General features: G+C 63.9%; 44 protein-coding genes (1 of these 44 cut by a window edge). 24 read left to right on the top strand and 20 right to left on the bottom strand.

Annotated elements, in window-relative coordinates:
• The first annotated feature begins 143 nt into the window (after positions 1 to 143).
• Both ACP15I_RS18705 and ACP15I_RS18700 read left to right on the top strand, forming a co-directional pair.
• The gene (locus ACP15I_RS18705; RefSeq protein WP_424974124.1) at positions 144 to 611 is read left to right on the top strand and encodes a hypothetical protein; all 468 of its coding nucleotides are present in this window, start codon (positions 144 to 146) and stop codon (positions 609 to 611) included.
• A gap of 333 nt (positions 612 to 944) precedes the next feature.
• Positions 945 to 1,895 carry a 1-phosphofructokinase family hexose kinase gene (locus tag ACP15I_RS18700; protein ID WP_424976237.1) on the top strand — a complete coding sequence of 317 codons (951 nt, stop codon included), beginning with the start codon at positions 945 to 947 and terminating at the stop codon, positions 1,893 to 1,895.
• 15 nt (positions 1,896 to 1,910) lie between these two features.
• On the opposite strand, the gene ACP15I_RS18695 is transcribed toward ACP15I_RS18700, so the two are convergent.
• Positions 1,911 to 2,480 carry a YcbK family protein gene (locus ACP15I_RS18695; RefSeq protein WP_424967494.1) on the bottom strand — a complete coding sequence of 190 codons (570 nt, stop codon included), beginning with the start codon at positions 2,478 to 2,480 and terminating at the stop codon, positions 1,911 to 1,913.
• 294 nt (positions 2,481 to 2,774) lie between these two features.
• Here ACP15I_RS18695 and ACP15I_RS18690 point away from each other — a divergent pair, with 294 nt between their 5' ends.
• The 4 genes from ACP15I_RS18690 to ACP15I_RS18675 are packed head-to-tail and all read left to right on the top strand — an operon-like array spanning position 2,775 to position 7,070.
• The gene (locus ACP15I_RS18690) at positions 2,775 to 4,382 is read left to right on the top strand and encodes a L,D-transpeptidase family protein (protein ID WP_424976236.1); all 1,608 of its coding nucleotides are present in this window, start codon (positions 2,775 to 2,777) and stop codon (positions 4,380 to 4,382) included.
• A gap of 56 nt (positions 4,383 to 4,438) precedes the next feature.
• Positions 4,439 to 5,527, top strand: a complete 1,089-nt coding sequence (lpxD, locus tag ACP15I_RS18685) for a UDP-3-O-(3-hydroxymyristoyl)glucosamine N-acyltransferase (protein ID WP_424976235.1) — start codon at positions 4,439 to 4,441, stop codon at positions 5,525 to 5,527.
• 58 nt (positions 5,528 to 5,585) lie between these two features.
• Complete coding sequence (locus ACP15I_RS18680; protein WP_424976239.1) at positions 5,586 to 5,855, top strand: acyl carrier protein; 270 nt, start codon at positions 5,586 to 5,588, stop codon at positions 5,853 to 5,855.
• A 3-nt stretch (positions 5,856 to 5,858) separates the two neighbouring features.
• Positions 5,859 to 7,070: a beta-ketoacyl-[acyl-carrier-protein] synthase family protein gene (locus tag ACP15I_RS18675; protein ID WP_424967490.1), complete on the top strand. Its 1,212-nt coding sequence runs from the start codon at positions 5,859 to 5,861 to the stop codon at positions 7,068 to 7,070.
• 30 nt (positions 7,071 to 7,100) lie between these two features.
• Here the strand turns inward: ACP15I_RS18675 and ACP15I_RS18670 are convergent, their stop codons facing one another.
• Complete coding sequence (locus ACP15I_RS18670; RefSeq protein WP_424976234.1) at positions 7,101 to 7,709, bottom strand: invasion associated locus B family protein; 609 nt, start codon at positions 7,707 to 7,709, stop codon at positions 7,101 to 7,103.
• Positions 7,710 to 8,142: 433 nt separating this feature from the next.
• Here ACP15I_RS18670 and ACP15I_RS18665 point away from each other — a divergent pair, with 433 nt between their 5' ends.
• The gene (locus tag ACP15I_RS18665; RefSeq protein ID WP_424976233.1) at positions 8,143 to 9,699 is read left to right on the top strand and encodes a helicase HerA-like domain-containing protein; all 1,557 of its coding nucleotides are present in this window, start codon (positions 8,143 to 8,145) and stop codon (positions 9,697 to 9,699) included.
• A 6-nt stretch (positions 9,700 to 9,705) separates the two neighbouring features.
• Here ACP15I_RS18665 and ACP15I_RS18660 read toward each other — a convergent pair whose 3' ends face one another.
• Entirely contained in the window at positions 9,706 to 11,019 is a 1,314-nt protein-coding gene (locus ACP15I_RS18660; protein WP_424967487.1) for an HlyC/CorC family transporter, read from the bottom strand.
• A 69-nt stretch (positions 11,020 to 11,088) separates the two neighbouring features.
• On the opposite strand from ACP15I_RS18660, the gene ACP15I_RS18655 reads away from it, so the two are divergent.
• Entirely contained in the window at positions 11,089 to 11,895 is an 807-nt protein-coding gene (locus ACP15I_RS18655; protein ID WP_424976232.1) for a metallophosphoesterase family protein, read from the top strand.
• On the opposite strand, the gene ACP15I_RS18650 is transcribed toward ACP15I_RS18655, so the two are convergent.
• Together ACP15I_RS18650 and ACP15I_RS18645 are read right to left on the bottom strand one after the other, a co-directional pair.
• Positions 11,892 to 12,818: a site-specific tyrosine recombinase XerD gene (locus ACP15I_RS18650; RefSeq protein ID WP_424976231.1), complete on the bottom strand. Its 927-nt coding sequence runs from the start codon at positions 12,816 to 12,818 to the stop codon at positions 11,892 to 11,894. The two genes, ACP15I_RS18655 and ACP15I_RS18650, sit on opposite strands and share 4 nt — an antisense overlap.
• Positions 12,815 to 14,350: a hypothetical protein gene (locus ACP15I_RS18645; RefSeq protein ID WP_424976230.1), complete on the bottom strand. Its 1,536-nt coding sequence runs from the start codon at positions 14,348 to 14,350 to the stop codon at positions 12,815 to 12,817. Before ACP15I_RS18645 ends, ACP15I_RS18650 begins: the two co-directional genes overlap by 4 nt.
• A gap of 246 nt (positions 14,351 to 14,596) precedes the next feature.
• On the opposite strand from ACP15I_RS18645, the gene ACP15I_RS18640 reads away from it, so the two are divergent.
• From ACP15I_RS18640 to ACP15I_RS18630, 3 genes are all read left to right on the top strand, one after another.
• Positions 14,597 to 15,154: a shikimate kinase gene (locus ACP15I_RS18640; protein WP_424976229.1), complete on the top strand. Its 558-nt coding sequence runs from the start codon at positions 14,597 to 14,599 to the stop codon at positions 15,152 to 15,154.
• 123 nt (positions 15,155 to 15,277) lie between these two features.
• Complete coding sequence (aroB, locus tag ACP15I_RS18635) at positions 15,278 to 16,396, top strand: 3-dehydroquinate synthase (RefSeq protein ID WP_424976238.1); 1,119 nt, start codon at positions 15,278 to 15,280, stop codon at positions 16,394 to 16,396.
• Between the two features lie 250 nt (positions 16,397 to 16,646).
• Complete coding sequence (locus tag ACP15I_RS18630) at positions 16,647 to 17,942, top strand: sialidase family protein (RefSeq protein ID WP_424976228.1); 1,296 nt, start codon at positions 16,647 to 16,649, stop codon at positions 17,940 to 17,942.
• 60 nt (positions 17,943 to 18,002) lie between these two features.
• Here the strand turns inward: ACP15I_RS18630 and ssb are convergent, their stop codons facing one another.
• On the bottom strand, positions 18,003 to 18,530 hold the full coding sequence (gene ssb / locus ACP15I_RS18625) for a single-stranded DNA-binding protein (protein ID WP_424976227.1): 528 nt from the start codon (positions 18,528 to 18,530) through the stop codon (positions 18,003 to 18,005).
• Positions 18,531 to 18,691: 161 nt separating this feature from the next.
• On the opposite strand from ssb, the gene ACP15I_RS18620 reads away from it, so the two are divergent.
• Positions 18,692 to 19,312, top strand: coding sequence for a lytic transglycosylase domain-containing protein (locus tag ACP15I_RS18620; protein WP_424976226.1), 621 nt, complete (start codon positions 18,692 to 18,694; stop codon positions 19,310 to 19,312).
• A 17-nt stretch (positions 19,313 to 19,329) separates the two neighbouring features.
• Here ACP15I_RS18620 and ACP15I_RS18615 read toward each other — a convergent pair whose 3' ends face one another.
• Positions 19,330 to 20,124, bottom strand: a complete 795-nt coding sequence (locus ACP15I_RS18615; protein WP_424976225.1) for an enoyl-CoA hydratase — start codon at positions 20,122 to 20,124, stop codon at positions 19,330 to 19,332.
• A 56-nt stretch (positions 20,125 to 20,180) separates the two neighbouring features.
• On the opposite strand from ACP15I_RS18615, the gene ACP15I_RS18610 reads away from it, so the two are divergent.
• Entirely contained in the window at positions 20,181 to 20,606 is a 426-nt protein-coding gene (locus tag ACP15I_RS18610) for a PaaI family thioesterase (protein ID WP_424976224.1), read from the top strand.
• Between the two features lie 56 nt (positions 20,607 to 20,662).
• On the opposite strand, the gene ACP15I_RS18605 is transcribed toward ACP15I_RS18610, so the two are convergent.
• Positions 20,663 to 20,881, bottom strand: coding sequence for a DUF1127 domain-containing protein (locus tag ACP15I_RS18605; protein ID WP_424976223.1), 219 nt, complete (start codon positions 20,879 to 20,881; stop codon positions 20,663 to 20,665).
• Positions 20,882 to 20,974: 93 nt separating this feature from the next.
• Here ACP15I_RS18605 and ACP15I_RS18600 point away from each other — a divergent pair, with 93 nt between their 5' ends.
• The 7 genes from ACP15I_RS18600 to ACP15I_RS18570 all read left to right on the top strand — a co-directional run bounded on the left by ACP15I_RS18600 (position 20,975) and on the right by ACP15I_RS18570 (position 26,847).
• The gene (locus ACP15I_RS18600) at positions 20,975 to 22,396 is read left to right on the top strand and encodes a PLP-dependent aminotransferase family protein (protein WP_424976222.1); all 1,422 of its coding nucleotides are present in this window, start codon (positions 20,975 to 20,977) and stop codon (positions 22,394 to 22,396) included.
• Positions 22,397 to 22,546: 150 nt separating this feature from the next.
• A complete protein-coding gene (gene rplM, locus ACP15I_RS18595; protein WP_424967475.1) occupies positions 22,547 to 23,005 on the top strand; it encodes a 50S ribosomal protein L13 in 459 nt (152 codons plus the stop codon).
• Positions 23,006 to 23,009: 4 nt separating this feature from the next.
• Positions 23,010 to 23,504 (top strand): 30S ribosomal protein S9, encoded by a 495-nt coding sequence (gene rpsI / locus ACP15I_RS18590; protein WP_424967474.1) that lies wholly within the window; start codon positions 23,010 to 23,012, stop codon positions 23,502 to 23,504.
• 167 nt (positions 23,505 to 23,671) lie between these two features.
• Positions 23,672 to 23,971 (top strand): antibiotic biosynthesis monooxygenase family protein, encoded by a 300-nt coding sequence (locus ACP15I_RS18585; protein ID WP_424976221.1) that lies wholly within the window; start codon positions 23,672 to 23,674, stop codon positions 23,969 to 23,971.
• Between the two features lie 148 nt (positions 23,972 to 24,119).
• Entirely contained in the window at positions 24,120 to 24,992 is an 873-nt protein-coding gene (locus ACP15I_RS18580; protein ID WP_424976220.1) for an ABC transporter permease, read from the top strand.
• Complete coding sequence (locus ACP15I_RS18575) at positions 24,989 to 25,795, top strand: ABC transporter permease (protein WP_424976219.1); 807 nt, start codon at positions 24,989 to 24,991, stop codon at positions 25,793 to 25,795. The genes ACP15I_RS18580 and ACP15I_RS18575 overlap by 4 nt, the downstream gene beginning before the upstream one ends.
• A complete protein-coding gene (locus ACP15I_RS18570; RefSeq protein WP_424976218.1) occupies positions 25,792 to 26,847 on the top strand; it encodes an ABC transporter ATP-binding protein in 1,056 nt (351 codons plus the stop codon). Before ACP15I_RS18575 ends, ACP15I_RS18570 begins: the two co-directional genes overlap by 4 nt.
• Here ACP15I_RS18570 and ACP15I_RS18565 read toward each other — a convergent pair.
• The 11 genes from ACP15I_RS18565 to guaA all read right to left on the bottom strand — a co-directional run bounded on the left by ACP15I_RS18565 (position 26,844) and on the right by guaA (position 36,860).
• Complete coding sequence (locus tag ACP15I_RS18565; protein WP_424976217.1) at positions 26,844 to 27,461, bottom strand: TetR/AcrR family transcriptional regulator; 618 nt, start codon at positions 27,459 to 27,461, stop codon at positions 26,844 to 26,846. The two genes, ACP15I_RS18570 and ACP15I_RS18565, sit on opposite strands and share 4 nt — an antisense overlap.
• Positions 27,454 to 28,323 carry a polyphosphate kinase 2 gene (ppk2, locus tag ACP15I_RS18560; protein WP_424976216.1) on the bottom strand — a complete coding sequence of 290 codons (870 nt, stop codon included), beginning with the start codon at positions 28,321 to 28,323 and terminating at the stop codon, positions 27,454 to 27,456. The genes ACP15I_RS18565 and ppk2 overlap by 8 nt, the downstream gene beginning before the upstream one ends.
• Before the next feature lie 49 nt (positions 28,324 to 28,372).
• Positions 28,373 to 29,245 carry an alpha/beta fold hydrolase gene (locus tag ACP15I_RS18555; protein WP_424976215.1) on the bottom strand — a complete coding sequence of 291 codons (873 nt, stop codon included), beginning with the start codon at positions 29,243 to 29,245 and terminating at the stop codon, positions 28,373 to 28,375.
• A gap of 70 nt (positions 29,246 to 29,315) precedes the next feature.
• The gene (gene metA / locus ACP15I_RS18550; RefSeq protein WP_424976214.1) at positions 29,316 to 30,233 is read right to left on the bottom strand and encodes a homoserine O-acetyltransferase MetA; all 918 of its coding nucleotides are present in this window, start codon (positions 30,231 to 30,233) and stop codon (positions 29,316 to 29,318) included.
• A 37-nt stretch (positions 30,234 to 30,270) separates the two neighbouring features.
• Positions 30,271 to 31,143: an ATPase gene (locus tag ACP15I_RS18545; RefSeq protein WP_424967465.1), complete on the bottom strand. Its 873-nt coding sequence runs from the start codon at positions 31,141 to 31,143 to the stop codon at positions 30,271 to 30,273.
• Positions 31,144 to 31,181: 38 nt separating this feature from the next.
• Positions 31,182 to 32,090: a DMT family transporter gene (locus tag ACP15I_RS18540; RefSeq protein ID WP_424976213.1), complete on the bottom strand. Its 909-nt coding sequence runs from the start codon at positions 32,088 to 32,090 to the stop codon at positions 31,182 to 31,184.
• A gap of 99 nt (positions 32,091 to 32,189) precedes the next feature.
• Positions 32,190 to 33,347, bottom strand: coding sequence for an OmpP1/FadL family transporter (locus tag ACP15I_RS18535; protein WP_424976212.1), 1,158 nt, complete (start codon positions 33,345 to 33,347; stop codon positions 32,190 to 32,192).
• Between the two features lie 75 nt (positions 33,348 to 33,422).
• A complete protein-coding gene (locus ACP15I_RS18530) occupies positions 33,423 to 34,313 on the bottom strand; it encodes a DMT family transporter (protein ID WP_424976211.1) in 891 nt (296 codons plus the stop codon).
• Positions 34,313 to 34,666 carry a hypothetical protein gene (locus ACP15I_RS18525; protein WP_424976210.1) on the bottom strand — a complete coding sequence of 118 codons (354 nt, stop codon included), beginning with the start codon at positions 34,664 to 34,666 and terminating at the stop codon, positions 34,313 to 34,315. The genes ACP15I_RS18530 and ACP15I_RS18525 overlap by 1 nt, the downstream gene beginning before the upstream one ends.
• The gene (locus ACP15I_RS18520) at positions 34,666 to 35,301 is read right to left on the bottom strand and encodes a YdcF family protein (RefSeq protein WP_424976209.1); all 636 of its coding nucleotides are present in this window, start codon (positions 35,299 to 35,301) and stop codon (positions 34,666 to 34,668) included. Before ACP15I_RS18520 ends, ACP15I_RS18525 begins: the two co-directional genes overlap by 1 nt.
• Positions 35,298 to 36,860 (bottom strand): glutamine-hydrolyzing GMP synthase, encoded by a 1,563-nt coding sequence (guaA, locus tag ACP15I_RS18515; RefSeq protein WP_424967459.1) that lies wholly within the window; start codon positions 36,858 to 36,860, stop codon positions 35,298 to 35,300. Before guaA ends, ACP15I_RS18520 begins: the two co-directional genes overlap by 4 nt.
• 148 nt (positions 36,861 to 37,008) lie before the next feature.
• Between guaA and ACP15I_RS18510 the strand changes: the two genes are divergently transcribed.
• Complete coding sequence (locus ACP15I_RS18510) at positions 37,009 to 38,556, top strand: trimethylamine methyltransferase family protein (protein ID WP_424976208.1); 1,548 nt, start codon at positions 37,009 to 37,011, stop codon at positions 38,554 to 38,556.
• Between the two features lie 17 nt (positions 38,557 to 38,573).
• Here the strand turns inward: ACP15I_RS18510 and ACP15I_RS18505 are convergent, their stop codons facing one another.
• Positions 38,574 to 38,876 carry a DUF6477 family protein gene (locus ACP15I_RS18505; protein ID WP_424967457.1) on the bottom strand — a complete coding sequence of 101 codons (303 nt, stop codon included), beginning with the start codon at positions 38,874 to 38,876 and terminating at the stop codon, positions 38,574 to 38,576.
• 226 nt (positions 38,877 to 39,102) lie between these two features.
• Between ACP15I_RS18505 and ACP15I_RS18500 the strand changes: the two genes are divergently transcribed.
• The 3 genes from ACP15I_RS18500 to ACP15I_RS18490 all read left to right on the top strand — a co-directional run.
• A complete protein-coding gene (locus ACP15I_RS18500; RefSeq protein ID WP_424967456.1) occupies positions 39,103 to 40,194 on the top strand; it encodes a DUF6456 domain-containing protein in 1,092 nt (363 codons plus the stop codon).
• Positions 40,195 to 40,412: 218 nt separating this feature from the next.
• Positions 40,413 to 41,363 carry a lipoyl synthase gene (gene lipA, locus ACP15I_RS18495; RefSeq protein ID WP_424967455.1) on the top strand — a complete coding sequence of 317 codons (951 nt, stop codon included), beginning with the start codon at positions 40,413 to 40,415 and terminating at the stop codon, positions 41,361 to 41,363.
• Positions 41,364 to 41,497: 134 nt separating this feature from the next.
• Positions 41,498 to 41,583: the beginning of a hypothetical protein gene (locus ACP15I_RS18490; RefSeq protein ID WP_424976207.1), read on the top strand. Its footprint extends 421 nt past the window's final position; 86 of the gene's 507 nt are visible here — the first part of the coding sequence; the start codon lies at positions 41,498 to 41,500; the stop codon falls past the right edge of the window.

Below are 41,583 nucleotides of genomic sequence, written 5' to 3'. Positions count from 1 at the left end.
GCCTCTCTCATCATCGCCATTTCATTCCCGGCCCAACCGCCCCAAATCCAACTCATCGGCAGCGACACACACCGCCGACACACACAACACCGCGGCTCGCAACGCACATTCAGGCCGCGTAACACACTGAAAGGACTACTGAAATGAAACTCGCTCTGACATCCGCCCTCGTGATCGCCCTGACCGCTCCGGCCTTCGCCTCCTCCCAGCTCGAGCGTCAGCTCGGCGTCGAGCCCGGCGCTTACAGCTTCTCCGAACTGGCCGCGATCAAAGGCTCCTTCGACACCGACAATGGCTACAACATCCCGCCCCGCGGCGACGTGGTCTCGACCCAGTCGGTCGGCATCTCCCCGGCCCATGCACAGCTGGCCGCGACCTTGGGCCTGGACACCAATGACTACAGCTTCGGCGAACTGGCCGCCATCAAGGGCAGCTTCGACACCGACACCGGCTATAACGTGGCCGAGCGCGGCGCAGTCGTCTCGACCCAATCCGTGGGCGTGACCGGCGCAAGCGCACAGCTCGCAGCCTCCCTCGGGCTGGACGCAAACGACTACAGCTTCGCCGAGCTGGCCGCGATCAAAGGCGCCAAGGGTTCGTCTAACGAGTAATCCTTAACATCCCCCAAACCCCGCCCGGCCTCCTCCCGCCGGGCGGGCGTTTCCCTCCCCCCAGACCCATCCCGGCGCCCGGGACCCTCCCAACCGGCCGCCCCACGCGACACCGCACCCCGTCCCCGACAGCCTCCCCCTGAAACGGACAAAATCCCAAGGTGCGTCGCGAAAGACCGGTCCCCCGAAGTCCAGGGGGCCGGTCGTTTTCCGTCCGCAGCACCGAACAAGCAATGCGCGTTTCGCGGCCTCCAGGGCACGCCCTTCGGTTGTATGGCCGTCCTGTGCGCGGATTTCTTGACAATAAAACTGCGCGCGTGTGGGACTGAGCCCATGAGCCGTATTTTCACCCTGACCTTGAACCCGGCGCTGGATCTGTCCACCGAAGCCCCCGAAGTTGTTCCCGATCTCAAGCTGCGCTGCGCGCAACCGCGCGCGGATGCAGGCGGTGGCGGGGTGAATGTCTCGCGCGCTATCGCCTTTCTCGGCGGTGAAACCGTTGCGGCGCTGGCGCTTGGTGGGAGTACCGGTGCGCAGGTGCGCGCGCGCCTCGTGGCCGAGGGCATCCCGCTCTGGGAGTTGGGCGTGAGCGCGCAGACCCGTGAAAACCTGTCGGTGATATGCCAGGCCACCCATCGCCAGTTCCGCTTCATCATGCCGGGGGCGGTCTGGTCAAAGCAGGATCTTGCTGCGGCGATCGATGCGTTTTGCGACGGCTTGCGCCCGGGTGATATCGTCGTTCCGTCCGGTAGCCTGCCGCCCGGCGTCGAGAGCAGCGCCTTGGTGGATCTGCAGGCGCGGCTGGGGCCCTTGAAGGTGCGGACGATCCTCGACACATCCGGGCCCGCCTTGCGGGCGATGTCGGGGGCGCGGCAGCATCCGCTCGATCTGCTGCGAATGGACCTCGAGGAGGCCGAGAGCCTGTCTGGTGCGCGCCTGTCCAAGCTGCGCGATGTGGCGCGGGTGACCGAACATCTGGCCGCCCGTGGATGTGCCCGGGCTGTGGTCGTCGCGAAGGGGGCGGAGGGCAGTGTCCTGAGCCTGGATAGTGGTGAGACCTGGCATGTCCGCCCACCGGTGGTTGAGGTCGTGAGCAAGACCGGGGCGGGGGACAGCTTCGTTGCGGGCTACACGCTGGCGAGTTCTCGCGGGGCCGACCCGCTCGAGGCCTGTATCCTCGGGGTGGGGGCGGCGTGTTCGACAGTGACCAGCGCAGACACGGATCTGTGCAACAAGCGCGACGCAGACCGTTACGCGGAACAATCCATCGTCACCGAGCTTTGAGCGTAAAAACGGGGGTCAGCGCCCCCAAACGCGCACCGGTCCGCAATCCATGTGGACAAAGGACGACCCGGAATATTTGCCGACACCACCCGCCTTGCAGGCTGCGGCGGCGGCCGCAATCTGGCGAACGCTGCGCGATCCGAGACGGAGATCGGCTGCCTGTCCCTGCATGTGCAGGGAGTTCTTGGCGACCCCGCGCGAGCGGCTGCGCAGCATGGCGTTCGTCTCGGGCGAGCGATAGCCAGACAGCAGCAGATAGGGCTCATCCACGTCGAGCATGTTGTGGGCGGCGGCCATGATATCGATGGTGCGCCGGTCGATGGTGCTGACCGCGTCGCGACGCCAATCGCGCATGAAGTAGTTGATTTCCTTCATGGCTTCTTTGACGTACTTGCCCTCGACCCAGTAGATGGTGTCGATTTTTTCGCCTGTTCGGCCCGAATGCATCTTGAGACGGCGGATGTCGCCGCCACCGCGCAGAAAGCCGAAAGTGTTCGAGTAAACTGGCGCTGCCGTGACCGCCGTGGCCGCAAATGCACCAAGCAAAGCACGCCGCGTAAAGCGGTCGCCTGTAGACTTGCTCATAGCTCGTATCGCCCCATAGCCCTGGGTCACTTGGCTGTGACCTCTGTCAAAGTACATCCCCAGATGTGTTAACCATGTGCCACAAACCGTCCGTTTCGCCAAGCTGGCGGGGCTGAATTGCGGCAAAATCACCTATCTTCGGCAGATTCTTGCCCAACTCACGCCGAACCCGCGTTGCAGATTGGTCGCGTCTGGGAAAAGAAACGCGTGTTTTGGTGAATATCTTCAAAATGTGAAGGTATTCATAAGATTTTGCATGGTTAGTCTGTTCAGGACTTCAAGGAGATTTTGCCAGTGTTCCAACGTGTTTTCGCCCCGACCTTTCCGCTGCATGCGCTGATCCTGGCCGCTCTTTTGCTGCTGTCCGGCTGGACCGGCGCGGCAGCGGCCCAATCCACCGCATTCAAGCTGGCTGTGGCCGAGGCGGCGGCGGATGATCCGGCCCTGGCCGCATTCTACAAGGCGCGGGATTACAAGGCGCTCTGGACTTCGAACCGGGATCGCAACCGGCGTTCGGCGCTCTTGAAGGCGCTCGACAAGGCCTGGGTGCATGGCCTCCCCGAGGCGCGCTATGACGCGACCGGCCTGCGGCAGGCGTTCGGTGCGGCCAAGGACCCGCGGGCGCGGGGGCTTCTCGATGTGCGCGCGAGCAAGGTGTTCCTGCAATACGCGCAGGATATCCAAAGCGGTGCGCTGACGCCGTCACGGGTGGACACGGCGATCGTAAGGGCGCTGCCCCGGCGGGATCGCGGCGCGCAAATCAGCGCCTTTGCGCAGAGCAATCCGTCCCGGTTCATCAAGGCGCTTCCCCCGAAGTCAGGGGCTTACACGCGGCTTCTCAAGGCAAAGCTCGAGATGGAAAAGACCATCGGGGCTGGCGGATGGGGACCTCAGGTCAAAGCCTCGAAGCTGGCGCCCGGCCAGTCCGGTGCGGCTGTTATCGCGCTGCGCGACCGCTTGATCCGGATGGGGTATCTCAAGCGTACGGTTTCGGCGAGCTATGACGCATCGCTGCAGGTGGCGGTTCAGAAATTTCAGCGCGATCATGGGCTTGCGACCGATGGTGTTGCGGCGAAGATCACGTTGGGCGAGCTGAATGTGGAGCCGCAGGAGCGTTTGCAGGCGATCCTTGTCGGGCTGGAGCGCGAGCGTTGGATGAATTTCGATCTGGGCAAGCGGCACATCATGGTGAACATCCCGGATTTCCACGCCCGCGTGCATGAAAATGGCAAAGAGGTGTTTTCGACCCGTGTGGTTGTTGGCAAGAACACCTCCGACCGTCGGACGCCTGAATTCTCGGATGAGATGGACCATATGGTCATCAACCCGACCTGGAATGTGCCGCGGTCCATCGCGACCAAGGAATATCTGCCGAAGTTTCAGCAGGACCCCAACGCCCATAGCTATCTGCGGTTGATCGATGCCTCTGGGCGCGTGGTGGATCGGGCGTCTGTCGACTTCACGCAGATGACGGCGCGAAACTTTCCCTTTGATATCAAGCAACCGCCGTCGAACCGCAACGCGCTTGGGCTCGTGAAGTTCATGTTCCCGAACAAGTACAATATCTACCTGCACGACACGCCGGCGAAGTCCCTGTTCGGTCGGGAAAGCCGGGCGTATTCCCATGGCTGCGTGCGGGTCGCCGATCCGTTCGATTTCGCCTATGAACTTCTGTCGAAACAGGAAAATGACCCGGAGGGCTTCTTCAAGACGCAGCTTGCCAAAGGCAAAGAGACTTGGGTCTATCTCGACAAGGTGGTTCCGGTGCATCTGGTCTATCAGACCGCCTTTGCCCCGGCGAAGGGCAATGTGCAGTTCCGGCGCGATGTCTATGGAAGGGATGCGAAGCTCTGGTCCGCCCTCGCCAAGGCCGGGGTGGTGCCGCGCGCCGTTCAGAGCTAGGTCTTACGCCACAGATGCGCGCGGGTTGCGCGCGCCCAGCGGACGGAGAGCGCGGCATGTATAGTCTTGGACAGATCGCAGAGGCGCTCGGCGCCGAGGTGGCGGGCAATGCCGAGCTGACCGTGACAGGCGCGTCGGAGCCCGGCAGCGCCGGGCCGACGGATCTCGCGCTTGCCATGGACCCGAAATATGCGGATGGGCTGAGCCAAGGGCAGGCGCGGGCCGCGATGCTCTGGGGCGATGCGCCCTGGAAGGATTACGGCCTCGACGGCGCGGTGCTCGTGAAGCGGGCGCGCTATGCCATGTCCGGGCTGACGACCCTGCTCGACCCCGGACCCGAGATCGCAACAGGCATTCATCCGATGGCCATCGTCGATCCCAGCGCCGAGATCGGGGCGAATGCCGCGATCGGTCCGTTCGTGGTGATCGGACGCGGTGCGCGGATCGGTGCAAATGCCCGGATCGCCCCGCATGTGATGATCGCCGAGGGGGCCGAGATCGGCGACGACGTTCTGATCCATGCGGGCGTCAAGATCGGGGCGCGGGTGCGGATCGGCCACCGCGTCTTCCTACAGCCGGGTGCCTGCATCGGCGCGGACGGTTTTTCGTTTGTCACACCGGAAACCTCCGCCGTGGAGGAGGTGCGCAAATCCGTCGGAGATCGCGGTGACGCAGCGGGCCAGAGCTGGACCCGCATCCACTCCCTCGGCGCGGTCGAGATCGGCGATGATGTGGAGATCGGTGCCAATGCCTGTCTCGACCGTGGCACGATCCGCGACACGAAAATCGGCCGGGGCACGAAGCTCGATAACCTCGTCCATATCGGCCATAACGTGCAGGTCGGCGAGGATTGCCTGCTCTGCGGCCAGGTGGGCATTGCCGGATCCAGCCGGATTGGCAACCGCGTTGTGCTGGCCGGTCAGGTCGGCGTGAATGACAATATCTTCGTAGGGGATGACGTGATCGCCGGCGGCGCGACCAAGATTTTCACCAATGCGCCCGCGGGCCGCGTTCTGCTCGGCTACCCGGCGATGAAGATGCAATCCCATGTGGAAAGCTACAAGGCGATCCGCCGCCTGCCGCGTCTGATCCAACAGGTCGCAGACTTGCAGAAAGCAGTTTCAAAGCGCGGCGAGAATGACTAAATCAGCCTCAGATTGACCAGAGGCTGCGGCCGTCTCAGGGCCGCTGAGAGTGAGTAATTTGTCACAGACCGTCCGCGACCAAGTCATCTCGATCATTGCAGAACAGGCGGTTCTGCAGCCATCCGATATCCAGTCCAACGCGACGATGGAGGATCTGGGCATCGACAGCCTCGGCCTTGTCGAGGCGATTTTTGCGATCGAGGAAGCCTTTGATATTTCAGTGCCTTTCAATGCCAACGATCCGACCGCGAGCGGCTTCGACATCTCGAATGTGGAAGCGATTATCGCGGCGGTGGAAGGTCTTGTCGCCGAGCAGAAGGTCGGTTGATCCATGCACCGCGTCGTGATCACCGGGCAGGGCACCATCAATGCCCTCGGGGTGAATGTCGCTGAAACGCTGGAGGCGTTCCGGGAGGGGCGCTGCGGGATTTCCGAGCTGGATATCCGCGACGTGGACCGTTTGTCGATCCGGATCGGCGGGCAGGTCAAGGAATACGATCCCGAGGCGGCCTTCAACCGCCAGCAGATCTCGCTTTACGACCGGTTCACCCAATTCACGCTGCTGGCCGCCGATGAGGCGATCCGTCAATCCGGGCTCAGTTTCTCGGGCGAGCTTGCGGCGCAGGCCGGTGTCGTGCTGGGCACGGCCGGGGGCGGCGTGAATACATGGGATGAGAATTACCGGACCGTCTATGAGGACGGCAAAAACCGGGTGCATCCCTTCGTCGTGCCCAAGCTGATGAACAACGCCGCCGCCAGCCATGTTTCCATGGCGCATAACCTCAAGGGGCCAAGCTTTACCGTCGCCACCGCCTGCGCGAGTTCAAACCATGCGATGGGGCAGGCGTTCCAGTTCATCCGTTCCGGGCTTAGCAAGGTGATGATCACCGGCGGGTCGGAATCCATGCTCTGTTTTGGCGGGGTGAAGGCCTGGGAGGGGCTGCGCGTGATGTCCCGCGATGCGTGCCGACCGTTCAGCGCCAACCGCAACGGCATGGTGCAGGGCGAGGGCGCGGCTGTCTTCGTTTTCGAAGACTACGCCCATGCCAAGGCACGGGGGGCCGAGATCCTCGCAGAGGTGATCGGCTTTGCCATGACTTCGGACGCCGCAGATATCGTCATGCCGTCGAAACAGGGGGCGGCGCGGGCGATTTCCGGTGCGATGAAGGACGCGCGGGTAAACCCGGATCAGGTCGGGTATATCAACGCCCATGGCACCGGAACGGCGGCCAATGACAAGACGGAATGCGCGGCAGTGGCCGATGCCTTTGGCCACCATGCGGATGATCTGATGATCTCGTCGACGAAGTCCATGCATGGCCACCTGATCGGGGGCACGGGCGCGGTGGAGCTTCTGGCCTGTGTGATGGCCCTGCGCGACGGTGTGATCGCCCCGACCATTGGCTATGAGGAGCCGGATCCCGAATGCGCGCTGGATGTGGTGCCGAACACCGCGCGTGAAACCGAGGTTGACGTGGTGCTCAGCAATGCTTTTGCGTTTGGCGGGCTGAACGCGGTGCTGGCCTTGCGCAAGGCGCCCTGACGCCGATGCGTCGGACGCCTTGATCAGGCGTTACTGCTGCGCGGCAGCCGCTGCAGCCGCCGCGGCCTCGGCTTCCGCCTCGAGCTTGTCGAAGGCGGCCGTGAAACCACGCAGCGAGGCTGTGACTTCCACGCGTGTGTCCGGCCGGGCCAGTGCCACGATCGACACGGTGGACACAGCGCCGGCCTTCATTGCGTCAATCTCGAGAGCCGAGAGGCCGAAGCGCGAGTAGCAGCCGGTCCGGTTGCACCAGATAAAGGGTTTCGGCGGCAAGGCCTCGCCATCGACGGCCAGGATCAGCCCTTCGGTCAAAACGGTTTCAAGAGGCGTGATGATCGTGATCAGCGCCGCGACACTGCTGTCGGACGGCGCGGGCAGCAGGGTGAACTCTGCCACGGGATTGTCCGATTGATCGCGCATCAGTTGATAGAGCTGACAGCTATCCGCCGCTTGCGGACCTTCGCCGCGGATGCAGCGGATGCTCCAATCCGTGAGCGTCTCGCGGATATAGGTCTGTCCCGGTTGCGGCTCAGTCGTGGCGGCGTCCGCGGTGCCCTCGGCGGTTTGCGCGGCCACAGGGCCAGCCAGCATCACGGCAAGCACAACAGCGGAAAGACGGGACAAGGTGGAACGGATCATGAAATGGGTCCTCTGAGATGGAACAGCGCCATTGCTGGGTTTGGCCAGGCGTTCGGCAAGCTGCATGCCCTGCCGCGCCGGGCCCGTCCATTGAAAAAGGGCCTGCAAGCAGACCCTTTTTTTATTCTTATCTCCCTGTCGGACTGGCCGACTTATGTGCGTGACGCTACGACCTTCCGTCGCAGGGGTCAACAGGTCGTGACTCACATTTTTGCCAGATTTGGGTGACGTAGGGTCCGCTTTTTCGGGCCGCGCGGGCGGCAGGCCCCAAAGCGCTTGCAGCGGCGAAAAAAAGGCCGCACCGAAATCCAGCGCGGCCAGTCCAACAGGGAGGAGTGCAACCGGGAAAAGAGGAACACACCCGGCGCATCCCCATACTGGCATGAAATGGTTAACCCTGTATTATCGCGGGAAAACAACGCGGGAGGCGAGCATGCATCAGGACGACAGGATCTTTGTCGGGGGCGGGGGCGCAGGGTATGGCACGCCGCAGCACCTGCTGCTGAAGGCGGCCAACCGCCATGGCCTGATCGCCGGGGCGACAGGGACGGGCAAGACCGTCACGCTGCAGATTCTCGCCGAGGGGTTCTCTGCCATGGGGGTGCCGGTACTGCTCTCGGATGTCAAAGGTGACCTCTCGGGGCTTGCGAAATCCGGCAGTGCCGAGGCCAAGCTCCACGGGCCGTTCACCGAGCGCGCCGAGACGATTGGCATCGCGGACACCTATGCCTATGAGGCGTTTCCGGCCGTGTTCTGGGACCTTTACGGGGATCAGGGCCACCCGATCCGCACCACGGTGACCGAGATGGGGCCGCTGCTGCTGAGCCGGTTGCTGGAACTGAGCGAGGCGCAGGAAGGGGTTTTGAACATCGCCTTCCGCGTGGCCGATGAGCAGGGGCTCGGGCTCTTTGACCTGAAGGATTTGCAAGCGCTTTTGGTCTGGGTCGGCGAGAACCGCGCGGGCCTGTCGCTACGCTATGGCAATGTTTCGGTTCAGTCCATCGGCGCGATCCAGCGGCGCCTGATGGTGCTGGAGAACCAGGGGGGCGCGCAGCTCTTCGGGGAGCCCGCGCTGGAGCTGTCGGACCTGTTGCGCACGGCCCCGGACGGGCGTGGGCAGATCAACATCCTCGCGGCGGACAAGCTGATGGCGGCGCCACGGCTCTATGCGACCTTCCTGCTTTGGCTTCTGTCGGAGCTGTTTGAAACCCTGCCCGAGGTGGGCAATCCGGACAAACCGAAACTCGTCTTCTTCTTTGACGAGGCCCATCTGCTCTTTGAGGATGCGCCCAAGGCCCTGGTCGACAAGGTGGAGCAAGTCGCGCGTCTGATCCGGTCCAAGGGGGTCGGCGTCTATTTCGTCACGCAAAACCCCGATGACGTGCCCGAGGACGTGCTGGGTCAGCTTGGCAACCGGGTGCAGCACGCCCTGCGTGCCTTCACCGCCCGGGATCGCCGGGCGCTGCGGGCGGCGGCAGAGACCTATCGCGACAATCCGGCGCTCGATATCGAGACCGCGATCCAGGAGGTGGGGACGGGCGAGGCCGTCACCTCGTTGCTTGACCGCAAGGGGATCCCGGGCATGGCTGAGCGCACGCTCATCCGCCCCCCCTGCAGCCAGCTCGGGCCGATCACTGCGGGCGAGCGGGCCGATATCATCGCGGCGTCCCCCGTGGCGGGCAAGTACGAGACGGTGCTGGACCGCAACTCCGCCTTCGAGATCCTGTCGAAACGGGCCGCCGTAGCTGCGGCAGAGGCTGAAGCAGCCGAGGCCAAGGAGGAAGAGGCCAGCGTGGCCGAGCGCGAGTACCGCACCGCCCGGCGCTATTCCGCGCCCAAGGTGGGGCGGTCTTCGTCGCGCAGCCGCAAGGCGAAACAGAGCGAAAGCCTCAGCCAGGCCATGGCGAATGTGGTGATCAAGGAACTCAAGGGCACCACCGGACGACGGCTCGTCCGGGGCATCATCGGCGGGCTTTTCAAGGGGCGCTGAGCCCAGTCAGAGCGGGCGGATTTTCAGCTTCGAGAGGCGGTTGTCCTTGCGGGCGGCCACCTCGAAACGGAATCCGTGGAAGCTGAAGCATTGGCCGATATTCGGGATCATCTGCGCCTCGTGGATGACGAGCCCGGCCACGGTATTCGCCTCCTCGTCGGGCAGGTTCCACTCGGTCGCGCGGTTGAGGTCGCGGATCGTCATGGCTCCATCCACGAGGAAATTGCCGTCCTCGGATTTCCGCACCGGGTGGTCTGCATCCGGGTCGAACTCGTCGGTGATCTCGCCGACGATCTCTTCGAGAATGTCCTCCAGCGTGATCAGGCCCTGCAACGCGCCATATTCGTCCACCACGAGGGCGAAATGGGACCGGCGGCGCAGGAATTCCTTCATCTGCTCGTCGAGGGTGGTGGTTTCGGGCACGAAATAGGGCTTCATCGCCACATCCATCACCTCGAACGCCTCAAGCCCTTTTTCCGACGCTTCCGGCCCGCGGATCAGCCGGTCCATGGCGCGCAACAGGTCCTTGGCATGGATCATCCCGATGATGTTCTCGCGGTCCTCGCGGTAGACCGGCAGGCGGGTATAGGGCGATTGCAGGCACTGGCTCAGGATCTGCTCGGGCGCACTGTCCGCGTCGATCATCTCGATCTTGGATCGGTGCAGCATGATTTCTTCGACCGCGCGTTCGTTCAGGTCGAGCGCGCCGAGCAGGCGGTCGCGATGCTCTTTCTCGACCGCGCCCTCGGAATGGCCCATACGCAGCGCGCCCTCGATCTCTTCACGGACCGAGAGCATGTTCGCCCCAGCCTCGATCCGCATACCCAGCAGGCGCAGCACCCCGCGCACGATCAGGCGGACGGCGGCAACCATGGGGGCCAGAACGGTGATGACGATCTTCACCGGGCCCGCGGCGCGGGTCGACGCGCTCTCGGGATTTGTGATGGCATAGGTCTTGGGCAGAACCTCGGCAAAGATCAGCACCAGCGCCGTCATGACCAGCGTGGCCAGCGCCACACCGCTATCACCGAAGGCCTTGGTGAAAACCGCCGTGGCGAGCGAGGTGGCGAGGATATTGGCAAGGTTGTTGCCCAAAAGGATCCCACCGATCAGCCGCTCGTTATCCTCCTTGAGGCCAAGGGCCCGGGCCGCGCCCTTGTCGCCCTTGTCGGCCATGGCATGGAGCTTGCCGCGCGAGGCGGCGGTCAGGGCGGTCTCGCTGCCCGAGAAGAACCCCGAGCAGCAGAGCAGCAGCAGGATCACGCCGCAGGAGATCCAGAACGACGTGTCATAGAGGGCGGGGTCTAGGGCAGGGTCCATTTTGCAACTGCATCCTTGTGGGCTTTATGCTCTTATGGGCGCGGGCAGAGGCCGGTTCAAGGGACAGACATGAACGTACGCGATCTGGGCACGTTGGAAGGCACGGTTGTGCTTTATGGGGGCCCCTATTCGAACCTGCAGGCCTCGCTGGCGCTGTTGTCGTATTGTGCGGACAATCATATTCCTGCGTCGCAGCGGATCTGCACCGGCGATATCGTCGCCTATGGGGGCGAACCCAAGGCCACATGGTCGCTGATGCGGACCACCGGTGGGGCGATCGTGGCGGGGAACTGCGAGCGCAATCTGGCCGAAGATGCCGAGGATTGCGGCTGCGGCTTTGAGGCGGACACCACCTGTGATCTGCTCTCGCGGGCATGGTACGCCTTCGCGCAGCGCGAATTGCCCGCCGAGGCCAAGGCCTGGATGGCGGGGCTGCCTGATATGATCACCTTCACCTATGACAGCAAACGATGCGCGGTGATCCATGGCGGGGTCTCGGATATCAGCCGCTTCATCTGGCCAAGCTCCGATGAGAGCGTCTTTGCCGAGGAAATCGCGTTGATCGAGGCGGAGATTGGCGCGGTCGACATCGTCTTTGCCGGTCATTGCGGGATCGCCTTCCAACGTCAGATCGGCAAAACGCTCTGGGTCAACGCGGGCGCGATCGGCCTGCCGCCACATGATGGGCGTCCCGAAACGCGGTTCGCGGTGATGGAGGGCGAGACGATCATGATCGAGCGGCTGTCCTATAATGCCCGCCCCGCAATCTCGGCCATGACCCGTGCGGGCCTGACCCAAGGCTATCATGAGACACTTTCCACCGGCATCTGGCCCAGTGAGGACGTCCTTCCCGACGCGCTGCGGCGCAGCGCCTAGCGCGTGCTCGCCAGCGGGTGGTGGGTCAGGACCAGATCCTTCAGCCGCTCGTCCAGAACATGCGTATAAATCTCGGTGGTCGAGACATCCGCATGGCCCAAGAGTGCCTGGATCGAGATGAGATCCGCACCGCGCGCCAGTAGGTGGGTGGCAAAGGCATGGCGCAGGGTATGGGGCGTGACCTTGGACGGATCCACGCCGCCCATCACGGCAATCTCCTTGATCAGCACGTAGAACCGATGCCGGGTGAGATGCCCGAGCTTGCCCCGCGAGGGGAAGAGGAATTTCGACGGTGCCGCGCCCTTGGCCACTTTCGCGGCATCCGTTGCATCGCGCAGCTCAAGCCAGGTCTGCAGGGCCTCGCGCGCCGAACTCGACAGGGGGACCATCCGTTCGACCCCGCCCTTGCCGCGGATCAGGATCAGATGCGGATCACCGCGCACCGCCGCAACCGGCAGGGCGCAAAGCTCGGTCACCCGCAGACCCGTGGCATAGAGCACTTCGAGCATGCAGGTGTTGCGCACCCGGTCTTCCTCGCGCTGCCCGGTCTCGCGCGCGGCGAGCAGCAGCCGGTCGATCTCGTCCTCGGACAGGGTCTTGGGCAGGCGTTTCGCACGGCCCGGGCCCTTGATCTGCTGGCTCGGATTGTCCGAACGCAGACCTTCCTCATAGGCGAAACGATAGAGCTGCCGGATCGCCGAAAGCCGCCGCGCGCGGGTCGCCTGGCTCAGCCCGGCATCACTGCAGGAGACGAGATAGCCTTCGATATCCGCCCGGCTGGCCGTGGCGAAGGATCCACCGCCCGCGGCCAGATGCGCCTCGAAATCCAGCAGGTCACGGGCATAGGCGAGGCGGGTATTCTCAGCCGCGTTGAGTTCTGCGGCCTGCGCGTCGAGGAAGGCATCGATCCAGCGCCGGGTCATGCCCGTGCCTCCCGCAGAACGAGGGAGAGCGCGATTTCACGGGCGGTCTGCTCGAAGCCGAGGGTGCGCAACACGCCAAGGGCGGTGCCCGCGTCGTCCGGGTCGGGCAGGGCGCTGTCTCCGAGCAGCCGCAGGGCCCTCAGGGTCGCCGCCCCGTATTCACCGCGCTGGAGCAGTCGGTCGAAGGATTGGGGCAGTGCGGGTGGGGTGGTCGAAAAGGCGGCGGTGACCGCGGCGGTCAGGGGCGTTGGGGCCGTGCTGTCGGTGCTCAGACCGCGCGCGATGGAGGCCAGGATGGGGTCTTCGATCCGCGCCGCGTAGCTTTCGGCATCGCGCGTCAGCAGCACCATGTGCTCGGCCATATCGCGCGCCTCCTGGGTGACCGGCAAACGGGCGAGGCGGCTGCCGTAGAACTCGGCAAAAACCTCTGTGAGGCCGACCGCCTCCATCTCGGCGATGGCGCGGGGCAGGGTTTGGGCCACGGCCTCGGCCTCACCTGATAGCAGCGCGAGGTCGAAGGCCTGGATCGCATCGACCCGGTCCCAGAGCCCGCCGGAGGCCGCCGGGTTCCGCTCGGTATAGAGCGCGAAGAGCTGCCCGCCCGTGATCCCGCCTGTGCGGGCGAGACGTTCGGCGGCTTCGAGCCGGGGTTTCCAGCCCTGGCTGGGCGCGAGCAGCGCGTGGTTGAAGGCGAGCGGCAGGGTGCGTGCCGGGGGAGCCTCACCCAGCGCGGCCAGCATCCGATAGCTGAGCGGCGTGATCGGCTCGGGCGGCGCGGCGAGGGGCAGGCCCTCGAAAAGCTCGGGGTCGAGGAACCGCGCCATGAGCAGGTCCTCGGCCTCGGAGACATAGCCGAGGGCGCGCGCGGTCTCGAGGCTGAGGGCCGCGGCAGGCCAGTCATTGTTCCGCGCAAGGCAAAAGATCCGTGCCGAGAAGGTCGGGGCCACATCCGGCACCGCACGCAAGGTGGCGCAGGCCCGGGCCTCATCCCCGCGCAGCAGGCTGATATCGAACCAGCGGCGGAACACTTCGAGATCATCACTGACCCCCGCACGCTCCACCAGCGCCTGCGCGTCGGGCAGCGCACCGAAGGCCAGCAGCGCATCGAGCCGGGCGAGAAACAGCGTATGGTCCGGTCCGGCATCGACGGGCGGGTCCAGCTCGGCCAGAAGGATCCGTTTCAAAAGGCGACGTGCCGGCAGCGGCAGGGAAATGCTCTGCGCCCGCAGATCGCGCGCCAGGTCTGCCGCTGGCGTGATCCCCCAAAACTCCTTGGGCAGGCCCGAAACGCTGACAGGCAATAGCCCCACGCCGTCAATCGCCTGATCCTCGAGCGGGGCAACCTCGATCGCCTCGACGCTGGCCGAGGGCGCGATGTCGTCATCGGTCGCCGGGGGCGGGGCAATGGGTTGGGCGATGATATCGGACAACCAGTCGATGGCCGAGATCGGATCCTGCGCCTGTCCCGGGGCCGCGCTTAGCCAGATCAGCGCGCAGCCCGCCAACAGGCCCTGTCGCGCCTTATTGCCCATCCAACGTCACCGGAATGCGCACGGGCGCGCTCTCGGAGGGCAGATCGCCCACATAGCCATAGCCCAGCAGTCCCAAAGCGCCGAGCGCAACGAGAACCAATACAACCAAAAAGAGTTTTCCCAACACTGCTCGTACCTTTGCCTGCCTGCGTCTTATGCTTTTTCTCTATGGTATTTCGTGACGCTTCCCGCCATTCAAGCTCTATGCTAACACATGCGTTCGAATTTTTGCAGGAGTGGCGATAAGTGGCCGAAGCCGCAACAGTGCAGCTGACCCGCCCGGTGGTTCTCGTCGGGATGATGGGCGCGGGCAAGACGGCGGTGGGCACGGCCGTGGCAACAAGGCTCGGGGTGCCCTTCATCGACAGCGACCACGAGATCGAGCGCGCTGCCAATGCCCGGATCGCCGAGATTTTCGAGCGCGATGGCGAGGCGTTCTTTCGCGACCGCGAGACTGAGGTGCTGGCCCGGCTTCTGACCGGCGCGCCCGCGATCCTGTCGACCGGGGGTGGGGCCTTTCTGGCCGAACGCAACCGCGCCATCATTGCCGAGCTGGGCGTGTCGGTCTGGCTGGATGCGGATCTGGACCTGCTGTGGAACCGGGTGCGACACAAAACGACCCGGCCGCTCTTGCTGACGGACGATCCGCGCGCCACCCTGGCGGAGATTTTTGCAGCGCGGGTGCCGGTCTATCAAAAAGCCGCTGTCCATGTGAAGGCCGCGCCCGATCTGACCATCGAGGCCATGGCCGAGCGCGTGATTGCAGCTCTCGCGGCCCGCCCCGGGATCTTTGTCAGGGGGTGACCCCGTTGGCGCCGGAGCCTGCCGGGGGTGGAGCCTGCGCGACCGGACTGCTAGAGCACCCGGGCCGACCTCCTGCCTGAAAGGTGATCCATGTCCGAGCCCGTATCCAAGCCCGCATCCGACCTGCTTGAAACCGTCCATGTGCCCTTGGACAGCCGGGCCTATAATGTCGAGATCGGCCCGGGATTGCTGGAACAGGCTGGCCGCCGGATCGCACCGTTTCTGGCGCGTCCGAAGGTTAGCATCGTCACCGACGAGACTGTCGGCGCGCTCCATCTGGCGACCCTGCAGGACAGCCTGCGCCGCGCGGGGATCGAGAGCACGGCCCTGAGCCTGCCCGCGGGCGAGGCCACCAAGGGCTGGCCCGAGTTCAGCCGGACGGTCGACTGGTTGCTGGAACAGAAGGTCGAGCGCCGGGATCTCGTCATCGCCTTTGGCGGCGGGGTGATCGGCGATCTGGTGGGGTTTGCCGCGGCCGTCCTGCGGCGCGGGGTCGGCTTCATCCAGATCCCCACGAGCCTTCTGGCGCAAGTCGACAGTTCTGTCGGGGGCAAGACCGGGATCAATTCGGTCCATGGCAAGAACCTGATCGGGGCCTTTCATCAGCCGCGCCTCGTTCTGGCGGACACGGCCATTCTGGGCACGCTGACCGAGCGCGATTTCCTTGCGGGCTATGGCGAGGTGATGAAATACGGGCTCCTGGGGGATGCCGCGTTTTTCGAGTGGCTGGAAACCATGGGGCCGAAACTGGCCGCGGGGGACATGGCCGCGCGGGTGTCTGCCGTGCGCCGCTCGGTCGAGATGAAGGCCGAGATCGTGGTGCGCGACGAGACCGAGCAGGGCGACCGCGCCCTTCTCAATCTGGGCCATACTTTCTGCCACGCTTTGGAAACGGCAACGGGCTATTCGGACCGGCTCCTCCATGGCGAAGGGGTTGCCATCGGCTGTGCCCTTGCCTTCGAGCTGTCTGCCCGACTGGGCCTCTGCGCGCAGGAAGATCCGAGCCGGGTCCGTGCGCATCTGGCGGAGATGGGCACGAAGCGCGATCTGCGTGACATTCCCGGCGATCTGCCATCTGCGGACGACCTGCTGACCTTGATGGGGCAGGACAAGAAAGTGCTCGATGGGCAGCTACGGTTCATCCTTGCCCGGGGCATCGGTGACGCATTTGTGACCTCGGACGTGCCGCGCGATACCGTGCGCGCCGTGTTGCAGGATGCTCTGGACCAGTGCGGCGCCTGAGAGATTTTTCCTCAGGAAATCGAGCTTTTTGCCCGATTTCCACGCTTTTCCAAGCCGCGAAAATGGGCAGATTTCAGCGAAACCGGCAAGATGGCGCGGTTTTCCTAACGAATCCCTAACAGTGGTTTGGTGATCAATCCAACCTATGGTTAATCTTTGTTAACGGCCCGGAGCGGTCGGGCAATTTCGGCCCGACGCCGTCGCGGGGGGCCGTGGCGCGCTTTGCAAATTGAATTTCGAGGTGGGTTCGATGCTGTTGTCGCAATGGGTTGGTTTCTGGGGTTGGAACGCGAACGCGATCACCGTTTCGCGCATGCAGGACAAGATCGTCGAGACGGCGGATGGGGCCATCCACGTTCTGCTCAATGAAGGGCAGTTCAAGGGACTGACCCTGCGCACAAGCTATGACAACGGCGCGACCTGGGTCGAGACCTATGAATTCGATCAGACGGGACGCTTCTCGACCGGCCATCTGGAGATTATGCCCGACGGCGACACGTTGACCGTGTCATTTCAGGACGACAAGGGCGAGATCCGGTTCCAAACCCTCGACTACGATCCGTCGGCGCAGAACTGGTCCGCGATCATGGAACCGTCCACGGCCATCGCGGGGGTGGCCTCGGGGCGGATCAGCCTGCCGAACCACACGATGGATGCGGAGGGCACGCTCTATGCGGTGGCGCTCGAGGCAAACCTCTTCGCGCCCAAGATCGCCCTGTCGACCTCCACCGATGGCGGGCTGACATGGTCCACCGAGGTCACGCGGTTCGACGAGTACGATGCGGCATCGGCCCGCCTCGTCACAACGCCAGAGGTCACCGGTGTTCTTCTGGCGACGGACACGAACATCTCGTGGATTGATGGGGCCACGGGCAACTTCGTTGAGGTCTCGGATTTGGGGTCCTACCAACTGCTCGCGAGCCATTACAGCGTGACCGTTGTGGGCAATGACATCTACCTCGCCAATGTCACCGAGGAAGAGACCCCGCAGGTCGAGTTCTTTGTCTTCGATGGCGACACGCAGACCTGGAGTGAGCGGATCTCACCTCAGAACACCTTTGACTCCGAAGCCTATGTCCAGCTGAGCTCCAACACGGAGGGGCATCTCTACATGACCATCGATGAGATCGGCACCGGACTTGTGCGCGTGCTCGAAAGCGTCGATGGCGGCCAGAACTGGGAGATCGAGACCGATATCGTGGTGGAATCCCGGGTCGAGGCGGGCTTCACCCGGATGGTCGCGCCGGAATACTTCACCGAGGATCTGGTGATTTTCCAGATGGTCCTGCCTTACGAGGAATCGAGCCGGCGTGGTGTCAGTGTCACGGTGGTGGATGTGGATGACGATGGCAGCGCGGATGACGTGGCCCGCTTCGCGCGCGAGGACCCGGGGTTGCGCCGCGCGTGGATCATGGATCGCCTGAACGAACGGAACGCTGACGAGGAGGACGCGCCCGCGTGGCGGGACCGGATCGACGCGGATCGCTGGGCCGATTGGGAGCCGGGATCGGGCCTTGCGGCCATGGTCGACAGTTTCGATTTGTGATCCGGTGCCCCGTCGGGGCACCGCCTTGGTCTGGTACGCCCCGGATCGGGGGTGAGGGTCTCAGAACGGGATTTCGTCGTCCAGATCGCTGTTGGACCGACCGCCGCCGCCGCCACCACCGCTGGGGGCCGGGTTGCCGCCACCATACCGGTCGTCGCCGCCATAGCCGCCACCGGATTGGTCGGACATGTAGCCGCCCCCTCCGCCGCCGCCGCCCATGCCGCCACCGCCGCCTTCGCGCCCGTCGAGCATGGTCAGCTCAGAGCGGTAGGGGCGCAGAACGACTTCGGTCGAGTAGCGGTCCTGACCGGACTGGTCCTGCCATTTGCGGGTTTCGAGTTGGCCTTCGATATAAACCTTGGAGCCCTTGCGCAGGTATTGTTCCGCGACGCGGGCGAGGGGTTCCGAGAAGATCGCGACCGAGTGCCACTCGGTCCGCTCGCGGCGCTCGCCGGTATTGCGGTCCTTCCAGTTTTCCGAGGTCGCGATCCGCAGGTTGCAGACCTTTCCGCCGTTCTGGAATGTGCGCACTTCGGGGTCGCGCCCGAGATTTCCGATCAAGATGACCTTGTTGACCGAGCCTGCCATGACCGCCTCCCTTCGAATCTGTGTTCGGATCTGCACTGCGTTGTGATGACGTTACACCATTGCGCGTGGGTAATGAAAAGTCGGAAGCAGCACCGGGTCACGGATGGTTGGCGTTTTTTAACATTCCGCCTATAAACCGGAACGAGATGAGGGAGAAACCCATGCGGAACCTTGGCAAGAACTGCCGGAACTGGACGCGCGCCTGCGCGGCACTGGTCGTCGTGGCGGTCGGTGGCACGACGGTCGGCGCCGGTTTCGCGGATACGTCCCGCTCCAGCTCGGCCCGGGCCTCGCTGTTTTCGTCCCAGACCAATGTGCTCGACCGCCGTGGCGCGACGCAATACGAGCATTCCACCCGGTTCCTGCCACAGCGCACCGGGCGGGCGTCCGAGATCCCGTCCTTCGGCGGATCCTATGCGGGCCCGTACCTGTCCATGGCCAAGGCCGCAGCGCGACGCCATGGGATCCCTGAGGATCTCTTCTTGCGTCTGATCCAGCAGGAGAGTGCTTTCAACGCCAAGGCGATCTCGCATAAAGGGGCCATCGGGTTGGCGCAGCTCATGCCGGGTACCGCGCGGGATCTCGGGGTGAACCCCCATGATCCGCGCCAGAACCTGGATGGCGGCGCGCGATATCTGCGCACGCAATACCAGCGGTTCCGCGACTGGAAACTCGCACTGGCGGCCTATAATGCGGGGCCCGAGGCGGTCGCCCGGCATAACGGGATCCCGCCCTATAAAGAAACCCGGAACTATGTGCGCCGCATCATGGGCACGCTCTAGGCGCGCTCAGGCTTCGGTCACTCCTCGGTCCAGTTCGGCGGGCGCTTGTCGAGAAACGCCGCGATTCCCTCTTCCGTGTTCCGGAACGCCATGTTCTGGACCATGACATCCCCGGTATAGGCATAGGCCTCGGCGAGCGGCATCTGGGCCTGCTCGTAAAAGGCGCGCTTGCCGATCGCGACGACCTCGCCGCGCTTCTCGGCGACGCGCGCGGCCAGTGCGGCGGTCTCGGTCCCAAGGTCTTCGGCGGGCACCACCTTGTTGATCAGCCCGACCTCTTGCGCGCGGGCCGCGTCGATCATCTCGCCGGTTGTCAGCATCTCGAAGGCCTGTTTGCGCGGAATATTGCGGGACAGGGCCACCATGGGGGTCGAGCAGAAGAGGCCGATATTGACCCCGTTCACCCCGAACCGCGTGCCCTCGGCCGCCACAGCCATATCCGCCGTCGCCACAAGCTGGCATCCGGCGGCGGTGGCAATCCCGTGGACCTCGGCAATGACCGGCTGCGGCAGGGCCTGTAGACCCATCATCATCCGCGCACAGCGATCAAAAAGATCTTTGAACGCCGCAGCCCCGCCATCGGGCGCTTGGCGGCAGGCTGTCATTTCCCGTAAATCATGCCCGGCACAAAAGGCCCGGCCCGCCCCGCGCAACACCACAACCCGGGTCGTGCGGTCTTCGGAGAGTGCCTCGATCTGGGACTGCAGCGCGGCAAGCATCGCATCCGACAGCACGTTGAGGGTTTGCGGCGCATTCAGCGTCAGTGTTGCGATGCCGTCCTGATCGGCCCGTGTCAGTAATTCGTCGGCCATCTTGCCCTCCCCGGTATTTGCCGCAACCTTAGGGGGCCAAAGGGCAGGGGGGCAAGATGACGGTTGAGATGGATGCGCAGGCGCTCGAAGGATTTCTGGCCGAGGCCTTTCCCCAGGTGGCCGGGGATTTCCGCATCGAAGAGGTCGAGGCCGAGCGCCTCGTCGTGCGTTTGATCACCCAAGGGAAGCATCTGCGCCCGGGCGGTACGGTTTCGGGGCCGAGCATGTTCGCGTTGGCCGATGTGGGGATCTATCTGGCGGTGCTGGCACGGCTCGGCCCGGTGGCGCTCGCGGTGACAACGAATTGTTCTATCGATTTCATGCGCAAACCCGAGGCGGGCAAGGACCTGATCGCCGAGGCGCGGTTGCTCAAGCTGGGTCGCGTTCTGGCCGTCGGGGATGTGTTGATACGATCCGAAGGCTCGGACAAGGTGGTGGCTCGGGCCTCGCTCACCTATTCGATCCCGCCCGCCGGCAGCTAGGTACAAAAAGGCCGGCCCAACAGGGGCCGGCAGTCAGGGGAGATATCTCCGCTGGGCTAGAAGAACCGGCGCAATTCGCGCTCGGCATCGCGCCGAGTGATCCCAATATCCCGGAGATGATGGTCGCTGAGCCCTTGCAGGCCGCGGCGTGTTCGACGGTGAGTGTCCCATTTCGTCAATGCCACCGCGACACGCAGCGCAAACTGCGCCAGGGCGGGCAGGGCGGGTGCGGTCGTCAACTGCGCGATCAAGGCAGCATTGGCAGAGCGTGTCATGGGTCTGTCTCCTAAATTGTATTGACACAAAGCCTGAAATCAGGCAAGTGATGGATACAATCCCGCGCAGCGTCTGTCTAAGGAAACATTGTGATGGATACAATTTGGTTTGCTGATCTGTCAGAGGCCCTTAGCAGCGCCAGAGGGCCCAAATACACGCGGCTGGCCGAAGCCTTGCGCAGGGCAATTGAAACCGGGGCGCTCGCACCCGGGGACAAGCTGCCGCCGGTGCGGGATCTGGCCTATCGCGTGTCGGTCACGCCGGGGACGGTGGCCCGGGCCTATACACGGCTGACCGATGCGGGCCTGCTGGAGACCGGCGTCGGGCGCGGGACCTTCGTGGCGCAAAAGGCTGCGCCGCCGCGGCCCATCCCCGTTCCGGAGGTGGATTCGGTGCTGCACAAATCCGGCGGCGATCCCCATGAGGTCAATCTGATCTCGCCGCATTTGCCCAATGTCGGGCAGGCGGCCCTGATCCGCGGCACCCTGATGGAGATCGCCTCCAACCCGCCCTCGGGCGTGATGCACTACCCGGGGCACCTGACGGGGCATGCGGCGCGCGAGGGGGTGGTGGACTACCTGTCGAATGTCACGCTCGGGCGTCTTGGGCCCGAGGATGTTGTGCTCTCCCATGGGGCGCAGAGTGGGATCCTGCTGGTCATGCAATCGGTGCTCTCCGGGCGTCGCCCGGTGGTTCTGGTCGAGGAGCTGGCCTATCCCGGCTACCGCCGCGCGGCGGAGCTTTTGCGGGCAGAGGTCGTGCCGGTTCCCATGGACGACCAGGGCGTGCGCCCCGACGCCCTGATCGAGATTGCGCGCCAGACCGATGCGCAATTGCTGTGTCTGTCCACCGAGGTGCAGAACCCGCTGCTGATCGCGATGAGTGCGGCGCGGCGGCTTGAGATCGTCGAGGCCGCGCGCCGCGTGAACCTGCATCTGTTGGAGGATGACACCTATCGGCTCGGCGCGGTCAGCGGCCCGGGTCTGCGCGCCCTCGCACCCGAGCGGGGCTGGTACGTCTCTTCCCTGTCAAAAACCCTCAGCCCCGCCTTGCGGTTCGGCTATGTGGTGGCGCCGGATGGCTGGGCGCAATCAACGCGACGGGCGGCGGAGGCCGGGTTCTTCGGGCTTGCCACACCGATCACCGATCTGGTGGCCGCCGTGCTCGCGCATCCGGCCTTGCCCCAGATGCAGGAGGACCTGCGCAAGGAGGTCGGCTGCTATGTGCGCGCCATGGTCAACAAGCTCGGGCGGTTCGACCTGCGCTGGCGGGAGGATGCGCTTTTTGTCTGGCTCAGCCTGCCGCCGGGATGGCGGGCCAGCGCCTTTGCCCGGGCTGCCGAGGCCGAGGGGGTGCAGATCCGGACCGCAGAGGACTACGCCGATCGCAACGGGCGCGCGCCCCATGCGATCCGTCTGGCGGTGAATGGCGGGGTGAGCCGCAAGAGTTTTGACAACGCGCTGGAACGGCTGCGCGGCCTTCTGGACCACCCGCCGGAGCGGATTGCCGTCTAGAAAGTGGGGGTATTTTAATACCTTATTTTCAAGCACCTGTTTTCGCTTGAAAAACACTAGGTAAAGGGCCTTGACCCTGACTGTAAAACCCTTAGAACGCGCCCATCAAACCGGGCAATGCCCCGGCTCACGTTCTGATAGGGCGAAGAAATGAAAACCTTTACCGCAAAACCGGCGGATATCGACAAGAAATGGATCCTGATCGACGCCGAAGGCATCGTTCTGGGCCGTCTTGCCTCGATCGTCGCCACCCGTCTTCGTGGCAAGCACAAGCCGAGCTTCACGCCGCATATGGACATGGGTGACAATGTCATCATCATCAATGCCGACAAGGTCCAGTTGACCGGCAAGAAGCGCGACAAGCCGAACTACTGGCACACGGGCTACCCGGGCGGCATCAAGTCCCGCACCACGGGTCAGATCCTCGAGGGCAAGTACCCCGAGCGCGTGGTCACCCAAGCCGTCAAGCGCATGCTGCCCGGCGGTCCGCTGTCGCGTCAGCAGATGACCAATCTGCGCGTCTATGCCGGCGCCGAGCATCCGCATGAGGCCCAGAGCCCCGAGGTGCTGGATCTGGCGTCCAAGAATTCCAAGAACACCCGGAGCTGAGTGAATGGCTGAAGAGATCAAATCCTTCGACGACCTGAGTGCCGTCGCTGAGGGCTCCGTCGCCGACGTGGCGCCCGAAACTGTCATCTCCCGTGAGCCGGTCCGCGACGAGCTGGGCCGCTCCTATGCAACGGGCAAGCGGAAAGACGCGGTTGCCCGTGTCTGGATCAAGCCGGGCTCCGGCAAGGTCACCGTGAACGGCAAGGATCTGAACGTGTATTTCGCGCGTCCGGTTCTGCAGATGATCCTGCGCCAGCCCTTCCAGGTGGCCGGTGTCGAGGACCAGTTCGACGTGACCGCCACGGTCAAGGGCGGCGGCCTCTCTGGTCAGGCCGGTGCCGTACGGCACGGGATTTCCAAGGCGCTGCAACTCTATGAGCCCTCCCTGCGGAGCGCGCTCAAGGCGGCTGGCTTCCTGACCCGCGACAGCCGTGTGGTCGAGCGGAAGAAATACGGTAAGGCCAAGGCGCGTAAGAGCTTCCAGTTCTCCAAGCGCTGATCCAGCCTGTTTCATCGACTGCAAAGGGCGTGCCATTGGGCGCGCCCTTTTTGCGTCTGCGGGCTTGACCCTCTGGCGGGGCTCGGCTTCTCTGCGCGGGACCCTGCGCCAGCCATTGCCCGCGCGTTCAACGCAGATCCACCGGAGCTTTGCAGATGTTTCTCACCATGAACCGTTTTCGCGTCAAAACCGACCACGAGGCCGCGTTTGTAGAGGTTTGGCAGTCCCGCGACAGCCATCTCAAGCAGGTTGGAGGGTTCGTATCCTTCCACCTGATGAAGGGCGATGCCGAGGACGGGATCCGGCTTTATGCGTCGCATACACTTTGGCGCGACCGCGCCTCCTTTGAGGCATGGACCAAGTCCGAGGCCTTTCGGGCTGCCCACAAGGGCGCGAAATCCAGTGCCGAGATGTATGACGGACCGCCCGTGCTCGAAGTGTTCGACAGCATTCAGGAACTGAGCTGAGCCGCCCGGACCAGCCGCAGCCGGGCGAAACCGCCCAGTTTTCGGGCCGATGGCGTCGCATGCGGGGCGCGCGCGGATTACCCCTTGTTCCCGGCGGCGCATCTTCGCATGCTGCCCCCCACTTGGACGGGGATGGCAAAGGGTGGTGATGGCGCGGTTTGGTCTCAGGACAGAGGCGGCCCAGGGCTATGCGATGATCAGCCCGCCGCTGATCTTCACGATCCTGCTGCTGGCCGTGCCACTGATCGCGATCCTCGTGCTCAGCTTCTGGACCCAGAACTTCATGGAGTTCGACCGCAGCTTCACCCTCGACAACTACCGCGAGGCGGTGACCGATCCGATCTATGGCACGCTCATGGGGCGCTCCCTCTGGATCGCGGGGGCGGTGACGGTGGTGACGGTGCTGCTGGCCTTTCCCATCGCCTATTTCGTCTCCTTCCATGTCCCGCAGGAGCGCAAGGCGCTCTGGATCTTCCTGATCACCATTCCGTTCTGGACGTCATACCTGCTGCGCGTGTTCCTTTGGAAGGTAATCCTCGGCTTCAACGGGGTTCTGAACTCCAGCCTGCAAGGGATTGGCATCATTGAGGAACCGCTGACCTTTCTGCTCTACAACGCCAATGCGGTGGTGATCACGCTGGCCCATGCCTATGCGCCGTTCACCATCCTGCCGATCTATGTGGCGCTGGAGAAAATCGACCGCTCCCTGCTGGAGGCCGCGCGGGATCTGGGGGAGAGTGCGTGGGGCACGTTCCGGCGCGTGACCCTGCCACTGGCCATGCCGGGGGTGATCGCGGCCACGTTGATCGTCTTTATCCCGGTGATCGGCGATTACGTGACCCCACGCTTGGTGGGCGGGCCGAACGGGTTGATGATCTCGAACATGATCCAGACCCAGTTCCTGCGCCTGAACAATGCGCCCATGGGGGCGGCGCTGGCGGTGTCGGCGATGACGATTGTCGGGTCCATGGCGCTCCTGCTCGTGTATCTCACGCGCAATATCGGGCGGGCCCCGAAATGAGCGCGCGGATCCTGCGGGTCTATGCGATCCTCTATCTGGTGTTTCTGTACCTGCCGGTGATCCTGTTGCCGGTCTTTGCCTTCAATGACGGCACGATCATCGCCTTCCCGCTGAACGGGTTTACAACCGCCTGGTTTGTCGAGCTGACGGCGATCCCCGCGCTGCATGAGGCTTTGGCGAATTCGCTGATCATCGCGCTGGCCACGGCGGTTCTGTCCACGACGCTCGGGGTCTTTGCGGCGCGTGCCTCGACCCGGTTCCGGTTTCCGGGAAAGGCCGGGATCATGGGCTTCATCATGGTCCCACTGGTGCTGCCCGAGATCATCGTGGCGGTCTCTCTACTGGTGGTGCTGTTGCAGTTGGGGCTGAGCCTGTCGATCTGGTCGGTGATCCTCGGTCACACCCTGATCTGCACGCCGTTCTGCATCGCCATCCTGTCGAGCAGTTTCAGCGGGCTCGACCGCTCGCTCGAAGAAGCGGCGATCGATTTGGGCGAGACGCGGCTGAGCGCGTTTCGTCTCGTTATCTTGCCACTGGTGACGCCGGGGATCGTCGCGTCGCTGCTGATTTCCTTCACCATTTCGCTCGATGAGTTCATCATCGCATTCTTTTTGACGGGCACCGAGCCGACCCTGCCGGTCTATATCTGGAGCCAGCTGCGTTTCCCGCAAAAGCTGCCGGTGATCATGGCGCTGGGGACGATCCTGATCGTGCTGTCGCTGGTTCTGATCGGCACGGCCGAGATGCTGCGCAGGCGCGGACTGCGCAAGAGCGGCCAACAAGATGCCGGAGGGTTCCTGTGACCACACCCCTGATTTCCATCGCACATCTGCAGAAATACTACGGCTCTTACCACGCGCTGCGGGATGTGTCGGTCGAGATCGGCTCGGGGGAGTTCTTTTCTCTTCTGGGGCCGTCCGGGTGTGGCAAGACCACGCTGTTGCGGACCATTGCCGGGTTCGAGACCTTTGAATCCGGCACGCTGCAGATCGACGGGCGCGACATGGCGGGGGTGCCCGCCAACAAGCGCCCGACCAATATGGTGTTTCAGAGCTATGCGATCTTTCCCCATCTGAGCGTGGCCGAGAATGTCGGCTTTGGCTTGCGGCGCCGAACCGATCTGGACGCGGCGGCCAAGGCGCGCCGGGGGGCCGAGGCGCTCGCCATGGTCGGGCTTGACGGCTACGGCGACCGGGCGGCCCATGCCCTGTCCGGCGGGCAGCGGCAACGCGTGGCTCTGGCCCGTGCGCTCGTGCTCGAGCCCAAGGTGCTGCTGCTGGATGAGCCGCTCTCGGCGCTGGACAAGAAGATGCGCGAGCAGATGCAGTCCGAGCTGCGCCGCCTGCAGCGCCATATCGGCATCACCTTCATCCTCGTGACCCATGATCAGGAGGAGGCGCTGACCATGTCCGACCGGATCGCGGTGATGTTCGAAGGTCGGATCGCGCAGCTGGCCGCGCCGCAGACCCTCTATAGCCGACCGGCGACGCGGGAGGTGGCAGAGTTCATCGGCACCATGTCCTTCCTGCCCGCCGAGGTTCAAGGCGGGGTGGCGGAGGTTGCGGGGCTTGGCCGGATGCCTGCCCCCGACGCGCCGGACGGGGCTTGTGTTGCGGGGGTGCGGCCCGAGGGGATGTCGCTGGCCGCGCCCGGTGCCGAAGGCCAAATTGCAATGGCCGAGATCGTGGAGCGCGCCTATTTCGGGGACATGACCAGCTACCGCGTGCGGCTGGACGGGACCGAGGCGCTGGTCGAGATTTCGATGAAAAACGGCCCGGGGATCTCGGTGCTTGAGCCGGGCGTGCAGACCGGCGTGCATTGGTCGCCCGAGGCGCTTGTGTTCTTTCCGGCCTAGCTGTCCTGCGGGATCAGGCCGAGCCCGCGGAGATAGATCCCGATCCCGGTTTCCAGCAAGTCCTCGGGCGGGAAGGGCGCCTTGGAGCCCGGCGCGCCCCGGGCAAAGAGCTCCACCACCCCGTGGCTCATGGCCCAGATATGCGCCGAGAACATCGAAGCCGGCGGGCGTTTATCCTCGGGGATATGCTTGGACAGGGCCTCCGCCGCGCGTTCCAGCACGGCGCGCGACTTGGCCGAGGCTGCCGCGAGTTCGGGCGTGGCCTGGTTCGAGATGCCGCTTTCGAACATCGCCATGTAATGACCCGGATGCTTGCGCGCGAAGGCGAGATAGGCACGACCCGTGGCCTCGAAGGCCGCAAGCGCCGATGGCTGGCCTTCGTTGAAGGCGAACTCCATCAGCTCGGAAAAGATCTCATGGCCCTGCAGGGCAATCTCGATGATCAGCTCATCGCGTCCGGCGAAATGGCGATAGACCGCCGCCGGCGTCACGCCCGCATTCTTGGCCGCCTCCGAGAGGGTGAAGCCGGTCGGTCCTTTCTGCTCGATCAGGACCAGCGCGGATTCCACGAGGGCCGCGCGCAGGTTGCCGTGATGATACCCGCGTTTAGGCATCCCAGATGTCCGGCCCGCCGCAGATTTGCGGGTCCTGCACCTGCACAAGCGCGTCATCCTTGCCGGTATAGTCGAGCCCGCGCAGGATCGCGCGGATCGCCGCCAGTCGCGCGCGGCGCTTGTCATCGCTGCGGATGATGGTCCAGGGGGCGATCTCGGAATGGCTGCGGGTCAGCGTCTCGGAGATCGCCTCGCTATAGGCGTCCCATTTCTTGAGCCCCTCGACATCGATCCAGCTCAGCTTCCACTGTTTGAGCGGGTCGCGTTCGCGGTCGAGAAAACGGCGCAGCTGCTCGGCCCGTCCGACATTGAGCCAGAACTTCACCAGATGGATGCCCTCATCCACGAGCATCCGCTCGAAATCCGGGAGCTGGCGAAAGAACGCGTCGCGCTCGGGCTCGGTGCAAAACCCGAACACCTGTTCGACCACGCCGCGATTGTACCAGCTGCGGTCGAAGAGCACGATCTCGCCGCCCGCGGGCAACTGGCGGATGTAGCGCTGGAAATACCATTCGGAAGCCTCGCGATCCGTGGGCTTCGAAAGCGCCACGATGCGCGTGGTGCGCGGGTTGAGGTTCTCGCGCACCCGCTTGATCGTGCCGCCCTTGCCGGCGGCATCGCGGCCTTCAAACAGCACGCAAACCCGCGCGCCGCTCTCCTTGACCCAGGATTGCAGCTTCACCAGCTCGATCTGGAGCGCGTCCAGCGTGTCCTCATACGCATCCTTGTCCATCCTCTCGTCATAGGGATAGCTCGGATTGAGGATTTCGCCCTTCTTCGCGTCCTCCAGCGCCGCGCGCACCGATTTGGGCGCGTCCTCGCGGGCGAACTGGGATATGGCACCGTCAAAGGGCAGGGACATGGGACCGATCCTTTCAGAACTGGTCGCCGCAGTATGACGATTGCGCGGGCTAGCGCAATCCGGCGGCCCGTGCGGCGCGGTTCACGGCCGCGATGACCTCCTCGGGATCTGCATGGTGCGGCATGTGACCAACGCCCTCCATCTCGACGAGGTTCCCGTTTTGCAGGATCCGCGACAGCGGGCGGGCATGGACATCGATCGGCACGATGGTGTCGGCCGTGCCATGGAGAAGTTCGACCGGCAGGGTCAGCGTATCGTAGTCCTCGGACATATCGCGGATGAACCGTTTGAGCCGGTTGACCTGCCGCGCATTGTTCCGCGCCTGGCTTGCGCGCAGTGTCAGGTCGGTCCCGACATAGTCGAGATAGCCCTCGGGCACTGCATCGGGGGCAAAGAGCGTGGTCGTGAACTCCTCGGCGCGCGATTGTGGCACAAGTGCGACCGCCACCGGCACCACGGTGGCGCCGCCGATCCGGGTCGAGGCAATGGCGTACCACGCGCCGAGACCACCCTCCCACACCATGCTGGCACCGCCCAGCGTGACCACCGCCGCCGCCTGATCCGGACGCTCCAGCGCCCAAGCGAGGGCGACCGCCCCGCCATAGCTGTGCCCGAGGATGATCGCGCGGTCCACGCCCCGCGCCGACAGCGCCTTGGCGAGGTGGCGGGCCTGTTCCTGCGGGCTCTCGCCGCGCCGGTTGATGCGGTCGGAATAGCCCAAACCGGGCCGGTCGAAGGCCAGCGTCCGGTAGCCCGCCCTGTTCAACCGTCCCGCAAGGTCGAAGGTCATGTCGCGCAGATGCCCGCTCGCCCCGTGGAGCAGAACCACCGCCGGTCCCGCACCGCTCTCGGCCACATGCACGGTCTTGCCGTCAACCTCGATCACCTCGCCCAGCGGCAAGGTCCTGTCGAACTTGTCCATCGTCGTTCCATCCGGGTCACGACGGGCACATCCTGCCACAGCCGCCACTGCGACCGTCGCCAAGCCCGCCTTAAGAACCGATCTTCTGCATGTCATAATGGGTGGTCTGGTAAATCTCATTGATCCAATTTCCATATAGGAGATGGGCATGAGATCTCCACCGGTTGAGCGGCGGTCTGCTCGGGTCGTCATCCGGATAGTAATTGCTGGGGACGTTAATCGGCGTACCGCTTTCGATGTCGCGGTCATACTCTTCCTTGAGCGTGCCGGTGTCATACTCGAAATGGTTGAAGATATAGAGCGCGCGATGCCCCAGATCCTCGACCAGACAGGGCCCGACCTCGGAGGAGCCGAGCAGGGTGGTCAGCCCCGAGGCCGCCTCGATCTCGGCCTGGCGCATTTCGGTCCAACGGCTCACGGGGATCACGCAATCATCGGAGAACCCGCGCAGATAGGGCGAGGCGGGTACCAGATTGCGGTGCCGGAAGCAGCCAAAGGCCTTGGCGGGCAGGATATGCTTCTGCACCCCGTGGAAATGGTTGATCATCGCCATCCCGCCCCAGCAGACGCCAAAGGTCGAATGCACATTGGTCTGTGTCCAGGCAAAGACCTCGCGCAGCTCGTCCCAATAGGTCACATCCTCGAAATCCAGATGCTCGATCGGCGCGCCGGTGATCACCAGCCCGTCGAACTTGCGATCCCGGACCTCTTCGAAGGGGCGATAGAAGGTCTCCATATGGGCGGCGGAGGTGTGCTTGGACTGATGCTCGGTCATGCGGATCAGCGTCAGGTCGATCTGCAACGGGGTCGCGCCCACGAGCCGCGCGAACTGCGTCTCGGTCTGGATCTTCTTGGGCATCAGGTTCAGCAGCCCGATCTGCAGAGGCCGGATGTCCTGTCGCCCCGCGCGATCCGCGCCCATCACCATCACACCCTCGGACGAAAGCACGTCGAAGGCGGGGAGGGTCTCGGGGATCTTGATGGGCATGGTGTGCGTCCGGATCTGCGGGGGTGGGAGTGCGGATTTAGGCCTTTGCCGCGCGATTGCCAAGGGCGTCGGCGATCAGCGTCTCGAAATCCGCCGCATCGCGCACCCGTGCCACGTCATCGGCGGCCACGGTCACACCCCAGTTGCGGGCCATGGCGGCATAGCGCGGCTGCCGGTGTGCCAGGGCCTTGGCATAGGTCCAGCGAATGAAGGCATCGGGATCCACGGCCTCGGGGGCAAGCCCGGTCTCGGTGAGGTACTTGGCCCAGCTGACGGCGAGAAAGGCCGGGTCATAGGCCATGGGCTTGGGCGCCTTGTCGAAGCGGCGGATGAGCTCTTCGGTATGGGCCTCGTCCCCCTCGATCCAGACGAGCAGCGTCGCGGCAGCCAGCGCGCTCAGCACCGGGTCCTTCGGGTTGTTGCCATCCACCCATTCGCAGATCGACCCGCCGCTGTCGCAGATGAAATGCGGATAGCCATAGATCGCCTTGGCGCGGTCGATGAAATGGGCGGTGTCGTGCAGGGCCGCGATCTCGGCGGCGCGGAACTGGGCTTGACGGCGGCGGTACTCGGACATTGGCACGCCGCCGCGCGCCGGATCGCCGGGTTTGCCAAGATAGGTGGAGACGGGCGAGAGGTTGTCCAGCGTGATGTTCGAGCCGATATAGATCGAGTCCGACATCAGCAGATCGCGCAGGAAGGGGACCTGCATCGCCTCGCGCTTGAAGTTGTCGACGATGTGTTCGCCCATGTAGCGCGTGCCGATCCGGTAATCGACCGAGTAGTGAAACCAGTCCCCTTCCTCGCGCAAGCGATTGGAGATATGGGTTTTTCCTAGCCCGGACATCCCAAAGAGCAGGACGCGTTTTTCCGGGGCGGCGCGCCAGTCGGCGGCACTCGAATAGATCATGGGACGCGGGCTCCGTTCCGGCGGTGTCGTGCGGCGGTTCAACCGGAAAGCAGGCGGCGGGTCAAGCGCCCGTCCAGCACGATGAGCCCGAGTGCGAGAATGCCAAAGCCGAGAAAGGCATTGGCGGGCAGCGCCTCTTGCCGGACCCAGGCGCCGAGCGGGATCGCCACGGGCACCACAAGCAGGGTGCAGAGCATCGCATTGCCCGCCCCGGCAACGGCCAGAACGCGGTAGTAGAGCAGATAGGCAAATGCTGTCGCGATCAGCGTGTAGTACCCCACGGCCAGGATTGCGCCGGGGCTTGGCAGGCTGGTCGGCACGCCATCCACAAGCAGCGCCGCGGGCACCATGATGACGCTGGAGCCCGTGAGCATACTCGCCGCTGCGATCTCGGGCGGCAGACCCTTGAGCTTGAGCCGCGCCCAGGCGGCAGCAAAGGCGTAGCAGATCGTGCCAGCGATGATCGCGAGCTGAGCGAGGGAGCGCAGGTCGAAATGGCGGAAATTGTGCAGACCGATCGCGGTGGCCACCCCGAGCATGCCCAGCGCCACGCCGACACCCCGGGCCCATGTCAGCCGCTCATCGGCAAAGACCAGCGCGGCCACCAGCACACCGAACACCGCCGTGGCCGCGTTCAGGATCGAGGTCAGCCCGGTTTCGACATGGAGTTGGCCCCAGGCCATGAGCGTGAAGGGCAGGACGTTGTTCAACAGCCCCATGACCAGAAACGCCCCCCAAAGCCGCGGCGCGCGCGGGATACGCCCGCCCCGCCAAAGCACGACGCACCACAGGGCCAGAGCGGCAAAGCCCACGCGATAGGCGACAGAGGTGACAAAGGGAATCTCGTCCAGCGCTATGCGGATCGACAGGAAGCTGCCGCCCCAGATCAGCGAGAGCAAGCCAAGCTCGGCCCAGGCCCGGGGCGTGAGGGTCTTTTGGTCTATCATGGCCACGGTCTAGCCAATTGGCACAAAGCGCGCGATCCGAAACCTGCGCAAAGAAAAACCCCCGCTTCGAAGCGGGGGTTTGTGGCGTCTGCGGTCAGATCAGAAGTAGTAGCCGATCCGGATGCCATAGCTGATCGAGGAGTTGTCGGTGAAATCCGAAATTGCCGTCCCGGGCGCGCCGAACGGCGTCTGAGACTCGGCATCTCCGAGGCGGCTGTACTCCAGGCCACCGCTGATCTTGAAACGATCGTTCGAGTAAGTCACGCCGAGTGCGATTGCATCGCGTCCGTCAATCGGGCCCAGATTGCCAAAGATGTCGCCGGACTCAGGTTCGTGAATCAACGTAACAGCACCGGACCAGTTTTCGTTGAAGCGACGCCCAATCCCCAGCTTGTAGGTAATTGTATCGCTCTGGTAGGACGCCAGCGGGTAGCTGAATCCGCCTGATGCTCCTTGGATGATCTGATCATAAAGGCTCGGGTTGATGTTGAACTCGCTCCAATCGACCCAACGGATGGACCCAAAAAGCAGTGTATCTTCGGCGATCCCTGTCTGAAACGCGAGGTTTACAGACTGCGGGATCGTCGTATCAAAATCGCCCTCCCGGGATACCGGAACATTTCCAACGCCAGCAACGGGAATAATGGCGGCCTCCGACGCGCTGAACGTGTGGTCAATAGCAGAACTGTAGGTCAAAGAAACGCGCAGCGCGATCTCGGGTTTTTCATACGCCACGCCCAGCATGTAGCCGTACTCGCGGTCATTGTTGGTTGTCAGATCATATTGGGTGGACGCGAGGAAAACGTCTCCCTCGACCTGCTGCGCGCGCAAACCGCCAACAACGCTGAAACCATTCGAGAACTTGTACATCAGATATGCTGTCAGTTCTTCGGACTCCAGATCCGCGACCGAACCCGCGAATGGGTGTCCCGTCCCGGACGGATACCTGATGGTTGCCCCGACAGGCTTGTCCAGTTTCAGGCCCACTACAAAGTTTTCGCCCAGATCCTGTTTATAGGACAAAGAGAAGACATTTTCGCCCCCCAGCATGTTGCCGGAGTTCGCGTTGCCGAACCCGGGCTGAACGACCTCGCCGCTGACGTCTGGATCCAGTCGACCAAATCCTAGCTCGACATAGGTTCCCTGTTCGAACAGAAAGTCGATCCCCTGATTGGAGCGTTCAACGCCCCCGGCATAGGCGCTGCTCGCCAGAGCCATTGCTGCTCCGCCCAACAGGGCCAAACGTGTTGTCTGCATGTTTTCCATCCCATGTGTCGCGCTTATTTTTTCGCGTAGACCGGACTATTGGCCGCACTTGAAAAATGCGTCAATCTATAACGCCGCGTCAGACGCCTTTTTCGGGCGCTCAACCCATAGATTTATGGCATTCGCGCCAATAATCAGCCCGGCCCCGAGAATAAGTGCGATCCCGACCGCCTCGCCGTAGAGAAAGAAGCCGACAATTCCGATGAGGGGAAGGCGTAGAAAGTCGAAGGGCATCACGATCACGGCGGGGGCAACGCTGAGCGCGGTGGTCAGGCAGAAATGCGCCACGAGCCCGCAAATCGCCACGACCGTGAGCCAGGGCAGGGTCTGGGCGGTGGGCCATGTGACCGTGCCGTCATGGAGCGTGGCGACCAGCCCGAACACCGCCTGCATCAGGGTCAGCCAGAAGAGGATGCAGAGGATCGTCTCGCTGCGCGTCAGGCGCTTGGTAAAGAGTGCCGAGCCTGCAAATCCCAGCGCCGAGAGCGCTGCGGTCAGCACACCGATGCTGAGCCCGCTCACATCCGGTTGCGCAACCACAAGCACGCCAGTGAAGCCGAGCCCCGCGGCCAGCAGCCGGGTCCGGGTCAGCCGTTCGCCCAGGATCAGCGGCGCGAGCAGCGTCACCCAGAGCGGCGTGGTGAATTCCAGCGCGAAGAGTTGCGCCAGAGGGATGAGGGGCAGTGCGAAGAACCACAGGTTCTGTCCGGTGAAATGACACAGGTTGCGCAGGGCGTGTATCCCGAGATGCCGGGTGCTCACCTCGCCGAGCCGACCAAAACCCGCGCCCAGCGCGAGCACCAGTCCGAACCCGATCACCGAGCGAAAGAACATGATTTCGAACGTATCGTGGGTCGCCGAGAGCGCCCGCCCGGCAATGGCCATAAGCATGAAGGAGGTGATCGCCCCCAGCATCCAGAGCGCTGCCTTGACCGGCTCGTTGCGCGCTGTATCCATCAGCGGATCAGGCAGCATCCGCGAAAGGAGCGCGGCCCCTCGTCGGTATTCACGAGGATCTCGAGGCTCAGGGGCAACGTGGTGGACAAGACCTTGCAGCTCTCGGGCTTGAGCAGGAGGGGCAGGTTCCGCTCCGGGGTCTCCAGAATATGCGTGCGGGTGCTGCGCAGCACTTCGCTTTCGTCCACGGGCGGGATCAGGGTCAGCGTGTCGGTCCCCAGAGGATCAAAGACCACAGTGCCCCCATCGATGGTCATCAGGAAATGCGGGTCGGATCCCATGCACAGCAAAGCCGCCGATGCGGGCGATGCGAGGCTGGCGATCAGCAAGGCGGAGGCAGTCAGACGCCGCATCAGTTGAGCACCGCGTCCAGCTGCGGGCCATCGACGCCGACAGCGCGCGCGACGGAATATCCTGCGGCGCGGACCACATTGCCCGCCCATTTGATCGGCTCCCATTGTGAGCCGGGCCAGACCGGGTCCTGCGGATCGGCGGCGGCGAAGTGGATGTCATCGAACCCGGCCCACCAGAAGGACGCGATGGAGCGCGCCCCGTGATACCGATGGGTGACAAGAAGGATCGGCGCCTCTTGCAGATCGGGGGCGAGGCGTGCCGTGAAAAGCGCGTTCTGCAGGGTGGAATGGGAGGCGTCTTCGACCAGAAGCGCCGCGTCTGCGACCCCTTCGGTGCGCGCAAGCTCGGCCATGAGCACGGCCTTGGGGGCCGGGTCCGTGTCGGCCTGTCCGCCGCTCATCACCAGCATGGGCGCGCGCCCTGCCTCGTAGAGTGCAATGCCGGCGCGGGTCCGGGCCTCGGTCTGGTCGGTCAGCCCCCCATCGGGGAATGCGCCGTGGGACAGCACCACGATCGCCGCGTAGTCGGAGCGGTCCGGCGGGTCGTAGAGCAGGATCCCCGCCAGGGTGGCCAGGCCGAACCCGACCAGAAGCAGCAGGCCAATTTCAGCCAGCCGCCAGAGCGCGCGTGTCATTCCCACTCGATGGTGCCCGGGGGTTTCGAGGTGATGTCATAGGTCACCCGGTTGATGCCCTGCACCTCGTTGATGATCCGCGTGGCGGTCTCGCCCAGAAACTCGTGGGTGAACGGATAGTAATCCGCGGTCATCCCATCCACCGAGGTCACGGCGCGCAGGGCGCAGGCGTAATCATATGTCCGGCCATCGCCCATGACGCCCACGGTCCGAACCGGGAGGATCGCCACATAGGCCTGCCAGATCTCGTCATACAGGCCATGTTTGCGGATCTGATCGATATAGACCGCATCGGCCTTGCGCAGGATCTCGAGCTTGGGGCGGGTGATCTCGCCGGGGCAGCGGATTGCGAGGCCGGGGCCGGGGAAGGGATGGCGTCCGATGAAGGAGGCGGGCAGGCCAAGCTCGTGGCCCAGCGCACGGACCTCATCCTTGAAGAGCTCGCGCAAGGGCTCGACCAGTTGCATCCCCATTTTCTCGGGCAGGCCACCCACATTGTGGTGCGACTTGATCGTCACCGATGGCCCGCCGGAGAAGCTGACGCTTTCGATCACGTCCGGATAGAGTGTGCCTTGGGCAAGGAAATCCGCGCCGCCGATCTCTTTCGCGTGCTTCTCGAACACTTCGATGAAGAGCCGCCCGATGATTTTGCGCTTGGTTTCCGGATCGGATTGGCCGTCGAGCTGCCCAAGGAACAGCTCGCTCTCATCGGCGTGGATCAGCGGCAGGTTGTAGTGCTCGCGGAACATGGTGACGACTTCTTCGGCCTCGTTCAGCCGCATCAGCCCGTGATCGACAAAGACGCAGGTGAGCTGCTCGCCGATCGCCTCATGGATCAGGACGGCGGCGACCGAGCTGTCGACCCCGCCCGAGAGCGCGCAGATCACCTTGCCATCGCCGACCTGATCGCGGATCTGCTGGATCGCCTGCTCGCGATAGGCGCCCATGGTCCAGTCGCCCGAGAACCCCGCCAGCTTGACGAAATTCTCATAGAGCGTCTTGCCATTCGGCGTGTGGTGCACCTCCGGGTGGAACTGGACGGCAAAGAAGTTGCGGCTCAGATCGGCGGTGATGGCATAGGGGGCGTTGGGCGACGTGCCATAAACCTCGAATCCCGGCGCGATGGCCGAGACATGGTCGCCATGGCTCATCCAGACCTGCTCCTGCCCATCGAGGAACCAGCCACTCAGCAGGTCGGGGCGGTTCTCGGCCGGCGTGACATAGGCCCGTCCGAACTCTGCCGTGCCATGGCCGCGTTCAACCTTGCCGCCGAGCATCTGCATCATCACCTGCTGGCCATAGCAGATCCCGAGGATCGGCACGCCGCGGTCGAACACGCTGGCAGGCGGGCGCGGGGAGCCGTCATCGATCACGCTGGCCGGCCCGCCAGAAAAAATCACCGCCTTGGGGTCGAACGCGTCGAGAAAGGCATCGGTGACATTCTGGAACGGGTGGATCTCGCAATAGACATTCAGCTCCCGCAGGCGACGCGCGATGAGCTGCGTGACCTGGCTGCCGAAATCGATGATGAGGAGGCGGTCATGGGAGGTCTGGGTCATGGGCTTCGTTTACGGATGCAGGCCAAGCCGTGCAAGCCCGGAGGCGCGGGCAATGTCGCTTCCCGCCGCCATGCGACGCAAATCGAGAGGAGGGCGCCCGGATCCCGGCATAGGACTGGTGTACCAACGCAAACGAACGGGGGGCGACATGGCCGAGGCAACACCGGTACGGCGGCGAGGACGCGGCGGAGGCGGGGCCGCGCGACGGGCGGAGCGGACGGCCGTGCGCTTCGATGTGGCGCCGACCATTCAGCGCAAGATCCCGAACTATGACCTGCATAGCGAGGAAACCCTCGCGATCATCGAAGCCAACGCGGAAACCGTGCTGGAAGAGATCGGTGTCAATTTTCTCGACAACCCCGCAGCGCTGGCCCGCTGGCGCGAGGCCGGGGCAGATGTGCGCGGCGAGCGGGTGCATATCCCCAAGGGGCTGGCGCGCAAGCTTTGCGCCACGGCCCCCAGTCGGTTCGTCCAGCAGGCCCGCAATCCGGCGCGCTCGGTCGAGATCGGCGGCGACGCCCTCGTACTTGCCCCGGTCTATGGCCCGCCCTTTGTGCGCGATGCGTCAGGGGGACGGCGCTATGCCACGATGGCGGATTTCGAGACCTTCGTGAAACTCGCCTACATGTCGCCCTGGCTGCACCATTCCGGGGGCACCGTCTGCGAGCCGACGGATATCCCTGTGAACAAGCGGCATCTGGACATGCTCTATGCCCATATGACCCTCAGCGACAAACCCTTCATGGGGTCGGTGACCGAGCCGAGCCGGGCGCGGGACAGTGTCGAGATGTGCGAGATCCTTTTTGGGGCCGAGCGTATGGCGCAAGGGCCGGTGATGACCTCGCTCATCAATATCAACTCGCCCCTGACCTTCGATGCGACGATGATGGGCGCGTTGGAGATCTATGCCGAAGCCGGGCAGGCCTGCATCATCTCGCCCTTTATCGTCGGTGGCGCCATGGCGCCGGTCTCGGTGGTCGGCACGCTGACCCAGGTGATGGCCGAGGTTTTGGCCGGCGTCGCCTATGCGCAGCTGGTCAAGCCCGGGGCGCCGGTGATCTTTGGCGCCTTCGTCACCTCGATCGACATGAACTCCGGCGCGCCGACCTTTGGCACACCGGAGGCTGCGCAGATCACCTATGGCGCGGGACAACTCGCGCGGCGGATGGGGCTGCCCTATCGCTCGGGCGGTGGCTTCTGCGGCGCGAAGCTTCCTGATGCGCAGGCGGGCTACGAGACGGCGAATTCCTTGAATGCCGGTCTCTTGGGGGGCGTGAACTTCATGCTTCACGCCTGTGGCTGGCTCGAAGGCGGCCTTGTGGCCAGCTTTGAGAAATTCGTGATGGATGCGGATCAGCTTGGCACATTGCACAAGATGGCTGCCGGGGCTGCGGCCGATGAAAACGCTCAGGCCATGGACGCGCTGCGCGAGGTAGGGCCGGGCGGCCACTTCCTCGGCTGTGCCCATACCCAGGCCAATTACAAGGATGCGTTCTGGCGGTCCGAGCTCTTTGACTGCAAGGCCTTTGAGACCTGGGCCGAAGAGGGTGCGCGGGACACGCAAGCCCTTGCAACGGAGCGAGTCGCGACCCTGTTGGAGCGCTATGAAGCGCCCCACATCGATGCGGGAATCGACTCGGAATTGAGAACATATATAGAACGTAAAAAGAGCGGGATGCCGGACGCCTTTATCTGAGCACCGGCAACACTTTCTTAACTGGCTTTCGCGAGCTGCGAGAACTCCGGCAACAGCCGGGTTTCCGCCATGATCGCGGCCAGAACTTCGATGTGACGCGCCACGGAATAGGCGGCAAGCCCTGACTGGCGCGTTTCTTCGAGAATGGTTTCCATCGCCATCAATTCGCCGAGTGCTTTTGCCGGAGAGACGGATTTCGTGTTTTTAATCAGTCTCTTAAGGTCGCGATCACGGTTGTAGTCCCGCAGGCCGAACCGGGCAGCGCGCATCAGGGTCTGGGGGCGGCGGAGGGTGGTGAGAGCGGAGAAAAGAGCGGTCATGAGGAGGGTTCCTTGCGTGGCTTCCTTCTCACAAAAGCACAACCTAAGATTGTGTTGCGTGCGCGCGTTGCGTTGCGTTCGGTGGGTAAATATCTGTTTATCTTTTAAAAACAATAATCGTCAAACGTGCCGTCCTTAAGACTCCGGTAACCAACGCAACCCTAGGTTGTGCTCAGCAAGCAAGATGAGGCTCAGTTTGACCAGCGCATTCTCCGCCACTCCCCGCATGACGGACCTGCCCGAATGGGTCCCCCATCATGCTCGTCATTATCTCGCCCATACCGAACTGGGGCTTTCCATTCGGTCCGTGGCGCGAGAGGCGGGCTGCGCGGCCTCTACGGTGCTTCGCCAGATCCGGAAACTTGAAACCGAGCGCGACGATCCCCTGATCGACGAAGCGCTGGACACATTGCGCCAGCACTTTACCCCCTCACCAGAAGCACAGGATGTGATTCATATGAGCGCTCACCCGCGGACCTTGCTGAAGACCGAAACCGCCAAGATCGAACGGGAGGCGCGCCGCATTCTGCGCCGTCTATGTGAGAGCGACGCGGTTCTTGCCGTCTCGCCCGAGATGGAAAAGGCCGTTGTGCTGCGGATGACCGATGGCGTGCCGCGCCGGATCGCCGTGGTCGAGCGCGGCATCGCGCAAGCCTTCGCGTTGCAGGACTGGGTGAAGTGCCGCAGCGCCGGCAAGGTGGCGCAATACGAGATCACGCATGCCGGACGGCTTGCGCTCAAGCGGCTTCTGTCCGAGGATGCCCGCCGCAAGACCGGGCTCGACAGCCCCGAAGTGGCTGCCTTTGCCGAGCAGCACCGGGAATGGGGCACCAAGCAGGTGGTCACCGGCGAGACCGGCGAGACCGCGCGGATGCGCTACAACCTCGCCGAATCCCCGATGCTCAGCCTCGCGCGGCGCCGCGATAAGGATGGCAGCCCCTTCCTGACCGATGACATGGTAAGCGCGGGCGAGCGCCTGCGCGAAGATTTCGAGCTGGCCCAGATGGGGCCGCGCACCACCCAGAACTGGGAGAAATTTCTCACCAGCACCGACCGCACCGGCTTTCAACCCGGCAGCGACCATGGGGGCGGTTCGATGAACGCGAAGGACCGCGTGCATCAGGCGCTCGCAGAGCTCGGTCCGGGCCTTGGCGATGTGGTCCTGCGCTGCTGCTGCTACCTAGAGGGTTTGGAGACCGCAGAACGCCGCATGGGCTGGTCGGCGCGTTCGGGTAAGATTGTTTTGCGAATCGCTCTTCAGCGGCTTTCCGAGCACTATAAACGTATTCATGGATCCGGCGGCGGCCTGATCGGCTGACGCTGTCCGGAACGAGGCGGGTGTGGTGGCCTGCCTTTTTTGCGCGCAGTGCCTCGGGTCAGGGGCACTGCGCGTTTTTTTGTGCAAGCTCTCGCGGGGCACCGCGCCGAGGGCCGAAAGGCTGAGACAGATCCGCGCAAACATGGCAGCTATGCAATATGTGCGCTTACTTTTTGCGCAGAACTGGTTATTTATCTTGACCAGAGGAGACCTGACCCATGCGCGATCTGAAACTGCCTGAGCAACGCCATCCTGAAAAGGCGCACCGCCCCGACAATGCACAGCCGCGCAAGCCCGACTGGATTCGTGTCAAGGCGCCGGGCGGCAAGGGCTATACCGAAACCCGCGAGATCATGCGCAACCACAACCTGGTCACGGTCTGCGAAGAGGCCGGTTGCCCGAATGTGGGCGAATGCTGGAGCCAGGGTCACGCCACCATGATGATCATGGGCGAGATCTGTACCCGGGGCTGCACGTTCTGCAATGTGGCGACGGGCAAGCCCGACGCGCTGGACGCGTTCGAGCCGGGGCGCGTCGCGGACGCGGTCAAGAAGCTCGGTCTGAACCACGTGGTCATCACCTCGGTGGACCGGGATGACGTCAAGGATGGCGGGGCGGAGCATTTCGCCATGACCATCCGGGCCGTGCGCCGCCATTCCCCGAACACGACGATCGAGATCCTGACGCCGGATTTTATCAAATGCGCTCCGGAAGCTCTGGAAGTGGTCGTCGCGGCCAAGCCTGACGTGTTCAACCACAACCTTGAAACCGTGCCAGGGCTCTATCCCGAAGTGCGGCCCGGCGCGCGCTACTTCCATTCGCTCCGCCTGCTGCAGCGGGTCAAGGAGCTGGATCCGAGCATGTTCACCAAATCCGGCATCATGGTTGGCCTCGGCGAGGATCGTCAGGGCGTGACCCAGGTGATGGATGACATGCGCGCCGCGGATGTGGATTTCCTGACCATCGGCCAGTATCTGCAGCCGACGCCGAAGCACCACGCAGTGGACCGGTTCGTCACGCCGGACGAGTTCAAGGCCTATGAAAAGGCGGCCTATGGCAAAGGCTTCCTGATGGTCTCGGCCACGCCCCTGACGCGCTCGAGCTACCATGCGGGGGATGACTTCGCGCGCCTTCGGGACAACCGCCTGAAGAAGCTCGGCGGTCTCTGAACGCTGCCTTCAGAACGCGTGGACGGAACCGGGCGGGTTTTCCGAAGATTTAGATAAAATGCCATAGTTTTGCCGAGGTTCTCCGGCAAAGCTCTCTCATCCAGATGCCAGTTCGGTTTGAGGAGTGTGGTGCTATGGCGGATATCTCATTGGCGATGCAGCGGTTTTTGTGGCTGATCTATCGGATCTTTGGCCTCGCCTGCCTTGCGGGGGCGGTGCA

It is taken from the genome of Dinoroseobacter sp. S124A (assembly GCF_049801015.1).
Lineage (GTDB): Bacteria > Pseudomonadota > Alphaproteobacteria > Rhodobacterales > Rhodobacteraceae > Dinoroseobacter.
The sequence above is the reverse complement of the archived record's forward strand: the minus strand, read 5'-3'. Positions and strand labels throughout refer to the sequence as shown.

Bases quoted from the DNA above. Each gene is read 5' to 3' on its own strand.
- ACP15I_RS18705 (WP_424974124.1), top strand. From the start codon at position 144: ATGAAACTCGCTCTGACATCCGCCCTCGTGATCGCCCTGACCGCTCCG.
- ACP15I_RS18700 (WP_424976237.1), top strand. From the start codon at position 945: ATGAGCCGTATTTTCACCCTGACCTTGAACCCGGCGCTGGATCTGTCC.
- ACP15I_RS18695 (WP_424967494.1), bottom strand. From the start codon at position 2,480: ATGAGCAAGTCTACAGGCGACCGCTTTACGCGGCGTGCTTTGCTTGGT.
- lpxD (WP_424976235.1), top strand. From the start codon at position 4,439: ATGTATAGTCTTGGACAGATCGCAGAGGCGCTCGGCGCCGAGGTGGCG.
- ACP15I_RS18675 (WP_424967490.1), top strand. From the start codon at position 5,859: ATGCACCGCGTCGTGATCACCGGGCAGGGCACCATCAATGCCCTCGGG.
- ACP15I_RS18670 (WP_424976234.1), bottom strand. From the start codon at position 7,709: ATGATCCGTTCCACCTTGTCCCGTCTTTCCGCTGTTGTGCTTGCCGTG.
- ACP15I_RS18665 (WP_424976233.1), top strand. From the start codon at position 8,143: ATGCATCAGGACGACAGGATCTTTGTCGGGGGCGGGGGCGCAGGGTAT.
- ACP15I_RS18660 (WP_424967487.1), bottom strand. From the start codon at position 11,019: ATGGACCCTGCCCTAGACCCCGCCCTCTATGACACGTCGTTCTGGATC.
- ACP15I_RS18655 (WP_424976232.1), top strand. From the start codon at position 11,089: ATGAACGTACGCGATCTGGGCACGTTGGAAGGCACGGTTGTGCTTTAT.
- ACP15I_RS18650 (WP_424976231.1), bottom strand. From the start codon at position 12,818: ATGACCCGGCGCTGGATCGATGCCTTCCTCGACGCGCAGGCCGCAGAA.
- ACP15I_RS18645 (WP_424976230.1), bottom strand. From the start codon at position 14,350: ATGGGCAATAAGGCGCGACAGGGCCTGTTGGCGGGCTGCGCGCTGATC.
- ACP15I_RS18630 (WP_424976228.1), top strand. From the start codon at position 16,647: ATGCTGTTGTCGCAATGGGTTGGTTTCTGGGGTTGGAACGCGAACGCG.
- ssb (WP_424976227.1), bottom strand. From the start codon at position 18,530: ATGGCAGGCTCGGTCAACAAGGTCATCTTGATCGGAAATCTCGGGCGC.
- ACP15I_RS18620 (WP_424976226.1), top strand. From the start codon at position 18,692: ATGCGGAACCTTGGCAAGAACTGCCGGAACTGGACGCGCGCCTGCGCG.
- ACP15I_RS18615 (WP_424976225.1), bottom strand. From the start codon at position 20,124: ATGGCCGACGAATTACTGACACGGGCCGATCAGGACGGCATCGCAACA.
- ACP15I_RS18610 (WP_424976224.1), top strand. From the start codon at position 20,181: ATGACGGTTGAGATGGATGCGCAGGCGCTCGAAGGATTTCTGGCCGAG.
- ACP15I_RS18605 (WP_424976223.1), bottom strand. From the start codon at position 20,881: ATGACACGCTCTGCCAATGCTGCCTTGATCGCGCAGTTGACGACCGCA.
- ACP15I_RS18600 (WP_424976222.1), top strand. From the start codon at position 20,975: ATGGATACAATTTGGTTTGCTGATCTGTCAGAGGCCCTTAGCAGCGCC.
- rplM (WP_424967475.1), top strand. From the start codon at position 22,547: ATGAAAACCTTTACCGCAAAACCGGCGGATATCGACAAGAAATGGATC.
- rpsI (WP_424967474.1), top strand. From the start codon at position 23,010: ATGGCTGAAGAGATCAAATCCTTCGACGACCTGAGTGCCGTCGCTGAG.
- ACP15I_RS18585 (WP_424976221.1), top strand. From the start codon at position 23,672: ATGAACCGTTTTCGCGTCAAAACCGACCACGAGGCCGCGTTTGTAGAG.
- ACP15I_RS18580 (WP_424976220.1), top strand. From the start codon at position 24,120: ATGGCGCGGTTTGGTCTCAGGACAGAGGCGGCCCAGGGCTATGCGATG.
- ACP15I_RS18575 (WP_424976219.1), top strand. From the start codon at position 24,989: ATGAGCGCGCGGATCCTGCGGGTCTATGCGATCCTCTATCTGGTGTTT.
- ACP15I_RS18565 (WP_424976217.1), bottom strand. From the start codon at position 27,461: ATGCCTAAACGCGGGTATCATCACGGCAACCTGCGCGCGGCCCTCGTG.
- ppk2 (WP_424976216.1), bottom strand. From the start codon at position 28,323: ATGTCCCTGCCCTTTGACGGTGCCATATCCCAGTTCGCCCGCGAGGAC.
- ACP15I_RS18555 (WP_424976215.1), bottom strand. From the start codon at position 29,245: ATGGACAAGTTCGACAGGACCTTGCCGCTGGGCGAGGTGATCGAGGTT.
- metA (WP_424976214.1), bottom strand. From the start codon at position 30,233: ATGCCCATCAAGATCCCCGAGACCCTCCCCGCCTTCGACGTGCTTTCG.
- ACP15I_RS18545 (WP_424967465.1), bottom strand. From the start codon at position 31,143: ATGATCTATTCGAGTGCCGCCGACTGGCGCGCCGCCCCGGAAAAACGC.
- ACP15I_RS18540 (WP_424976213.1), bottom strand. From the start codon at position 32,090: ATGATAGACCAAAAGACCCTCACGCCCCGGGCCTGGGCCGAGCTTGGC.
- ACP15I_RS18535 (WP_424976212.1), bottom strand. From the start codon at position 33,347: ATGCAGACAACACGTTTGGCCCTGTTGGGCGGAGCAGCAATGGCTCTG.
- ACP15I_RS18530 (WP_424976211.1), bottom strand. From the start codon at position 34,313: ATGGATACAGCGCGCAACGAGCCGGTCAAGGCAGCGCTCTGGATGCTG.
- ACP15I_RS18525 (WP_424976210.1), bottom strand. From the start codon at position 34,666: ATGCGGCGTCTGACTGCCTCCGCCTTGCTGATCGCCAGCCTCGCATCG.
- ACP15I_RS18520 (WP_424976209.1), bottom strand. From the start codon at position 35,301: ATGACACGCGCGCTCTGGCGGCTGGCTGAAATTGGCCTGCTGCTTCTG.
- guaA (WP_424967459.1), bottom strand. From the start codon at position 36,860: ATGACCCAGACCTCCCATGACCGCCTCCTCATCATCGATTTCGGCAGC.
- ACP15I_RS18510 (WP_424976208.1), top strand. From the start codon at position 37,009: ATGGCCGAGGCAACACCGGTACGGCGGCGAGGACGCGGCGGAGGCGGG.
- ACP15I_RS18505 (WP_424967457.1), bottom strand. From the start codon at position 38,876: ATGACCGCTCTTTTCTCCGCTCTCACCACCCTCCGCCGCCCCCAGACC.
- ACP15I_RS18500 (WP_424967456.1), top strand. From the start codon at position 39,103: ATGACGGACCTGCCCGAATGGGTCCCCCATCATGCTCGTCATTATCTC.
- lipA (WP_424967455.1), top strand. From the start codon at position 40,413: ATGCGCGATCTGAAACTGCCTGAGCAACGCCATCCTGAAAAGGCGCAC.